The sequence below is a fragment of the Bacteroides sp. MSK.18.37 genome (assembly GCF_019129155.2).
Lineage (GTDB): Bacteria > Bacteroidota > Bacteroidia > Bacteroidales > Bacteroidaceae > Bacteroides > Bacteroides ovatus.
Genome location: NZ_JAHOIB020000002.1, coordinates 56,640 through 106,401 on the forward strand (window position 1 = coordinate 56,640; position 49,762 = coordinate 106,401).

Annotated in this window: 36 protein-coding genes (1 of these 36 running past the window's edge); 3 read left to right on the plus strand and 33 right to left on the minus strand. The window is 40.8% G+C overall.

Features of this window, described 5'->3' with window-relative positions; translation table 11 throughout:
• The 8 genes from KSX81_RS28510 to KSX81_RS28545 all read right to left on the minus strand — a co-directional run.
• Positions 1–690 carry the 5' portion of a glycerophosphodiester phosphodiesterase family protein gene (locus tag KSX81_RS28510; protein WP_004302290.1) on the minus strand. 465 nt of this gene lie to the left of the window's left edge, so 690 of the gene's 1,155 nt are visible here — the first part of the coding sequence; its start codon is at positions 688–690; the stop codon falls past the left edge of the window.
• A 12-nt stretch (positions 691–702) separates the two neighbouring features.
• Positions 703–2,148 (minus strand): RagB/SusD family nutrient uptake outer membrane protein, encoded by a 1,446-nt coding sequence (locus KSX81_RS28515; protein WP_004302289.1) that lies wholly within the window; start codon positions 2,146–2,148, stop codon positions 703–705.
• Between the two features lie 19 nt (positions 2,149–2,167).
• A complete protein-coding gene (locus KSX81_RS28520) occupies positions 2,168–5,710 on the minus strand; it encodes a TonB-dependent receptor (protein ID WP_004302288.1) in 3,543 nt (1,180 codons plus the stop codon).
• A gap of 171 nt (positions 5,711–5,881) precedes the next feature.
• Complete coding sequence (locus KSX81_RS28525; RefSeq protein ID WP_004302287.1) at positions 5,882–7,441, minus strand: ATP-binding protein; 1,560 nt, start codon at positions 7,439–7,441, stop codon at positions 5,882–5,884.
• A gap of 76 nt (positions 7,442–7,517) precedes the next feature.
• Positions 7,518–8,477 carry a FecR family protein gene (locus KSX81_RS28530; protein WP_004302286.1) on the minus strand — a complete coding sequence of 320 codons (960 nt, stop codon included), beginning with the start codon at positions 8,475–8,477 and terminating at the stop codon, positions 7,518–7,520.
• 63 nt (positions 8,478–8,540) lie between these two features.
• Positions 8,541–9,137 (minus strand): RNA polymerase sigma-70 factor, encoded by a 597-nt coding sequence (locus KSX81_RS28535; protein WP_004302285.1) that lies wholly within the window; start codon positions 9,135–9,137, stop codon positions 8,541–8,543.
• A gap of 212 nt (positions 9,138–9,349) precedes the next feature.
• Entirely contained in the window at positions 9,350–10,654 is a 1,305-nt protein-coding gene (locus KSX81_RS28540) for an outer membrane beta-barrel protein (RefSeq protein WP_217725506.1), read from the minus strand.
• Positions 10,655–10,660: 6 nt separating this feature from the next.
• Positions 10,661–11,209, minus strand: coding sequence for an RNA polymerase sigma factor (locus tag KSX81_RS28545; protein ID WP_004305819.1), 549 nt, complete (start codon positions 11,207–11,209; stop codon positions 10,661–10,663).
• A gap of 175 nt (positions 11,210–11,384) precedes the next feature.
• Here KSX81_RS28545 and KSX81_RS28550 point away from each other — a divergent pair, with 175 nt between their 5' ends.
• Positions 11,385–12,107 carry a NigD-like protein gene (locus KSX81_RS28550; RefSeq protein WP_004325420.1) on the plus strand — a complete coding sequence of 241 codons (723 nt, stop codon included), beginning with the start codon at positions 11,385–11,387 and terminating at the stop codon, positions 12,105–12,107.
• A gap of 131 nt (positions 12,108–12,238) precedes the next feature.
• Here KSX81_RS28550 and KSX81_RS28555 read toward each other — a convergent pair whose 3' ends face one another.
• Both KSX81_RS28555 and KSX81_RS28560 read right to left on the minus strand, forming a co-directional pair.
• Entirely contained in the window at positions 12,239–12,919 is a 681-nt protein-coding gene (locus tag KSX81_RS28555) for an MIP family channel protein (protein ID WP_118419368.1), read from the minus strand.
• A gap of 146 nt (positions 12,920–13,065) precedes the next feature.
• Positions 13,066–13,992, minus strand: a complete 927-nt coding sequence (locus KSX81_RS28560; RefSeq protein WP_004302279.1) for a hydrogen peroxide-inducible genes activator — start codon at positions 13,990–13,992, stop codon at positions 13,066–13,068.
• 135 nt (positions 13,993–14,127) lie between these two features.
• Here KSX81_RS28560 and KSX81_RS28565 point away from each other — a divergent pair, with 135 nt between their 5' ends.
• Positions 14,128–14,604: a Dps family protein gene (locus tag KSX81_RS28565; RefSeq protein WP_004302278.1), complete on the plus strand. Its 477-nt coding sequence runs from the start codon at positions 14,128–14,130 to the stop codon at positions 14,602–14,604.
• A 122-nt stretch (positions 14,605–14,726) separates the two neighbouring features.
• Here KSX81_RS28565 and KSX81_RS28570 read toward each other — a convergent pair whose 3' ends face one another.
• The 9 genes from KSX81_RS28570 to KSX81_RS28610 form a co-directional block, all read right to left on the minus strand.
• Positions 14,727–17,075 (minus strand): glycoside hydrolase family 3 N-terminal domain-containing protein, encoded by a 2,349-nt coding sequence (locus KSX81_RS28570; RefSeq protein WP_052588052.1) that lies wholly within the window; start codon positions 17,073–17,075, stop codon positions 14,727–14,729.
• Positions 17,076–17,148: 73 nt separating this feature from the next.
• The gene (locus KSX81_RS28575) at positions 17,149–18,225 is read right to left on the minus strand and encodes a DUF1573 domain-containing protein (RefSeq protein WP_217725516.1); all 1,077 of its coding nucleotides are present in this window, start codon (positions 18,223–18,225) and stop codon (positions 17,149–17,151) included.
• Positions 18,226–18,290: 65 nt separating this feature from the next.
• Entirely contained in the window at positions 18,291–19,562 is a 1,272-nt protein-coding gene (locus KSX81_RS28580; RefSeq protein ID WP_254884174.1) for a BT_3987 domain-containing protein, read from the minus strand.
• Between the two features lie 30 nt (positions 19,563–19,592).
• Entirely contained in the window at positions 19,593–20,807 is a 1,215-nt protein-coding gene (locus KSX81_RS28585; protein WP_217725508.1) for a DUF1735 and LamG domain-containing protein, read from the minus strand.
• Between the two features lie 22 nt (positions 20,808–20,829).
• The gene (locus KSX81_RS28590; protein WP_004305806.1) at positions 20,830–21,915 is read right to left on the minus strand and encodes an endo-beta-N-acetylglucosaminidase family protein; all 1,086 of its coding nucleotides are present in this window, start codon (positions 21,913–21,915) and stop codon (positions 20,830–20,832) included.
• Between the two features lie 24 nt (positions 21,916–21,939).
• Positions 21,940–23,553: a SusD/RagB family nutrient-binding outer membrane lipoprotein gene (locus KSX81_RS28595; protein WP_022199280.1), complete on the minus strand. Its 1,614-nt coding sequence runs from the start codon at positions 23,551–23,553 to the stop codon at positions 21,940–21,942.
• 23 nt (positions 23,554–23,576) lie between these two features.
• Positions 23,577–26,870, minus strand: a complete 3,294-nt coding sequence (locus KSX81_RS28600; RefSeq protein WP_217725509.1) for a SusC/RagA family TonB-linked outer membrane protein — start codon at positions 26,868–26,870, stop codon at positions 23,577–23,579.
• 254 nt (positions 26,871–27,124) lie between these two features.
• Positions 27,125–28,045, minus strand: a complete 921-nt coding sequence (locus tag KSX81_RS28605) for a FecR family protein (protein ID WP_032811819.1) — start codon at positions 28,043–28,045, stop codon at positions 27,125–27,127.
• Between the two features lie 95 nt (positions 28,046–28,140).
• Positions 28,141–30,132 (minus strand): SUMF1/EgtB/PvdO family nonheme iron enzyme, encoded by a 1,992-nt coding sequence (locus KSX81_RS28610; protein WP_217725510.1) that lies wholly within the window; start codon positions 30,130–30,132, stop codon positions 28,141–28,143.
• 173 nt (positions 30,133–30,305) lie between these two features.
• Between KSX81_RS28610 and KSX81_RS28615 the strand changes: the two genes are divergently transcribed.
• A complete protein-coding gene (locus KSX81_RS28615; protein WP_004302268.1) occupies positions 30,306–30,869 on the plus strand; it encodes an RNA polymerase sigma-70 factor in 564 nt (187 codons plus the stop codon).
• A 372-nt stretch (positions 30,870–31,241) separates the two neighbouring features.
• Here the strand turns inward: KSX81_RS28615 and KSX81_RS28620 are convergent, their stop codons facing one another.
• The 14 genes from KSX81_RS28620 to KSX81_RS28685 all read right to left on the minus strand — a co-directional run bounded on the left by KSX81_RS28620 (position 31,242) and on the right by KSX81_RS28685 (position 49,447).
• Positions 31,242–32,357: an AMP-binding protein gene (locus tag KSX81_RS28620; RefSeq protein WP_115485207.1), complete on the minus strand. Its 1,116-nt coding sequence runs from the start codon at positions 32,355–32,357 to the stop codon at positions 31,242–31,244.
• 31 nt (positions 32,358–32,388) lie between these two features.
• Entirely contained in the window at positions 32,389–33,414 is a 1,026-nt protein-coding gene (locus KSX81_RS28625; RefSeq protein WP_117513583.1) for an o-succinylbenzoate synthase, read from the minus strand.
• A 172-nt stretch (positions 33,415–33,586) separates the two neighbouring features.
• A complete protein-coding gene (gene menB, locus KSX81_RS28630; protein ID WP_004310001.1) occupies positions 33,587–34,411 on the minus strand; it encodes a 1,4-dihydroxy-2-naphthoyl-CoA synthase in 825 nt (274 codons plus the stop codon).
• A 3-nt stretch (positions 34,412–34,414) separates the two neighbouring features.
• Complete coding sequence (menD, locus tag KSX81_RS28635; RefSeq protein WP_217725511.1) at positions 34,415–36,082, minus strand: 2-succinyl-5-enolpyruvyl-6-hydroxy-3-cyclohexene-1-carboxylic-acid synthase; 1,668 nt, start codon at positions 36,080–36,082, stop codon at positions 34,415–34,417.
• Between the two features lie 19 nt (positions 36,083–36,101).
• Positions 36,102–37,217 carry an isochorismate synthase gene (locus tag KSX81_RS28640; RefSeq protein WP_217725512.1) on the minus strand — a complete coding sequence of 372 codons (1,116 nt, stop codon included), beginning with the start codon at positions 37,215–37,217 and terminating at the stop codon, positions 36,102–36,104.
• The gene (locus tag KSX81_RS28645; protein ID WP_004305786.1) at positions 37,214–38,446 is read right to left on the minus strand and encodes a Cof-type HAD-IIB family hydrolase; all 1,233 of its coding nucleotides are present in this window, start codon (positions 38,444–38,446) and stop codon (positions 37,214–37,216) included. The genes KSX81_RS28640 and KSX81_RS28645 overlap by 4 nt, the downstream gene beginning before the upstream one ends.
• A gap of 83 nt (positions 38,447–38,529) precedes the next feature.
• A complete protein-coding gene (locus tag KSX81_RS28650; RefSeq protein WP_004305785.1) occupies positions 38,530–38,892 on the minus strand; it encodes a DUF488 domain-containing protein in 363 nt (120 codons plus the stop codon).
• Positions 38,893–38,956: 64 nt separating this feature from the next.
• Complete coding sequence (locus KSX81_RS28655) at positions 38,957–40,714, minus strand: helix-turn-helix domain-containing protein (RefSeq protein ID WP_217725513.1); 1,758 nt, start codon at positions 40,712–40,714, stop codon at positions 38,957–38,959.
• A gap of 141 nt (positions 40,715–40,855) precedes the next feature.
• A complete protein-coding gene (locus KSX81_RS28660; RefSeq protein WP_032848778.1) occupies positions 40,856–41,635 on the minus strand; it encodes an N-acetyltransferase in 780 nt (259 codons plus the stop codon).
• Positions 41,636–41,750: 115 nt separating this feature from the next.
• Positions 41,751–42,620, minus strand: coding sequence for a 23S rRNA (adenine(1618)-N(6))-methyltransferase RlmF (rlmF, locus tag KSX81_RS28665; RefSeq protein ID WP_217725514.1), 870 nt, complete (start codon positions 42,618–42,620; stop codon positions 41,751–41,753).
• A gap of 72 nt (positions 42,621–42,692) precedes the next feature.
• Positions 42,693–43,343, minus strand: a complete 651-nt coding sequence (locus KSX81_RS28670; RefSeq protein WP_117513591.1) for a LuxR C-terminal-related transcriptional regulator — start codon at positions 43,341–43,343, stop codon at positions 42,693–42,695.
• Between the two features lie 69 nt (positions 43,344–43,412).
• Positions 43,413–44,861, minus strand: a complete 1,449-nt coding sequence (locus KSX81_RS28675; protein WP_217725515.1) for a SusD/RagB family nutrient-binding outer membrane lipoprotein — start codon at positions 44,859–44,861, stop codon at positions 43,413–43,415.
• Positions 44,862–44,888: 27 nt separating this feature from the next.
• Positions 44,889–48,128 (minus strand): SusC/RagA family TonB-linked outer membrane protein, encoded by a 3,240-nt coding sequence (locus tag KSX81_RS28680; protein ID WP_004302254.1) that lies wholly within the window; start codon positions 48,126–48,128, stop codon positions 44,889–44,891.
• Positions 48,129–48,262: 134 nt separating this feature from the next.
• The gene (locus tag KSX81_RS28685; RefSeq protein ID WP_004319722.1) at positions 48,263–49,447 is read right to left on the minus strand and encodes a PLP-dependent transferase; all 1,185 of its coding nucleotides are present in this window, start codon (positions 49,445–49,447) and stop codon (positions 48,263–48,265) included.
• Positions 49,448–49,762 lie beyond the last annotated feature (315 nt).

The window sequence follows — 49,762 nt, forward strand, 5'->3', positions numbered from 1 at the left end:
TGCAACCAATGCGTCATACAAAGAGGGGACCGTGTGATTGGTTACTGTGCCGTCTGCCAGCTTCAGACGATAAGACTGGAGCTGCTCATAAGTCAAATCTTTCACTTTCCCCTTCCCTGTAGTTGTCCTGTCTATGGTTTCATCATGCATCAACACAATTACTCCATCCTTTGTCATGCGAGGATCTACTTCTACAATATCTACAGCTCCCCCTAATTCTATACAACTTTCAATTCCAGCTATCGAATTTTCGGGAATATTCGGGTTGGAAGAATTGCCACGATGCCCCATTATCCAAACTTTTGCAGGGTCAAAGTGTTGCAAAGCATAACGTAAACTCTTGCCGGATACTTGTAATTTCTGCAGAGCCGCCGCTACATTGCCAGTCTTATCTGTCACCCTAACCGAAATATTATAACTTCCTTCTTTCGTAAACGTATATTCCAATTCAGGTTCTTCACCCAATGTCTGCCCTTCCATCGTCCAAACCACAGATTGGATGTCTTGCCCATCATTAAGAGCTACCTTCAGAACAACTTTCTCTTCTAATGCCGGATAGGCATTACTTGCCATAACTCTAGCAGTAATCGTTCCACTCCCCTGTTCTTCAATCGTACTATCATCCCCACAAGCAAATAAAACGACTGCTAATACTGATATATAAATGATATTTGAGATTTTTCTTATCATACTATTTTATTTTTAGTTATATCCTTCATTTTGATACATTCTTGTCGGATCCAGTTTATGTTCATCATACGGGATAGGCAACAAAAAATCTTTCGCAGAGAAATTTGGATTCTTCGCTTTCATGTGCTCCAACAGTTCCTGACGAGAATAAAGACGTAACAAATCATACCAATACTGTCCTTCAAAAGCAAACTCGACTCTTCTCTCACGAAGGATCGCATCGCGCAAACTACTGCCGGAATAATCATCCAGACCAGCACGTTCGCGTACCATGTTCAAATAGCTTACCGCATCATTCTCGCTCAAATGCATTTTCACTTCTGCCAACATTAATGCGACATCGGCATAACGAAGCACAATCCAGTTATTCGCCCCATAGCCATTTATGTCATCGAGATCTGTGTACTTCTTCACATAATTAACGTTCTGTGACGTACCGCACGAGATAGCCTTACGCGTATCTCCCGATTCATAGGCACTCATCATATCAGACGTCGGTATATTATTCCCCGTCCCCGTTTTCTGCGAAGTAAGCCCCGTCTGGGAAGTGGGTTGAAATATATAGGCGTAATTTGAGGCTAAACTGGAGTTGCCTCCTTTATACATCACCTGAAAAATATTCTCTTGACAGAATGTTTGAGCTTCCTTATCAAAAACATCAGCATAAGGGATATCTTTCAGGCTTGTAAAAGGTTTCATGTTCCATGCTGCAACTAAATTTGTTTTCGCAGATTGCAGATTTGAAGTTCTTTCCGACTGAAAATCAGAATCAGCAGCCATTGTCAAGTAAACTTTGCCCAATAAAGCATACGCAGCAGCTTTTGAAGCACGGCCTACCCCATTACCCGTTTGAATATCCGGCAATTCACTATTAATAACCTGTGTCAAATCGGAAATAATCAAATTATAGACTTCGCTCTTTGGCTGGCGGGCAGTATATTTCTGAATTTCATCTTTCGTCTTTAGTTCTTTGGTTACGATAGGGACATCTCCAAACTGCATTACAAGATGAAAATAAGTCAATCCACGCAAGAAATACATTTCCGCCTTTTTCTGGTTTTTCACAACTTCATCCTTAAAAGGAATATCATCTATCTGATCCAATATTATATTAGCTCTTGTCACGCATTTATACAAATCTGCCCAATGAGTTTTCACTTGTGCATTATCTGTTGTCAATGTATAGTTATAAAATTGATAATTAACCCCATTTCCTGCTCCCGGATCCTGCAACGTGGTGTTTTCCGAACGAACATCTGTGTACAAATACATATTCTTATAATACCCGTTTCCTCTCAAAGCTGCATACGCACCATTCGCAGCCATTGCAATATCATCTTCGGTCTGATAGAAAGTACTGGCCGGAATCTTATTTGGATTGGTTTCTTCCAGAAAACTCGTACAACTACTGCAAAACAATAGCGAACTTACTGCGATAAATACTATGTATTTTTTCATAATCTGATTCTTTATTTATTTAAAAAGTTATTTTTGCTCCTATACTATAAGTACGTGCCAAAGGATAAACTCCCCAATCAAAACCGGGTAACAGGTTATTACCTTTATAATCCACTTCAGGATTATATCCTTCATAATCGGTCAATGTGAATAAATTGTCAACACTGACATATAGCCTCAACGCCTGAACGCTCACTTTCTGCATCCACTTCACCGGAAAATTATACCCCAATGTGATATTTGCACAACGGAAATAGGAAGCATCATCCACCATATAAGAACTAAGCCGCTGACTGGTATTAGGAGTGGAACTACGCGCTGCACGAAACACTCCGCCGGAACCCGGATTTTCGTCAGAATGCCAACGGTTCAAAACAGATGCCAACTGATTGCCGGAGCCTTCCATATTGTACAGATAATATTTCTGGAAGTTTATTACTTCAGCTCCTTGAGAACCGGTAAATGTCGCTCTCAAATCAAAGTTCTTATAAGAGAAATCGGTACTGATACCGTATGTAAAATCCGGGTAAGCATTGCCTAGAATTTCACGGTCGTTTTCTGTAATCAAACCATTCTTATCAACATCCCGCCATTTCACATCTCCCGGATGTATGTTATTATAATTAGGAACTGCCGGTCCTATCAACTGATATCCGTCAGGAAATTTGCCATTAACCAGATTGCTTTTATCAATCATTATATTGGTGTAATCCTTCTCGGAAATAATACCATCAGCAATGTAGCCATAGAAAGAGCCGATAGGAAGCCCGGAACGGGTCACATGGCTTACCACATTGCGCTCACTAACTAAATACAAATCATTAATACCACCCAAATCGACAACTTTATTTCGATTTACTGATATATTAGCACTTACATTCCATTTAAAATCTCCTGTCAAAATACGCCCGTCTATTTGGAAATCAACTCCGCTATTACGTACTTTTGCATTTTTCAAGTTTGTTTTTACACTGGAAGAGCCCGATATGGATGATATAGGCTGGTCGTACAACAAATCATACGAAAGACTATTATAATAGTTACCTATCAAGTTGACACGACCATTGAATAATCCCAAATCAAACCCTACATTGTATTGGGATGTTTTTTCCCATCCGATAGCCGCATCTTTGAAAGTTCCTTGCCAATAGGCTGTTTCGACAGTATTACCATATACGTAACCACCTTGAGACATAGTAGCTGTATGCTCGTAGTTACCAATATTGTTGTTTCCACTCAATCCCCAACTGGCACGAAGTTTTAAGGATGAATTATTACCTAACAAATCCTGATAAAACTTTTCATTCGATATAGTCCAACCTAAAGAAATAGAAGGAAACCAACCCCAACGGTTTTCTTTTCCAAAACGTGAAGATCCGTCAGTTCTTACTGTACCCGTCACTACATAGCGATTATCGAATGAATAGTTTACACGTGCCAGATAAGACATCATTGTCCATGCAGCCTTTCGGGTATCGCTGCTATACAAGCCTATATCGGAAGCATTCGGACCATGCGCTGTCACTTCATGAATACGGTCGTCGGGAAAACCTGTTGCTTCAACGGCTACGCGGTCATAAGTTTTTTTCTGTAAGGTGTAGCCCACTAAAGCATTCAGGCGATGTTTCCCGAATTCACCATTATAATTTAACGTAAACTCTCCCAAACGGTCAATATCACGATTTGTTATGTCACGAGCTTTCACACGTGCCTGAACAGCATCCGAATTGGGCATATCACCATCTTGTCCTACAGTACGCGGACGATAGTAATTATAACGGGAAGTATAATATTGAGTTCCCAAATTGGCTTTAAACTGAAGCTGTTTCAATATATCATAAGTGATATTAGCATTGAAATTCATTCGGCTTGACTTGTTGCGGATATCAATTTCATGAGCAAGTGCCACGGGATTCTCGACCATCTGATAGCCATCAGCTTTCATCGCAATCTGATTTCCGACTGCATAAGTTCCATCCGAATTATATACAGGGAATTGAGGAAACATTAATAGAGCACTTTGTACGACACCATCATTTATATAACGACCGTCTGCTTGAACCTGTCGTTCCGAAACATCAACAAAAGAAAAGTTTACTCCAACTTTCAAGCGTTTCGTGACTTCTGCATCTACATTGGCACGAACATTCAAACGCTTATGTCCGGAAGGAGCTATAATTCCATCCTGATCCAGATAACCCAAACTAAAACGATATTTCAAGAAATCCTGTCCTCCTGTAACAGATAGATTATGACGATGCATCGGAGCATTCCCATAGATGGCGTCCTGCCAATCTGTATTGTAAGTAGGATCGACCGGTTTTCCGGTTGTGAAATCAAAAAACAAATCAGAAATGCCCACTTCATTCAAGTTAAAACCTTTTGAAGCTCTTATTGCATTATCATCCAATGGGTTCCATGATTTTCCAGCAGCTTCTGCTTTATCACGATAAGAATTATTACGGGCTTCAATTACCAAATCCCTGTATTGATAGGCATCCAGCAACTTAATCTTACGCTCTACTTGTTGCATACTAAACTGATAGTCATAATCAATACGGGCTTTTCCCGAATTACCCCTCTTTGTGGTGATAAGTACCACGCCACTAGCACCTCGAGAACCATAAATGGCTGCCGAAGCTGCGTCTTTCAATACATCAATAGTTTCAATATCCTCGGGATTGATATATACATCTTCTGAAGCCGGATATCCATCAATCACATAGAGAGGTGTTGTACTAGCTGAAAGAGAGTTCGTTCCACGAACTTTAATCTTCACTCCTTCTCCCGGCGCACCACTTGTCTGCATCACCTGTACACCAGCGACTTTACCGACTAAAGCTTGTCCGGCGGTTGCTGCTGAAAGAGATAATTCACTAGCCTTAACACTTGCCAAAGAACCTGTGAAATCACTCTTACGCATAGGAGTATAGCCAACGACTACGACTTCTTCAATCATCTTACTATCTTCCTGCAGAACAACTTTCGCCATATTTTTATCGGTAGCACGAAGTTGAACGGGTTTATATCCGATGTAGGAAACTGTTAGTTGAGATGTTTCGGAGACATCATTGATGGAAAAATTACCATCTAAATCAGTTATTGTTCCATTAGATGTACCCTTGACCACAACACTAGCACCGATAATAGGCTCTCCATTCGAATCAACTACGGTTCCTGAAACCTTTATATTACGCTGCTTTTCTTGTGGTTTACGAATCAATACAATGACATTCTCTTGCTCTTTCTTGTAGGTTAACTCCATTTTACCCAAAAGTTGTTGCATGGTTTGTTCAATCGTTGCATCTTTCACATTTAACGAAACTTTTTGGTTTAACTCCGGAAGGCTCTCATTGTAGAAGAATTTGTAATTGCTTACTTGCTCGATTTTCTTTAAAGAGGCTCTCAAAGAGATGTCTTTCACATTCACCGTTATTTGAGAATAAGCGGTAAAAGAGACGCTTAAAAACAATAGCAGACAAATAGCCCGCAGTGTTTTCCAGTTCTTACTTCTCCCCACGTTTGTTTGAGGGAGTTTTTCAAAGGTTGTTTTGTGCTTCATATATCAAAACTTTTAAGTTGTTTGATAGGTATACAGACTGCTATACTCGCTCGTCCAACCGTCTATCAGACTTTAACTCTCGTTAACTTATTCAATTCAGAGAACAAAAAAAACCATTCCTAAGTAGAGGGCTTCGGAATGGTTCTATTCTATATTGTACTCAATAAGTAATTAAACTACTTTGTATTCACCGATATTACGTTCTTCAGCATTAAAGGAGACACCGACTTTAACCAGTTCACGCCCGTCTGTTCGATAAGGTAACAGATATCCTTTTTCATCTATTTGTTTCAGAGCTTCGTCTACTGTTCCTTCCAGCTTAAACTCAAAAACATAAATACGGTCTTTTGTTTTCACCACTGCATCGGCACGGCCTTTTGCACTGCGTACTTCCGCATCTACATATTGTCCCATCAACTTAAAGACAAGATAGAAAATAACCTGATAATGACGTTCAGTCTTTGTATTCAATTCGTAGGGAATGTCGGCAAAGAATGATTTCATACGTTCCATAAAGGAATGAACGTCGCCCAACTGAAGTTCACGGACAAACTTAACTGCATTAAAATCCGTTTCATCAGAAGAGATGGGGGTATAATAGGGTATCAGGAATTTAAGGAAACCATATTTCACCTCGTCATTCGGGAAGCCTAATGTATATAGGTTCAATGATTTATCGAAATTTTTAATTGTCAGATAACCACTTTGGTAGATCATCGGAAGGGGATTCTTTGTCTCCGCACGGTATTCTGCAAATCCGGAACTTCCTACTTCCAAGCCATCTATCAGCAAACGTAAATCATAATCACTTTGTTTCAGCAGTTCTACAAGATAGGTAGGAGTACCAGTCTGAAACCAGTAATTATCAAACATTAATCCATCAAAGACATTGAGCACACTGAAGGGATTGAATAGTCCTTCTTCGCTATATGTAAAGTGATAGCCATCGTACATTGCTGTCATTTTATCGACTGTATCTTCAAAGGACATCTCCTGCACTTCTGCCAAGTGCTCCAACTCGGGAGTAAATGTAGATACTAACTCCTTCTTAGTAATACCACAAATATTGGCATAAGGAATTTTCATACTAATATCATTCAACTGATTCAAATCACTGAATACACTTACTTGGGCAAATTTTGTGACTCCTGTCAAGAATATAAACCGAAGATAGCGATCGGAACTTTTTAGTACTCCATAAAAAGCCTTCAGAATACGACGGTATTCATCCAACAAGTTTTCATCTAAAAGGGCTTGCAGCAAAGGCTTATCATACTCATCTACTAATACCACAACTCCTTTTCCAGTTTTCAAATAGGCTTGCTCGATGATGTAACTAAAGCGTTCTTCAGGACTACGGTCTTTCTTCTCATCACCATAGACGGCTTCCCATTTCTCCAAATACTGATTTAGCATGGCAACCAAATCTGCTGCCGTCTCATATCTCTTCGCATTCAAATCAAGATGCAGAACCGGATATTGCTCCCACTTTGTCTCTAACTTTTCAATTGCCAAACCCTCAAAAAGGTCTTTACGCCCCTGAAAGTAGGCTTCAAAAGTAGAAACTAGCAGACTTTTGCCAAAACGACGGGGACGACTAAGAAAATAAGGCTTTCCCGTATTTATTATTTGCCATAAAATAGACGTCTTGTCCACATAAAGATAATTTCCTCGGCGTATATCTTCAAATGTCTGTATCCCTATCGGCAATTTACGCTCTAATGTATTCATTGCATCTTCAAATTAGTGTACCACAAATATAGACGTTATTCGATGAATAAACAAAGATACTCTATGAAAGTTCCATTTATTTCTCCTTCAAAACAATCACCGAACCGTCCATTTCATAATAGAAAGGTGAAGTAAGCATCAGAATATTCAGCGCATTCTGTATGCCGCCTCCCGGAATGGTTCCGGTGAAATATTCATTAGGTAGTTTATTGGAGTCGAAACGAATCTCTACGTCATAGATACGTGAAAGGGTTTTCATTATATTCTCCAAAGATTCTTTCTCAAAATAGATATTTCCTTTCGTCCATTCAATATAATCATTCGGATGCACTTGAGTGGCTGTTATCTTATGAGTGGCTTTATTATATTCTATTTTGTCGCCGGGCTTCATGATATGCGATATTTTCTGCGCATAGACCCCTACTTTTCCTTCCAAAAGAACGACTGTCACGTCTTTGGCATCTTCATAGGCAGATACATTAAAAGAAGTACCGAGCACTTTCACTTCCAAATCACCGATTTGCACAATGAAGGCGTGTTTCTCATCATGGGCTACTTTAAAATAGGCTTCACCATTCAGTTGCACGCGACGAACTTTTTCTCCGAAGTTATTCAGGTAACTTAATTGGGAAGCTGAATTGAGAACAACATTTGTTCCGTCCGGCAATTCAATGGTTGCTTTATCTCCTTTGCCCGCTTTCACAATAAAGGGTGTTTCTGCCGTTGGAGAAGAATCTAAAAGATAGTAAGTGAAGAAAGCGACACAGACAGGTAATAAAATAGCAGCAACCCATTTCCAAGGGATGATACGGAGGGGGCGCACTTCCTTGCCCAAAGTCTCTTCTTTGATCCGGGCAAAAAGTTTATCACGCAACACTGGGTTCATGGAGGAATCCGATCTCTCAAACTCTTGCTCCCACCAGTCATGCAACTGACGGTCATTCTTTATCCAGTCTGACAGTTCTTTTATCTCGACATCCGTGATCGTTTCTTCGAAATATTTTTCAATTAGCTCTTTATAATGTGTCTTATCCATCTTTCCACTTATTTACAAGTATACATTTTCATCCTACTTCCCATCCAAAAACAAGTATTACTATTACATTTCATTAACAAAAAAGGCCAACAAAAGGGTAATTACCTTATCATAATGCTTCATCAACTGTTCACGCATAAATTTCACAGCCAAAGATAATTGGGTAGCAACCGTACTTTCGGAAATTCCCATGATTTCGGCTATTTCTTTATTTGTGTAATTCTGCCTTTTGCTCAAAATGAATATTTTCTTCCGTTGCGCAGGCAGTTCTTCGGCAAGAGAATCGATATACTCATTCAAAAAGCGCAGATCAATATTCTCTTCTGTCTGTGAATCACGGTCTACGCTACTTTTCATGAGATATTCATTGTAAACATACTCTACGGTCTGACGCTGATACATATTCATCAATAAGTTTTTGGCAATCGTACAGAGAAAAGAGATAAACGAGGAAGCCGGGTCTACTTTTTCATGCACTTCCCATATACGAATGAAAGTGGCTTGCACCACTTCTTCGGCCATATATTGATTGCCGGAAGAGAGTCGCATAATGAAATTGTACAGTTTGCCACTATACATATTATACAATCTTTCGAATGCCTGAAAGGAACCGCCTTTTAAGTCGATTAATAAATGTTTTTCATCTGTAGAATCTACCATATCTTAGAATTTTGCAACAAAGGTATGCAGCCATAGGTCATAAACAGGTGACAATATTATTAATATTTTCTCAATTATCCGACTTTTCTGAAGAAAAAGATAGTAAATAGCAAATAGTAACGCCATCCGGTCAGGATAATGACGCTATCCAATCAGGATAGTGACGGTATCCGAACCGGATGGCGTTACTATATTTAGTGAGGTAGTTCGTACTAATAAGTCAGACGAACACCTGCTTGTATGTTGAAGTTAAACGGATTCTCTTTACGTATAGTCTGTATATCGGAGCCATCATTGAAATAATAAGCAACACCCGGTTCCACGTAAATACCCAAACGTTTCGTTGCATTGATCTGCGCACCTACACCACCGGATACCGAGAACTGCAAAGGCTTCACTGTTTCTTTTTCAGATCCTAGCTTTCCATAAACACATTTCTCAACCATACCTCCACCGGAAACATAAAGAGTGACGAGTTTCTTATCCAGGAAGTTCCAGTTGGCACGCAACGGAATACCGATATAATGCAGTTTCTGCTCTATCTGTTGTTCTTCACCTGCCAGTTTTGCATCCGAAGAAAGCAGCGTATAAGTCAGTCCTGTCTCAAGAGAGAATCCTTTAGCTAAACCTTTACGAACGGACAATCCGAAAGAAATAGGCTGATGATGTTTAATGTCAACCACCTGTTTTGCCTGACGCAGGTAAGGTACTCCATCTTCGAAAACCAATGTTTGGTCATTAGGAATCGTCTCCATCAGACCGTTGGAAACTGAAAGCATACTCACACGTGACATATAAGCATGAGATCCGGCACCTACTTCTGTTGAAGCACCTCCTGAATTTCCTACCGAAAGTCCCATTGACCATGTTCCCTTTTGAGAAGATCTTTTTTCTGTCGGAATATGAAGTTTGTCTTTACCGGAAGGACGACGCGGTCTGTTATTCGATCGCTCTGTATCCTGTGACTGTCCCTGACTGACATCTGTATTTTCTGCCTGCTTCGGTTCATCTTTTACATTTTCAGTTTCTCCATTTCCTTTTACATTCTTATCTTCCTCACTCAAAGAGTCTTCTCCATTTCCTGTTGAAAGTTTATTTTCATTACCGATCCCTAATGGATCTACACCTGTTTTCTGCTCCGTATGATTCCTGTCGACTTTCGCCAAACGATCTTCGCGAGTTACCGGCCGTAAGACAGGTTCCACAGCAGTTCCCTGCATATCCGGTTGTTGCACACCCAGCAATGCATCGGGCGTGGAAGCCAATGCCGGAGTTTGTATATGACGTATTTCATCCGCAGCGGGTGTCCCTAGAAAATACAGACTTACTGACGAAACGACAGCTAATATTATAATAGCTGCAGCAGCCATCATCCATTTTCGATAAGGATATATTTTCTTCTCCACAGGAGGCATAAGCTCTTTCTCCAGTCGTTCCCAACCGGAAGCAGGCGTCGGCTCGGAATAATCCGCGAGCTTCTCCTTCAACTTATTCATCCACAATTCTTTCTCTTCCATTTCTATCTATCCATTATGCATTATCCATTCTTTTACTCTTTTTGCCAATACACTCTTCGCACGAAATAATTGCGAAGCCGAAGATTTCTCATTAATACCTAATACCTGTGCGATTTCTTTATGCGATTTGTCTTCAAATGTATAAAGATTGAACACAGTACGATAGCCGGCGGGTAATTCTTCAATAAACTGCATCAACACATTTTGTGGTATCGCTTCTACATCGGAAGCATCCGGCTCTTCATATTCTTCGGGCAACTCTTCCAAAGGTGTCGACTGATTAATCACATCATTTTTCCGAAGATACTGTAAAGCTGTGTTGACCATCACCCGTTCCATCCAGGCTCGCAAAGAGCCTTCACCCCTCCAGGTGAACTTATCGAACGAATCGAATATCTTTAAAAAACCGTCGTGAAGCAGATCCTGGGCTGTATCCCGGTCGCCGGTATAGCGTAGACAGATGCCAAGCATACGCCCCGCATACTGTTCATACAGTTCCTTGCGGGCCCGGTTATTACCCAGCCTACATTGTTCCGACAACTCAATTTCTTCCATTCTCTTATACACGTGTTTACCTTATAAATGCAGCAAAGATAGAAATACTGCATAGAGAGAACAACTCTTTTATCACTTTTGTTTCTTTAACAGATCCGAATGCAATATTTTCTATCCTCTTGCATTTTCACTACAGAAAACATAAATATTATAAAATCTAAAACCTAGTAAGTATATGAAGAAATTTAAATTCATTGCCTTTATCTTTGCTATTATGACTACCATGCCGATTCTCCAGTCATGCTTGGACGACGATGATAATTCGTCCGATCTTCTGGCTATCAGCACCATCAATATGATTAGCCAGGATAGCAAGGAATTTTATTTCACTTTGGATGACGGGAAAAAGATGTATCCCAGCAACTCACAAGGATGGAACAATGAAGATTGGGTGGAGGGACAAAGAGCTTTTGTGATATTCAACGAGTTGGAAGAGCCTGTGAATGGATACGACCTTAATATTCAGGTGAAAGGTATCAATCCAATCTTAACCAAAGACATCGTCACAATGGGTGAAGATGACAACGACGAAGAGAAAATCGGAGATGATAAGATCAACACGACTTATATGTGGATCAATAAGGATAATAAATATCTGACGATTGAATTCCAATATTACGGAACACATAGTGAAGATAAAAAACATTTCCTGAATCTGGTGATTAATGACAAAGAAGAGACTGCTCCCACTGCTGACGAAGGCAATGCGGAGGACGAATATATCAATCTGGAATTCCGTCATAACAGTGAAGGAGATGATCCTCAACGTTTGGGTGAAGGATATGTGTCTTTCAAACTGGATAAGATTAAAGACCGGATGGAGGGGAAAAAGGGACTAAGAATTCGTGTCAACACCATTTATGGCGGGCCGAAAACTTATGAAGTGAAATTTCCTTAGACGACTAATCTAATGTGAACATGCGAAACACACTCTTTTTTAATATAATATATTAATTACGCAAAAGAGGGCGGTAGTTGTGAAACTGCCGCCCTTTTACTTTCTTCTTTATATTCTTTCTTCTAAAAGAGTTATTTCTTATCTCCCAGATAATTCCAAACAACTGCACTCAATGCAGCTCCTACAAATGGAGCAATGATAAACAGCCACAACTGCGACAATGCTTCTCCTCCTTGGAATAATGCCGGAGCAATACTACGTGCCGGGTTTACAGAAGTCCCTGTGATAGGAATACATACAATATGTACCAATACAAGAGTCAAACCGATGGCAAGTCCTGCCAGATTGCCTGCTCCCTTCTTCGGATCGGTAGAGCCGAGCACTACCAATACAAATATGAAAGTAAATACTGCTTCCGCAATAAATGCCTGCAACATTTCTCCATCAGCAAAACCATTCGAACCTGTCGCTGTAGGCCCGTCATGAGCACCGGTAGAAACTAAAGCAAAAAGAATAGCCGAACCGATAATAGCTCCGATTACCTGGAAAATCATATACATACCTGCATCTTTTCCATTCATACGACTAGTCAAAAACACTCCTAATGTAATAGCAGGATTAATGTGACATCCCGAAATACCTCCGATAGCATACGCCATCGCTACTACGGATAAACCAAAGGCTAAAGCTACACCGATTGTTCCCACACCAGCACCTACTGTATCAGCCAAACCACCAGCAAAGACGGCGCTACCACATCCCATAAGAACGAGCACCATCGTTCCAATCATTTCTGCAATGTACTTTTTCATAGTAATTAATATTGTTTTTGTTTACTTTCCAAAAATAAGCAATTCAGACTAGAAATCAAAACATATCCGTATTATTATAACGCAACTTTGCTACATTTTTTACAGAAAGAGATTGTTCTCGATGGAAAAAGGGATTCCCTAATGTGCTATAACAAACATTGTATGGACTGTAAAGAAAGCATTTCCTTGGGAACCGCCGCCTTTATTTCCTCTTTCAGGACGCATAAGAGACTGTGGCGAATAAAATCTTTATTTGTTACCAGTACCACTTGCCGTGTAGGTCGGGGAATAGCAAACGGACGTACCAACTGCCGCTGTTCTTCCGTCAATTGCATCACTGCCAATTCGGGAATAAAAGTGATTCCTTTTCCACTTTCTACCATTCGCATAAAGGTTTCCATACTTCCCAAACGATAGGCCATCTGATTAACCTTCACGGCCTCCATCTGACAGAAACGGACGAGTTGATCGCGAAAACAGTGTCCTTCGTCCAAAAGCCAAAGATGTTCGCCTGTTATATCAGAAGTACGGATCATATCATGCTTGAAAGAGGATTCTTTTCGTGACACATAAGCGTAAAATTGCTCATAGAAAAGAGTTTCTTCTGTCAAGAACGTATCTTCCAGTTTGCTGGCAATAATTCCCGCATCCAAATCTCCGACATGCAAAGCCTGCTGAATATCCTGTGTCTTCATTTCCGTGACACGAATATCCAGTTCGGGATATTTTTCCATTAGTTGAGGAAAAAAGCGAGGAAGCAGATAGGGAGCGATAGTAGGTAATACCCCCAAGCGGAATACGCCTGACAATGACTGTTTATCTTCACTGATTATTTCTTTCACTTGAGCTGCCTGCGCCAGAATCACGCGAGCCTGGTCTATCACTTTCTGCCCGATGGGTGTCGGACAAACGGGTTGCACTGTCCTATCGAACAACTTTACTCCCAGTTCATCTTCCAGTTTCTGAATCATTGCACTCAAAGTAGGCTGCGTCACACGACAATATTCAGCTGCCCGTGCGAAATGCCTGAACTGGTCTACAGCCAGTATATACTCTAATTGTTGTATCGTCATCTATCAAATCTTATTAAGTTATAGATTTCATCTATGCAAAGATAGAAATTTTCAGTTTGACAGCAAGCATTTTACGCCTTATCTTTGCAGTACAGAAAAAAGAGAACAAGTATAAATCATTAAAAATAGAAGAATATGAAAACTTTAGAATTTATCAAATTGAACGAATCGGGAGCAAACAACGTAGTAGCATCTTTGCAACAACTATTAGCAGACTTCCAAGTGTATTACACCAATCTTCGCGGTTTCCACTGGAATATCAAGGGACATAATTTCTTTGTACTCCACAGTCAATTCGAAAAGATGTATGATGACACGGCTGAAAAGGTGGATGAAATCGCAGAACGTATCTTGATGCTGGGTGGTACTCCTGCCAATAAATTCAGCGATTATCTAAAAGTAGCAAATGTGAATGAAGTGGATAAGGTAAGCAACGGAGACGAAGCATTGAATAATATCCTTCAGTCTATCAGCTATCTGATTGGTGAAGAACGTAAGATCTTATCTATCGCTTCTCAAGCCGGAGACGAAGTAACCGTTTCGATGATGAGCGATTATCTGAAAGAACAGGAAAAATTGGTTTGGATGTTGGTTGCTTATAGTAGCAAGTAATTGAAATAAAAGGTTTAGGTTTTAGGTGAGAAAGAGAGGATATTTCCGCAAAAGGAATATTCTCTCTTTTTTATTAAGAGAAAACGAAACAGGAAATCTCTTAATATAGATATTAATAAAAATTACTCCACTAAAATAACATTCTGCAACCTAATATCATTAGAAGCGGCACCAATCATAAGATGGAAATTTCCAGACTCTACTACTTTCTTCAAAGTATAGTTAACCAAGAAAAAGTCCTCCTCTGTCAAAACAAAAGTAACTTTTTTTTCTTCTCCTTTTTTCAAATGGAAACGTTCAAAATGTTTCAACTGTTTCATCGGCTGAACAACTGATGCATATTCATCTCTCATATAAAGTTGTGATACTTCCTCACCATCATACTTCCCTGTATTCTTTACTTTAAATGAGACTTCAAAACAACGAGCAGATTTCTGCACTACCTGCAAATCAGAATATTCAAAAGTGGTATAACTCATCCCATAACCAAAGCTATATAACGGAAAAGATGACATTTCCACATAATCATGATTTCGAGGAGCTTTCTTATTATAATAAACCGGAATCTGACCTACAGAACGCGGAACGGAGATTGGCAAACGTCCGGAAGGATTATAATCTCCAAAAAGAACATCCGCTATAGCATTTCCACCCTCCTGCCCCGGATAGTAAGCAGTCAGTAGCGCATCCGCATATTCCGAAGCCCAATTCTTTTCTAAAGGACGACCTTCAATATAAACGACAATCAAAGGCTTACCTGTCTTTTGCAAAGATTCCAATAGTTCTTGTTGTCTACCAAGTAAGGATAAACTGGCACGGTCAAATCCTTCTCCACACTCCATATCACTTACACTACCCTCTTCAGCTACAGCCGCACCTGTTTCTTTATAGCTCGTTTTAAAATCACGGGCACTGGAACCACCCACAACCACAATTACAACTTCGGAGCGACGGGCAGCTTTAATTGCCTGTTCTATCTCATTCACTGTAGTATCACGAATAGCACAGCCTCGTACATATTCCACACGAAAAGGAGATAATTTTGTTAGAATTCCATCAAGAACTGTTTTCACATTACTATCTTCCTGAGGAGCTGTATAGTCCCCTAACATATTATATCGATTGTCAGCATTAGGGCCAATTACCGCCACCTTATTTATCGTCTTGCTTAAAGGAAGAATTGAATTCTCATTTTTGAGAAGTGTTATGGAAGACTGTGCGATTTTACGTGCCAGTTCGATATGTTCTTTACGGCGTACTGTTTTAGCAGCAATTTTCGGATCCACATAAGGATGCTCAAACAAGCCCATCTCAAACTTCATCCGTAACACCCGGCAGACAGCCGTATCAATCACAGTCTTATCCATTTGTCCAGATTGAACTGCATGACAAAGGTTGGTATAAGCATCCCCACCTAAGTCAACATCAACGCCTGCCATTACAGATTGTATGGCTGCATTCTCTTTGGTTGGAGCAACAAAGTGGCTTTCGTGAATCCCTTCAATACTATATAAATCGGAAACTACAAAGCCACGAAACTTCCATTCATTACGCAAGAGTTGAGTCAGCAAATAATGGTTCGACGTACAAGGTGTCCCATCTATCGAATTGTATGAAGTCATTACAGACAATGCCCCTGCATCTATTGCCTTACGAAAAGGAGGAAGAAAATTCTGATGCAAATCACGAATACCGACTGAAGCATAATTACCATTCTGTCCACCCTCCGGCACAGCGTATGCCAGAAAATGTTTCAAGGTAGCTATGGTAGCGTATTTTTGTGATAGATTACCTCCACCTAAACCGTCAACCATAGACGCCCCTAAAATACCACTCAACACAGGATCTTCACCAAATGTTTCTTCCACGCGGGACCAACGGGGATCACGGGTCAGATCAAGTACGGGACCGTAACTAATATGCCCACCTTGGGAACGAATTTCTTTAGCGATAACTTGACCAACTTCTTTTACTAATTCCGGTGACCAGGTAGCCGCCATTCCGATACCCGTAGGAAAAACTGTAGCACCAATTGCCATGTGCCCATGAGGGGCTTCTTCTGCTAAAAACATCGGAATTCCCAAACGAGTATTCTCCATCACATATTTTTGCAATGCATTCCCTGCTTTTGCTGCCATCTCGGAATTAAGTCCATTTGCCAGAGTTTTTTTTGTCCACGGGTCTGCACGATAAGTCGCCCAAAGCATTCCGGCATTTCTTTCTTTAATCAATTGCTTGAACTTTCCGGAAGGATGAACCTCACTACCATGGATTTCATACATTTCCCAACCTAAAGGACAAAGTAACTGACCGACCTTTTCTTCTAAAGTCATGCGGGAAAGTAAATCTGAAAGTCTTATATCTATTGACAAACTGGGATCTTTGTAAGCAGGTAACGAGGGAGAGGATTGAGTAAACCCCAAAGTACATACCATCTGTACTATCACCAAAATATACAATCGTTTTATCATAATGTTATATACAGTAAAATGACTCAATTAATTTATAGTGTATTTCTAATCTTTCAAATAGAGATATTCAACCCTACTTACCCATTTCTCCTTCAAATATAACTGTATGTACAGGCTGATGAGCATCATTTGTTATCAACTTGACCTTTGCATCCAATAGATGGTTTGAAGATGATACATTTAATTCAAACAGAACCTCCAGACACTCATTTTGCTTCAAAACCTTTTCACCCCGAATATTAGTAGAAACAAATTCCGGACATTCTATTTTGCGGATAATAAGAGGATTCGCCCCTTCATTAGTAACTTTAACTTTTCTCTGAATATGCTTTTTTAATGAGATATTCCCCAAATTAAAATAAGATTGTGAACACTTCATCCGGGGAGCAGTTGCCGTGCTTACTTTTCTCATATCATCAATCACTGTACCAAAGATTTGTATAGGAGAACTGTGTACGGAATTGGCACTAATAATAATCTTATCTTTAAATGTACCGTAAAAGCCTTTTAAAGGAGAAGCTGTTATTTTTATAGTCGCACAAGATCGACCTTGAAGAGATGATGGCATAGATATCGACAAACATCCACTCTTATCCAACAGCGAGTATGACAACCTGACTATTTTATCCGATCGGTTATAGATTCTAATTTCCAATTGTTTTGGCCTCCCATTATGCTGTAACAGATCATAAGATAGAGTCATTCGGTCTGCCAGAATATCTGATGATAAAGAATAAGGATATTCATCCTCTATACGATTCATTGTATTTATCGTACCTTTTACCCAAAGAGTATTGACACTTTGCCCTGAATTAGAAACAACCCTTATACTCTTAGAGAAAAAGTTTGTCCGCCCTTTAGGATCGAATGTTACGGTAATAGTACCTGTATGCCCTGATTTTACAGGTTGTTTACTATAAACAGGAATGGCACACCCACAAGTTGAAATCACTTCTTCAATCACAACCGGAGAAGTATGCATATTAGTAAAATGAAAAGTATAACTCACTTTGCCTCCTGTTTCCTGAATATTACCAAAATTCCAAGTAGTAGTATCAAAACGCAATACAGCTTTTCCCTGTTGTTGGGCACATACGCCAACAGTAGAGCACAGTAAAACGATCAAAGCTGACATAAAACGTTTCATCATCATTTCTTTAAGTTAATATTGGGAGTTACGTAAAAACACAATAACTCCCAATATAAATTTACATTTTAATTATCTTGAGGCAAATCATTGAATTCTGCATTCCAGCTGATATTTGCCGAAGCCGGGAAAGTTAAATCACGCCCATTACCCGAACTGTCCTTCAATGTATTTCCTTCTCCTTCATCCAATTTCCAATAGCCATATAAATCCGAAGAAGATGGAGAAGCTATTGTACGCAAGTTAGCTTTCACTTCTTCCGCTGTCAGACATTTCTTCCACATACGAATATCAGAAATCAGACCATCAAAATACATACTTGATGTATTACCAAATTGAATACCGGTCAACGTATATCCCACCTTGAATCTTTGAGAAGAGGATGGCCCCCAACGTTTGGTCGGTTTTGCAGAAGCAACTTCCTCACCGTTAACATATAAACGATAAGCAACATCTGTATTCTGGCCGGTTTTTGTTCCGTCACAAGTAATGGTCAATCTTACCCATTGATTAGCCGGCAACTTTATATTTTGATTAGCCAATGTCAAGTCACATTGACGATTACCGATATTAGATGCTCCCGCTGTACCGCTTACACGTAGTTCACAACCACTAAAAACCTCATTATTATGGTTGGTATCTTTACCACGCCATGTACCAATGTAATTAGTTCCACTGTGCCAGCTATATGGATATATAAGCATTTCAAACGTATGTGTATTATCTTCAATCGTAACGACTTCATCATTGGCAAAACTTAACGTACGATACATATCCGTTGAATAAGAACTCATATTCAATCCCGGTATATAATCCAATTCCCCATCAATGCTAATCGTAAAATAAGAAACAGAACGAGTGTCCGTTACAAATTGTCCTACACATGTTTCATCTATTGTTGCAACAATAGGAAGCAAATATTCTTCACCTTCCACCAAACCGAACAATGATGAAAACTTAACTGATAAGGAATTGGATTCTTGCTGTCCTGCCTTCACTATCGCATTTTTAGCTTGCAACTCATAGACAAAAGCGGGCATCATTTTATAAGACGTGTTATTTGCAGCGTTATAAGCCTCTACCATACTTTCGTCCACGGCAATGTCACATAATAAAGTAGTAGCGGCAGGTTTATCCAGTTTGATAATATAATCATAAACATAGCTTCCTGCATCCAGTATCTCCCTATAATCAATAGAAACAGGTCCTGCTTCCGACTGTGGCATCTCTATTGTCGGCAATTCAATAAAATCATTGTCATCATCCGAACAGGATGTGAATCCTACTCCTCCCAATAAAACAAGCAAAAGGAGAGTTAATCTATTTATATTGTTTTTCATTATCATACGGTCTATTCATTTATTATTACCCTATTCAAGACATTTATTCGTATCATCATAAGTCCAGTCAATCGTGATTCCATTCTTATAACTGATATCACGCTTGGACGGAGATAAATCATAGAAAGTAGTTCCTTCTCCTTCATTCATTCTCCAATAAGACACAAGCCCATTGGTAGAAGGGTCTACCCCACATACATTTGCTTTAATTTCACGAGCAGACAAAGGACGAGTCCAAAGACGCATCTCACTCAAACGACCATAAAACAATTGTGAAGATTGATAACCTCTTGAAGGCATACCGATCTGCACACCATAAAGTGCGTATTCATATGGAGCAACTGTCATTGAGTTATCTTTCTCTCCATTAATGTATAATGTCAAAGTATTGCCGTCATTTACCAAAGCAACAGCATACCAGGTATTTAAAGCAAAGCGAGTATTCGATGACATTTTACCCTGTTTAGTTGTCACATGCAACTGGTTCGGTTCATCCGTTCCTTCACCAAAACGAAGCAGGTTCTGGTCACATTTAAAGCCGCCATCATCAATCGCTCCCCCTTCTACAGACGCTTCACTACCTCCAAATGAACAAACACGGGTAGTACCGGAAGCTCCGGAAGAACGGAATTTAGTGGCGTAAATCTTCACTTCCCATGTATAAGTAGGCAAGGAAGGAATAGGATCCGGAAGCAAAAATTGATAAGCCATAGAAGCCTGTCCTACATACGGAGCATGGAAACGCAATGTTCGAGATACTTTCAGGAAAATAGTACGCCCTGCTTCTATAATATCCAAATCTCCCGTCGCACTTTTTATGGTAACCGGTATCAAATAAACACGTCCCGGAACAAATTCCGAATCATCGGCAATTGAAAGAGAGGCAGCAGAAGAAATTGCCTGTCCTGCTGAAATAGTAACCTCCGGATTTTCAAATGTATATGATTTATCCGGAATGGGATAATAATTGGTTCCCATTTCCTGATTATAAGTATCAACCAGACTTGCATCAACAGCCAGATTCACCTGAATATCCGATTCAACGCGAGAAGTTGAAGTCACAGAAACAGCATACGCAGATGGAAATCCATCAATGGCGAACTTTACCAATCTATCCGAAGATGTTCCGGTCATTAACAACCCGTCACCTTTTTGAGCGGCTTCCTGGCATCCCTGCAGCATAAAAGAAGCTATTCCTATCAAAGCAGCTCCCCATATCTTTTTTATATTATTCAATGTTTTCATACCTTGCATACAAATTTAAAATTCATCCATTTTCTTCTTCCGTTTCTTGTTTAGTAGACTGTTGTACAGGCTTTCCGGCAGGATTTTGTTCCTGAATACCACGCCGAAGGCTATAATAAGGAATAGCGGCTTTCTCTTTATCACCTATAGCCTGATTAGCAGGACGAGTGGTATTGTATTCATATTCAAAATAATATCCACCGAATCCGCCTTTTCGTCCTTGTGTAGGATTCCAGCGTGCCATACCTATTACAGAATAGATTGGATTGCCCCATGAATCTACTTTATTTCCATCGGCTTCCGTAAATTCGACTCCACCATTTTGCCAGTACCATCCCATTTGTTCCGTAGCAACGAATTTTTCAGGAGGACACCAGCTGCTAAGCTGGTCAAATTTAGATTGCAAACTTTGAGCACTACCGGTGGTGTAACATTGTCGTACAAAATAATCGACATAAGGTTCTGTTTCCTTAGGAGGCAGCTGATTATAGAAGTCAACAATTAATAATTTGCCTGTACCCGATTGAGGACCGAAATAATTTCCCAATACCTTTATAAACTTTGTAAAGTTATCATTTTGCAACCAGTCGCCTTCCGGTTCGTAGTCCAAGTCCAAACCATCCAGATCATTACGCAACACACATCTCGCAAGATGCAAAGCATAAGCCTCGATACCTGCGTCGGTTTTAGGAAACTCCGTACTTCCAATACGGCAAATCGTACACATCACAACGCGAGTCCCCTTTACTGTACGGATATAATTCATTTCCTCATAAGCAGTCGGCAAATAACGCTCGTTATAATAACTCGTTTCTACATAAGCCGGATTGTTGGAAGGAATACCTGACCACAGACTGACAATGTCCAGACTATCCGGCAGACCAGTGAAATGAAGCCCCTGCGAAGGAGATGCTTCTGAAGTATAACCGGCATACCAGCCGAAACAAATAGCATGATCTGTTTTCTTATATTCACGCAGGTTCTGATAATATTCTTCATTATAAGTATTAGCTGCCTGTATAACTTCAGGTTCAATATCCGTATCACAACCACTCACAACAAATGTCAAGAGACAGGTGAACAAAAAATATACATAATTTCTTTTCATATTCTGCATTATTTAAGTAACCAATTATTTATTAGGCACATCCCACCACAATCTGACACCCGGGTTATCTACGCCACCTAAAAGTGTGATGCCTTTATCCAACTCTGTTCTATTCGTATTATATTCCGATTCCGGATAAGGTAATCTGCGGATTTGTATATTTGTGTCTACAGAACCTCCGGAACTTTCGTTCACAACAACCGGAAATACTTTCGGGTAACCGGTACGGCGGAACTCTGTCCATGCCTCTTGTCCCACCGGATAAAGAGCAATGTACTTTTGAGTAATGATTTGTTCCAGATTTGTTTTAAAATCTCCCGATTCATCCCAAGCGATAGAAACAGTCCCCAAAGCATCCATGGAATGAGATGATGTCACCGGATCCTCATAATTGGCAGGCACATATCCACCCGCCGCAGTTCTTGTCAGATACGCGTCAGCTCCTGATACACCATGTTCATCAAAAGACATTCTTATTCCATCTTCATAATACTTTTTAGCATCGGCATTCGTTCCCCAACGCAAAGCATATTCCGCCAACAAGAAATATGATTCAGATGAACGCATCCACACTACATTGGAAGTAGCGGTTGCCTGTGGTTCGGCAAAGATTCCTGTTATATATTTATCCTTACTTACGTCCTTTGACATTCCGGCTCTTATACCCCGATATTTTCCACCCGTACCTGCCTCGAAGTAAGCAGAAAGTCGTGGATCCTGATAACCATTCATGTATGAATCCAGCGTCGCTCCCATACAAATATCATCCCATCCTTTCAGAATATACAGAGGACTTTCATAAGTCGCTATCGGAGTAATATGCTGAAGTTCTGCTAAATCAGACTTCACATTCATCAATCCATAACTATTGCCAATAGCCAGTTGGGCTTCACTTTTTGCCTTTGTTTCATCCACATAGGCAAGATGCAATGCAAGACGCAAACGAAGTGAATTGGCAAACTTTATCCAAGATGTAACATCACCGTTGAACACACAATCCCATGATGACAAAACTTTACTTCCGGATGCAGCATAACTATCCAAGTTATTGATAGCTCCATCCAATTCTTCAAAGAATCTGTAATAAACATCCTTTTGCGAATCATAAGGCACTTCTTTTGAAACTCCAAAATTCAAATAAGGAATAGGCCCATAGGTATCTGTCACACGGTGCATTGCCGCTACTTTCAGAATCTGCGCCATAGAAAACCGGGGATCTTCGTCATTGTTAATCGCTTTTCTTATTTCACGCCAGGCATTCATAGTCGTCAGGTAATTGGTAGTGAACATATCACCATACCAACTTCTTTTATCCCAATTGTAACGACCGGCAGAATTGATACTGGGAGCAGGAAAACCAAAATAGCCGACATAACCATCTCCACCCATCACTTCCACAGTCTGATATCTGTCCGAACCGATATTAAGTCCCGGTTGTGCTACCACCAGTACGTTCTGCTCCATCTGTAAAAGAAGAGAACCAGTTCTCACATTATCCCAATCCGTCATCTCATCGGTTGCTTCATTAGGATTGGTATTGTACTCCAGAAAATTCTTCGTACAACCTACATTTATCATGATTACTCCAAGGAGTAAGTAGTAGTTCCTTACTTTAAAAAACTTACGTATGTTCATCATTATTTTTTTTAAAGGTTATCCAATTAGAAAGAAATCTTTGCAGAAAATCCCATCGATCTCAAACTCGGTTGCATGAAATAGTCCATACCCTGGTTATAAGTACCTGTACTTGCAGTAGATTCCGGGTCAAATGGAGCCTTACAATACAGCATCCATAAATTACGTCCTACAAAGGACACATTCAATCCAGAAATCCATTTACACCATTTATTGATCGGAATATCATATCCCAATGTCAATTCTCCCAAACGAACATTCGTCATACTATATACATACATAGAACCTACATAACCTGTACCATTAGCTCCGATAGTCTGATACCATGTCTGGGCATCAATCATCTGACCGTTTACTTTCACGCCACCATTATCCCGCGCTTCTGCCGATGTTTTAGACACTCCATAATAGTCCATTACAGCTTGAGTGGCAGAAACTCCGATACCACCTACACGGGCATTCAACATAAATCCGAGACTGATTCCTTTCCAATTAAATTCATTTCTCCAGCTAAGAGTATATTTCGGATTGGTATTACCAGCATAGACATAATTATTCTTATCTGTTTCCAATGTACCCGTCATTGAATTCATCCAGATATATCCATGCTCATCAGTTCTCATTGTATTCACATATACATCTCCCATAGAGCCCCCTACTGTTAGCCGTTGTTTGGCACCGCCTAATGAATAAACATCCATTTCGTCCAGATGTACTGTCACTCCCAACTCTTCATTTGTATATTCAGGGAGTAATTGGTCAATGCGGTTTCTGTTGAGCGACCATAGTAAAGTTGTTTTCCAATCTACAGGCCCTATATTCTGTTTAAAGCCAAGAGCTAACTCAATACCTTTATTCGTTACTTTACCTGCATTTACATATAATTTAGAATATCCGGTTGTTGTAGAAATTTCCGGACTGAAGAGCTGATTCTCCGTATATGTCTTATAAGCTGTCACGTCCAGTGTCAGTTTATTATCAAACAGACCTAAATTAAATCCTCCTTCCCATGAATGAGTTCTCTCCGGTTTAAGGTCTTTTATCGGGAAATAAGAAGTGGTATTCAATCCTCCCAACACTGCGTACGTAGTGATAGCTCTGAATCTTTCCGGTGCATTACCCACCTCACTATATGAAAGGCGAACCTTTGCATAAGAAAGAATGTTAGATTTCATTGTAAACATATTAGTCAGAATTGCTGAAGCACCGATAGAAGGATATAATATGGAAGAATGGTTTGTTCCTGCCAAAGCAGATATCCAGTCATTACGTAACGAACCATCTACATAAACCATGCCCTTATATCCTAATGAGAATGTTCCGAATAAAGAATTGGTACGGTCGTGATAGTTCGTATTTTTATAGGTTAATTTACCGGAAACATTCGCATTGTTAGAAGTAAACAGATTAGGAATGGTCAGTAATCCTCCTCCAAAATTAAGCTCCTTATAATCCAAATCCAATAAACTGGCACCTAAAGATGCTGTCAGATTCCATGTGTCGTGATAGAAATATTTATTGATATTCAACATGGCATCCGCATATATCTGACTGGTATTCTTGTTCGATTGCACGTATGCTCCTTTATCCGAGTTTTCAGCAATCACATTCAAAGTGGAAGCATACATTTTCTTTTCCGAGTTGATAGTTTCCTTATCCAGTTTCACGCGTCCGGAAACATTCAACCAATCTGTTATCGTATATTTTAGTGAACCGCTTGCCAGAAAACGGTCTTTCTTGTTGGTATACATATTCCGGTTCGTAATCCAGTAAGGATTCTGCATGGATAATCCATTTTCTTTCAATGGCCAAAACTGTGTTTTTATGTTACGGTCTACATCATATCGTTCATAATACTGATATTTCGAGAAATCATCACCGCGCGGAAATAAATAAACGGGAACCAATGGATTGGCATACTCTCCTTGCGACAACATATTCTGTTCCTTTACATTAGAATACATAAAACTTAAATCCATCGTCAGTTTATCATTCAGCATAGAGGTCGTGTTACGAACAGAGAAATTATATCTGTCCAAGTCATTATTCTGAATGATACCCCGGGCATTCACAGCACCTACGGATACATAGGTTTGATTTTTTTGTGTCCCTGTAGTCAGACTTACAGTGTTTGCTACATTGTAACCTGTCTGGAAAAAATCTTTAACTTCATAATCGGTAGGAGATGACAATTTAGATGCCCAACTATACCACTCTCCAGTTTCCGAACCATACGTATTCTGGAATTCCGGCAATCGGAATGGTGAATAGAAGGTTGAATTATTACTGTAAGTCAATCTGGTTTTATCTACAGCCCCTTTCTTCGTTGTGATAAGTACCACACCATTGGCAGCAGCCGAACCGTATAGTGCAGCGGCGGCCGATCCGCTAAGTACTGAAATTGATTCTATATCATCAGCGTTGAAGTTAGCCAATCCGTCACCGGATTGTCCGGCACCTGTATACTGATCGTCAGGTTGTTCACCTGATATATTAGCCAAAGGAACTCCATCTACTACATATAGAGCGTTGTTATTACCGGATATAGACTTCGTACCACGCATTACCACACGGGCACCACCTCCAATACCGGATGAACTTGCATTAATATTCACACCCGCCACCTTACCGGCAAGACTGCTCATCACATTCATATCTTTCGCCTTTGCCACTTCGTCCCCGCCAATCTGCTGCACATTGTATGTCAAAGACTTAGTTTCTCGTTTAATGCCCAAAGCCGTTACAACAACCTCATTCAAGACTTTGGTATCTTCCGTCATCACAATGGAAAGCGATTTATTATCTGCAACCTTCACCTCTTGAGAAGCATATCCAATATAAGAGATCTCCAATACCGCTCCCTTTTTAGCTTGAATCTGAAAGTTTCCGTCGAAGTCTGTAATAGCACCGGTAGTTGTTCCTTTTACTTTCACATTCACTCCGATCAAAGGTTCTCCTTTTGTATCTTTCACTGTACCTTTTACCTGGATAGTCGGATCTTGCTCTGTTACATTCAATTTATTGGTAGACAAGATAATCTGCTTATCAACCACTGTATAAGTAATGTTGGTTCCTTTAAACACCTCATCAAGAATATCCAGTATCTTACCTGAATTGTTTCTCACAGAAACAATACGGTTCTTCTGAATTGTTTTATCATTATAAAGGAAAACATAGTCGGACGTCTCCTCTATTTTATTCAGTACCTGTTCTACAGATACATTGTTCATTGAAATGGCAACCCGCGTTCGCTGGGCATAACCATCTTCGGCAGAAAGTTGTAATACTACTGCGAAAAGTAGTGCTAGACTAATCCTCATAACTAAAGGAAGTTTTAGATTTAAAGCATATTTAGGACATAATGCTGTAAATGAATGATTTTTTTTCATACATTTGTGGCTAACTAAAGTTTATTACTAAATGAACTATGGTTTGATTCCGGCTAGTGTTTGCGAGACCTTGTACCGTGAATCTGGAAAATTCGGAGGAAGACAGCTGTTGGTAGCAGCTTTCTTCCTTTTTTCTTTTATTCTCTTGTGTTATTCCATGGGCTTTTATTTTAAGGGTTACTACTCTAATATAAATCTACTCTAATTTTAGTCTTTGATAATGTATCATCTGCCTGTTGTTGCGGTTCTTCAATTTTCCATTTTAAATCGGCAGACCTGGCCAGATAATCCAATATCTGCGACAGAGTTTCAGTCCGGAAAGTAGCCCGGTACTTATATTCTTTTCCAGACCTATTGTTAAACTGAATTTCTACATTGAAATGTCGTTCCAGACGCTTCAGGATTTCTTCCAATGAAGCATTTCTGAAAATTAGTTTTCCATCTTTCCAAGCTATCTTTCCATAGACATCCACTTTATTTTTTTTCGACTTTTGACTCTGTTTGTCGTAAAGCAACTGTTCTCCAGGAGCCAATACAATTGTCTCCTGATCGGGGGTTATCACATTTACCTTACCCTTTTCCAATACTGTTTCTATATAATTATCATCCTCATAAGCAGCTACATTAAATTTGGTACCATAAACATATACGCTCAAGCCATTCGGAGTATTTACATAGAAAGGACGATCTTTGTCTGCCTGCACTTCGAAATATGCTTCACCCTTCAACTCTACCAACCGGTTGTCTTTCTTGAAAGTGGTAGGATAACGCAATGTACTACCCGCATTCAACCATACTACAGAATGATCTGGAAGTTCATAACGTATGACAGAACCGGTAGCGGTTACCACCTCTGCATATTTTTCGTCGGTTTCTGTTCCACTAAAATATAAATATCCCAAAACCAGAGAAGAGAGAAATAAAGGTATAGTCAGAAATGCCGCATAACGCATCAGTTGATTATACATGTTCTTTCTTCTATTAGTTTTTAGTTTGGCTTGTGCTTGATAATAGGCACCCAATACATCAATGGATTCCATTTCTTTAATATCATCTCCCAATGCTTGTGCTTTACGGAGCAATGATTCCGGACTCATATTTTCCATATTTTCTTTCAAAATCTTATCTTTTAATTGTAATTACACTTATAATACAACTGAAGTAATTGGAAAAGGACAGCAAAAACAAACTTTTTTTTATTTTATTTTTCGAGCCATGCCAAATTGAAGCGGTAATGCAATCGGCTACTAAGGATATGAACCACATTATCAGGAGTTTGTGTTCCTGCAAGATAGCCACGTGGTTCAGCATGATTTTCATCCATTTCGAAATATCCCGTCCATGCTCCACCGTTTAAAAAGCGATATTCACCGTCCGTCAGTAGTTTTCTTACCGGCCATGTTTTTCCCTCATCGTAGGAAAGAGCCGCATACATGCCATATCCTTTCTTCACATTTCCATTTTTATCTTTAAATTCCAGACCACGTTCTTCCAAAGGCGTACGTTGCGGATGGTCTGTAAAAGAAACCAATAATAAAGGGCCTTCATTCAGTCTCATTAAAACAAGACGCTGGCCTCCGTCAATAGGAGGGAGTTCGCTTGCTACATATTTCCAGGTCTTTCCCATATCATCTGATATGCTCATTGGCATTCGGAGTTTTCCTTCTTTATTCCGTATGCTATTACCACGCCCCATAGCCATCAAACTTCCGTTCTCTAATTGTACAATCCCCGCATGGATACCTGCGATTGTACTTCCCGTTCCTTCTTCTTTGAAGTCTGGCAAAGGAGCGCCATCCCAAGGATCGCACCATGTTTTTCCTCCATCTTTACTGATTTGAACAGCTGCCCCGTCATGACTGCCGGGACCCGCATCACAGGCTTGAACCAGCCATCCCTCACGTGTGCAAATCGTACCAGCTATTACCTGATGACGTTTGGTATGTTCGGGAGCTATCAGTTTAGGAGTGCTCCATGAAGCACCGTTATCTGTGCTGGTACGTAGTACCATTGCGAGATTCTGCCAGTCACCCGATGCTTCCACTCCATTGATATGATACAATTTTCCTTTTCCATCATTGAGCAAAGCGCTTCCTGTCATATTCCGATCCGGAACTTTAAAGAATAAAGAAGCCACATCCCAATCAGTATGCCCGGCACGCAAGCGGGAACCGAGTACTACCATCCCTCTCCCATTCTCTTCATTTGCAGAAAACCATATTGCCAGCAAATCTCCATTATCACACCACGTAACTGCAGGCTGATGATTATGCAGATAAAATGGGGTATTCGAATCACATGCCGGACGTACCACAAATGGTATCGGAGGCAGAAACATCGGTGTGATAGCAGATATTTTTTTCCATTTTATAGATGTATTTTTTACAGATTCCTGATTGAACGGGACAGGGGCAGATGTTCCCGATACATTCAAACGAGTATCTGCTTCCACAATTCTAAATCCGGTTTGGGAATGTTTATCTTCCGGGAGCATAGCCAGTCGATTGGCACTTCGCAAGTATTTCTCCGGGGTGTGATGACTCCCTCCTCGAGTGACCCGAAACTCTCCGGTCAACGGTCCTGCCGGGTCTTTCTGCTTTTCTGCGGAATAAGGAGCATACCAATCCAAGCACCATTCTTCCACATTTCCATGCATATCATAAAGCCCGAATGTATTAGGAGGAGTCTGGGCTACTTTTAAAGATACCGGATCAAAGTCACGAACCACTTTTTGATTCCGATGATAAACTGCAGGTAACCCGTCTCCTGTAGAAAATAGTGTGTATGTGCCTGCCCGACAAGCATATTCCCATTCCGCTTCTGTTGGCAAACGATAGTTTTTGCCTTCTTTCCGGCTAAGCCATTCACAAAAGGCAACAGCATCGGAATAACTCACATTGACGACTGCTTCATCATCTTCCAGCGAAACACCGTTTTTTCCTCGTAATGCCCGATGTTCCGGACGGAATGATTCATATTGCGCATTCGTTATTTCAGTGATTCCCATACGAAACGGGCGAGAGATTATTACCTGATGGATAGGAGCCTCATCAAAATCTTCGCCTAATCCGTCACTTCCCATATAAAAACTTCCGGCAGGTATTTCAGCCATCGGAATAAAAGACTTGGAAACTCCTTGAGAATGTATTGGCAAACAAAAGGTTATAGCCAATAAAAAAAACTTGTTTTTCATATTTTAATCCCGTTTATATATAATACAATCAACCTATATACAAAAGGACAGCCTCATCTGATTATTTTCTATTCATTAGTGTTGAAAGCAAAAAAAAGAATCGAAAATTAGGCTTTGATAATTATCTTATTATATATTTGCAACGAAATGAAAAACTACAGAACCTCAAAATAATGAAAATATCTTTTTCTAAACAGACTAAAGAACGGGCTTTCAAACAACTTTATGAGGAGTATTATGCCCCATTTTGTTTGTATGCAAAAAGGTTTGTTGATGATAAAGAAACACGTGAAGACATCGTTTCGGATGTATTCACCTCATTATGGGATAAACTGGATACTGATTCTTTTGATCTTCAATCGAACACCGCATTAGCTTACATCAAAATGTGCGTAAAAAATAGCTGCCTGAATTTCCTGAAACATCAGGAATATGAATGGAGCTATGCGGAAAATATACAGAAGAAAGCTCCTGTCTATGAAACAGAACCGGATAGTATATATACTCTTGATGAGCTATACAGAATGTTGTATGAGACATTAAACAAACTTCCCGAAAACTATCGAACGGTCTTTATTAAAAGTTTCTTTGAAGGCAAAACTCATACAGAGATTGCAGAAGAGATGAATCTTAGCGTGAAGTCTATCAATCGATATAAACAAAAAACGATGGAACTTTTACGTAATGAATTAAAGGAGTATATGCCACTATTACTCTTGTTATTTCTTCGTGCATAATCTACATCCTCATGTTCTCTTCCTGGTATATGCCTTTCTTTTGAAAAACAGTCGTACTCTATATATGTATTAGTCCTGTTGTTTATATCACTCTGCTTAATAGTTAGCAGGGGCTTACTTGTGTGGACAGATAAGCTATCAGTTGTGAACAAATCCGTTTACGGTTGTAAACAGATTTGTTCACATGGGTGAGCCCTTGTAAAACATTAGAGCTTAACAAAAGAATACCTAAGTATCAATGTATGATATATAGGGAAATATAGTATAAATTAGCTGGGAACAAGACGAGCCAGGGTGAGGGTAACTTTTTACCCTCACCCTGGCCTCACCTCTACCCTCACACTTGAAACACCGATGAATAAAGGGATTGAATCAAGGTGTGAGGGTGTGAGGGTAAAACGTCATCAACATTTGTTTGGCTAAGATGCGACACTCTGCCCGGTTTATTTTTCCGTTCTCTGTTTGCGGAATGGATTCTATTGTCAATATATGCTTGGGACGATAATAAGGTTCCAGTATTTCATGTAGTTTATTTCCGATTTCTTCTGTGTCGGGCTGATCTGCCAATAATAAAGTGACAGCCTGCCCTAAGCGCTGATCCGGAACTGAAGTAATGACAAAGGACACAGGAATAAACGGGCGGAGCAACTTCTCCATCTCCTCTGCTTGAATCTTAATTCCTCCACTGTTAATCACATTGTCTTTCCGGCCTAGAATCATAAAACTTCCATCGGGATAGATACGTGCAATGTCATTGGTTTGCAATGTTTCGTCACATACCAAAGGGGCATCAATGATTAATGTATTCTCTGCGGATAAAGACAATTTTACTGAAGGAAATGGATAATAATGTTCTGAAGCCGATGCTCCGTTCAGACGACGAAGGGCAATATGCGACAAAGTTTCAGTCATGCCATAAGTGGAGTAAACGGCAGTCGGAAGATGGTTTATCTCCGTTTCCAGAGCCTCATCAACGGCTCCGCCTCCTATAATCAGAATATCCGTTTGTTTTAATCGCTCTTTTTCTTCGGGAACCTGCAACGTGTTATAAACTTGCAATGGGACCATTGCCGCAAATCTCAAAGGTTCTTTCATATCCGCCAACGGATGACCGGAAGCAGGACGAACAATCAGGTTCAAACCTGCAACCAATGAACGTACGACCACCATCATCGCACCAATATAACGAAGATTCATGCATAATAATGCCGACTCACCTTTCTTCAAATTCAGAAATTCACAAGTCAGACGCGCACTTTGCATCATTTGATCCTTGCGTACCATCAGTTCTTTAGGTATACCCGTGGAGCCCGATGTATGAACTGTAATAACAGGAGAATCATTAAACCATTCGTTCAGGAAAAGATATAAATCCCAATAAGCAGAAGAATGAGCTTCTGCTCCTCCTGCTATCAGTTGGCTTATATCTTCAAAAGTGTATTCTTTTCCTTCCAGTAGCAAGCGCTGTTGTTGTCGATCAAATATCATCAGAATATCCTTTAAATACCACTAAATACTATCATTTACAAAACCACAGGCAATCTTTTCTGATTTCAAGAGGCACTTCTATATTGTCAGTAAAGAGCATACCCGTTCCCAATCCTTGTGGCAACGGATTATTGAATGTTGCACACCAATGGGCGATAGCGTTCAAACCAATGTTGGACTCCAAAGCGGAAGTGATCCACCAGCCGATATGTTGCTTTTCCGCTTCCATAATCCATTCATCCCCTCCGCATATTCCTCCGTGGAGAGATGGTTTAATGATGATATATTGCGGACGGATGGTTGCCAGCAGTTTCTTTTTTTCTTCCAGCATGTTGCATCCTATCAGCTCTTCATCCAATGCTATCGGCAACGGAGATTCAGAAGTGAGCCGGGCCATTGCCTCCCATTGTCCGGCACGGATCGGCTGTTCGATAGAATGTAAATCAAATTCTGACAGACGTTTCAGTTTTTCCATTGCATCACCCGGAGAGAAAGCACCGTTTGCATCTACACGCAACTCTATTTCTTTAGAAGAGAAATGGGTACGAATATGACGTAACAACGCCAATTCTTTTTCAAAATCGATAGCACCAATCTTTAGTTTGACACAACGGAATCCGGCTTCCATCTTTTTCTCGATTTGGGATAACATGTGATCAAAATCTCCCATCCAAATCAAACCATTAATTTGAATCCCTACCTCTCCACGAGAAAAAGCCGTATCGGACAAAGCCCAACTCCCTGCAAAGAAATGCCAGATAGCCGTTTCCAAGCCAAATAAGATGGAAGGGTACTGGCATAAAACATCCTTATCCCACATTCCTTGTTCTTTCTCTACTTGCCGACAAAATCTTTTTAATATATCTTCATAATCAGGAAGATCGTCACAACTTAAAGCGGGCAAAGGTGCACACTCCCCTATTCCTACTCTGCCAGGGAAGTCAGGCGAGGTAAAATGAAGATACCAAACTTTACGCGTAGTATATGTTCCTCTGGAAGTCCCGGCAGGTTGCTTGAAATGGAGCAATCGGGGAATAATTTCTATTTTACAATTCATCGTGAATAATTTTTCAATTCACCACAGAATAACACAGAGCCTCACGAAGTTTTAATAAGTTATATCTCTTGCAGTTCTCCTACCATTCTCTCCTCCACAGTCTTGCTTTGCAGAAAATCGGGCTTAAACGCAGGAAAAGCAAACTCTGTGGTACTCTGTGGCAAAGCCGATTTTAAGGGAATTTCGGATATTGTTTGAAGTTCGGTTTACGTTTCTCCAGAAACGCATTCTTGCCTTCCTGTGCTTCATCAGTCAGGTAATAGAGTAACGTTGCGTCACCTGCCAATTCCTGAATACCTGCCTGACCATCCAGTTCGGCATTCAATCCCGCTTTAATCATGCGCAAAGCCAACGGACTAAGCAACATCATTTCTTCCGCCCACTGCACGTATTCATCTTCCAGTTGTTCCAAAGGTACTACCTTATTCACCAATCCCATATCCAATGCTTCCTGTGCATTATACTTCCGGCAAAGGAACCAAATTTCACGTGCTTTCTTCTGCCCTACCACGCGTGCCAGATAAGATGCACCGAATCCGGCATCAAAGCTACCCACGCGAGGACCTGTCTGACCGAAAATGGCATTTTCCGAAGCAATGGATAAATCACATACTACATGGAGCACATGTCCGCCACCAATGGCAAAGCCGTTCACGGCAGCAATCACAGGTTTCGGAATACTACGAATTTGCTTTTGTACATCCAATACGCTCAAACGAGGCACACCGTCTTTCCCGATATATCCGCCACGTCCTTTCACATTCTGGTCGCCTCCCGAACAGAATGCCTTATCACCGGCTCCGGTAATTACAATCACATCAATATCCGCTTCTTCACGGCAAATGCGCAATGCATCACTCATTTCGGCAGTAGTAGTCGGGGTAAATGCATTCCGATAACGTTCACGGTTGATTGTGATACGGGCAATTCCATTATAATAATCAAAAAGAATATCGTCGTATTCTCTGATGGTTGTCCACTCTCTTTGTGTTGACATAATCTATTTTTGTTTTAATTGATGATAATAATTCTTCAACATACGCGCGTCCTTGTTTTTGTTGGTAAACACCTCCAAGAGCACAGGCTGTTCCATAGCTTCCGGTTGAGTGAAAGTTTTCATCGCTTCAGCCAGTTCTTCGTCATTTTGCGCTTGCAGATAGAGAAATCCACGTTCCTCTGCCCAACCTTTGGCCGATGTTTTATGGACTGCCGCAATAAATTTATGTGAGGTACCCGACATATCCAATCCCGGCAAGGTATGGAAAATCTCTCCTCCTCCATTATTTAGTAGAAGGATACGCAGATTGGAGCGAACATTGACATTCCACAATGCATTCATATCATAGAAAAAGCTCAAATCTCCGATAGCTATAAAGTTCAGTTTATCGGAAGCTGCCGCATAACCGACAGCCGTAGACAGCGAGCCTTCAATGCCGTTTGTTCCCCGGTTGCAACAAACTTCAATCGTAGAAGGAATGGAGTATAACTGCGCATAGCGCACCACCGAACTGTTTGCCAGATGCAACGCACATGACTCCGGCAAGGCTTTCAATAACGTACCGACGGCAGACATTTCCGAATAAGCAAACTCCGGTTCGGGAATGATCTTGCAATAGTTTTCCCACACACGGGGATATTCAGGAGTCCGATTGTCCAGCAAACTGGCTATCTTCTCCAGAAACTCGAACGGGTCCATTTCGATCACCGTAGTTAATGAGCCGTACAAATCGATCACCTCACCGTCCGGCGATACGTGCCAATGTTCTTTAGGCGGATGCTGACGAAGAAACTTCTTCAATCGTTTGGAAACGACATGTCCTCCATAAGTAATCAGCAATTCGGGAACCATCTGGTCTATCTTCTCTTCGGGCATGGCATAAAGTGCCGCATCGAAATTCTTTACCGGAATACCGGGAACTGTCTGATTGCCGATATGTTCCGTCAACCAGGCAAAATGTTTATATAATAACTTGATATATCTTTTTTCAAACAGATAAATAAGGTTCATCTGACCGATGATAATCATGCGCTTCTGATATTTATTCATCCGGTCGACCAGATCATTATAATCACGGTCATAGACGTTCAATCCCTGATAACGGGTTATCACACGTACTTCCGGGAGTGCATCTACCGTGAATTGAAACAGCGGTTCGGAAATAGGAACATTGATATGCACCGGGCCTTTTCCATGATGATTCGTCTCCAGCAAGGCTTCATTCACCAGGCGATTACAATACCATTCATCTTCTTCCGTATGAATCTCCGGAAGATTGACCGACTTCTTTACCAGCGTTTGAAACACACCCGGTTGCGGCACTGTCTGTCCATCCATCTGTCCGATCCAGGCAGCGGGACGGTCTGCTGAAATGACAACTAAAGGAACATTCTGATAAAATGCTTCGGCTACAGCCGGATGAAGATTTAATAATGCAGTACCGGAAGTGCAGCACACAGCAGCAGGCTTACCACCATTCAACGCAAGACCAATGGCAAAATAGCCGGCACTCCGTTCATCCGTCACCGGATAGCAGGTAAAATTCGGATGGTTAGACAGAGTATGTACTATGGGCGTATTCCGACTACCCGGACACAACACAACCTTAGTAATCCCATGCGCCTCGAGCAACGCAACCAACTGGAGTATGTTCTTCTTGTCTGTATACATGATGATAATTATTAGTAGTTTATGATTTTAAAGGAGGCGTTGCAATCAGCCGTTTGATGGTTTGCAACTTCTTTTCCGTTTCCAGCCATTCGTCATTCAATTCCGAAGAAGCCAGTAGTCCACCGCCGGCATAAAGAGTCAGTTGTTCATCTTCAATATGCATACAGCGCAGATTCACATAGATGTCAGTTCGCCCTTCCGGGTCCAGCCAACCGATAAAACCGGAATAATAACGGCGGTCGTAGCCTTCGTTCTGCAATATAAACCGATAGGCTTCTTCTTTCGGTAAACCGCATACAGCAGGCGTTGGATGCAACACTTTCAAGAGATCTCCCAAACCTTTGTTATCTTTCAAAGAAAACCGGAAATCTGTTTTCAAATGTGACAAAGCACCTGCATAAGCCGGATAAGGCCCGTTCTCCGTAGAATGAATGCCCAACGATAGGAGTTGGCGACGAATATAAGAAGCGACATAATCCTGCTCTTTCCGGTTCTTTTCATCCCACACTTGCGGCAGTCTGCCATCTTGTAAAGGCTGCGTTCCGGCTAACGCAACCGTATGCCATTCGTCTTTTTCACCTGATAAAATGATTTCAGGAGTGCTTCCCAACCAGATTCCTGTCTGCGGAGTGTAGCACAAGTATATATATGAATGAATATAACGCCTGCACGCTGCACGAAATATAGATAAAGGGGAAAAACCGGATACTTTATCAATAGTAAGATGACGTGAAAGTACTAATTTATCAAAAGTATTATCACGCAAAGCATTTATAAAGGTATGAAAGCAGGAGGCATATTCCTCCGTAGAAGAAGTCAGGAACGATTCTTGTCCTTGCATCCGCAAAGCGACTTCCCGTTCTTCTGCCGTATCATTGTCAATCGGCAAAGGTTGTCCCCACTGATCGGGTTGAATCAATACGACAGGACACGTCTCACTCACCTGAAACGGAGCGATAACAAATCCTCTCTGTCCATTCAGTTCTTTCAGGTCGTATATCAGACATACCGCTCCTTCCGCCTGTGTCAACAGACGGGGAACTTTCTCCCCGGGAATACGGTAAACAGCAAACGGCTGCTTCCGCTGAATAAATGCATCAATAGTTGTCAAATTACTTATTTCTTCGTCGGTCATCTCTTTTTCATCACACTGTTGACTACCCGTATGGAAGACACCAGTTTGTTTGTTGAAGTAAACACGTCTACATTCCATACGTGGGAGGAACGTCCTTTATGTACAACGGTTCCTACTGCACGCACGGTATCTCCCTCATGTGCAGAAGATATATGGTTTCCGCTGACCTGCATTCCTACTACAATCTCGTCCGGCTGGCAAAGAATCATCGAACCGAGTCCGGCAACTGTTTCTGCCAGTGCAAGAGTAGCCCCCCCATGCAAAATGCCAAAAGGCTGACGGGTACGATGGTCTACCGGCATTGTTGCTTCTACACGATCTTCGTCGGCGTATGTATATTGAATTCCCAAGTTTCCCATTAATGCGTGGCGTGCCTGCGCATTCAGTTGGTCAAGGGGAATTTCGGCTGCACGCACTTCGGATATGATAGCCTTCTCCACTGCAACGGCCACTCCGTCTTCCTCATTCGAAGCAGTCACATAATCGGCACAGGCTTTCACCGAGTCTTGTGAATGTCCCATAGCTATACCCAGCCCCGCCAATTGAATCATTGTTACGTCACACACACCGTCGCCCACAGCAATCACTTCCTCACGCTTCATACCTAGCACCTCCAGCAAAGCACCCAAAGAATTGGCTTTGTCGATGGCGCAGGGAACTACTTCCAGAAAATAGGGCTCCGAACGGAATACGTCCAACGCCCCATTCAGTCGTCTCTTCCAGTGATCTTCCAAACCAAGCAATGCTTCTTCGTCATCGCTCACCAGCATACACTTACAAGGAGCAAAATCAACGGCAGCAGAAAATTCTTCTTCTTTGATTATTTGCAGGTCATTCAACCGGGCTTCATTTTGGATATGTTCATTTTCAGGAGAATCCGTTATGATCGTATCATCATGATAAGTGAATAAGGCAAAACCGTTTTTACGGGCTTTCTTTTCCAGATACGGCAACATTTCGGGATTAATCCGACGTTCAAACAGAATTTCCCCGTTTTGTGCGTTGATAATCTGACAGCCATTATAGGAAAGGATAAAACCTCCATAGTTTCCAAGTTCGAGCATCTTGGCCAGCGGCATCAGGCCATAAGTCGGTCTGCCGGATGCCAGCACAATACGCACTCCCATTTGCTGAACCTTCAACAGGGCAGCCAATGTACGCTTACTAATTTCTTTCGCATCATTGAGGAGTGTTCCGTCTACATCAAGAACCAATAATTTATACTTCATGATTACACGATTTTGATTTAGATTACAAAGGTAGGAAATTGAGTGAACGACAGAAAGCGTAAACAGATAAAATTACTTTAATTTCACTCTCTCAAACGCATTTCCAGATAATCGCGAAGAATTCGGGCGTGATTATACACCGGTTCTTTTGAAGCATAAAGTAGTGTTATCACCGGATGTGGTTTAATAAGAGTCAGAAAATCAGCCATTGATGGAGAAGCATCCAGCTCTTTTTGATACTGCGTGACAAAATCTCCCCAATGTCCGGGAATATCTTCATGAAACCATTTACGTAATGTAGGGGATGGTGTTATGTCTTTTGCCCAATAATCGTATTTCAACCATTCTTTCTTCATTCCGCGTGGCCATAATTTATCTACCAACACCCGGTATCCATCTGTTTCTGAAAAATCTTCGTAAACCCTCTTTATCCTTACCTGTATCATTTCCATTAATATTTAGTTATCAATAGATAAACCGGGAAAAACGAAAATTGTTTAGTAGAACTATTTAATTCCTCAATGTGTCCTGCGCTTTTTTAAATTCATAAGGAGTCATTCCCGTCTTTTTCTTAAAAAGGTTATATAATATCGGGGCACTATTAAATCCGGATTCATCAGCGATGGCACGTATGGTATAGTTAGGATATTTTTTCATTAGCTTGATCGCATAATTAATACGCAGTCCGTTGATGTACCCATTGAAATTAGTTCCGGTGCATTCTCTTATCATCCGGGCAAAGCGTGCATTATTCAGATGTACAATCTGCGCCAAATCTTCTCTTGAGAGCTCTGGAGAAAGATATAGCTGTTTTTGAACGACTGTATGATTTAATTCCTGGAATATTTTCTTGTTCTCTTCTTCTTCCCCACTTTCTTTGTCTGTTTCGTCCAAAAGTTCATCCTGTTCTTCAGGAGAAATCAATTCCGGTTCCAATTCTGATGAAACCTCCTGTTCCTCGTACACTTCCAATAACTGATTACCATCTTTTTTATTGGCAAATTTCTCGTTTATCAGTTTGGCAAGCATCCTGTTTTTATACTCGATTATATGGTTGAAACGCCACAAACGCCAAAGTATAAACAGGGTCAGCACTACAATACACGCCAAAAAGCAGAGTGAAACATTCCTTATTTTTAGCTGTGAGGCTTGCTCGGCGATGTATTCTTCTTTTTCGGAAGCACCGTACATCGCGTTCAATTCTAATGCAGCATTTTTCCTGTCGGTACTGTTAATGCTATCCGTTATTGCAATGATGGTTTCACGTATTTCTGCGGCTTCTTTATAACGATTCAGCCCCAGATATGCCTGGACTTCCTTATTAAGTATAGTCAAATATTGAGCGTTCAAGGTATCCCGCTGTGTTCTCAACAATTCTTTAAAGTCCTTACAGTTGTCTATTACTGTCTCATATTGTTTGGAAAGAATCAAATAAGGAATCGAATACATCTTGCCATCCGGAGTATGAGATTCTTTTATTGCCAGATATTTTTGATAATATCCTTCTGCTTGCGTATATTTCTTTTCTAAATAAGAAATATAGGCCAATTTTGCATATAAATAGCTATATTGACCATCAATGTAGCCTTCGGGAACCTCCGGTACTTTCTCTAATTTTTTAAGAAGTTTTTCACGTTCATAAGCAAGAGCCAAAGCTTCATCAATACGGGAATCTGTCATTAAAAATCCCATCTCTGTTCCATAATAATAGGAAAGCAGCATCATTTCTCTCATATCCTTTGACCCACGCAGTAATTCAATCGTACGACCAAAATAATTATACGCCTCATCTTTCAATGACAGCCTCCAATTATTCTCTCCTATGCAAAAAAGCAATCTAGCTTCCGCCTCTCTGTCCTTCAGTTTTTGAGCCTGCATAATTCCACTAAGAGCATAATGCATGCTCTCATTATATTTACTCATTATGGATGAAAGTTCAGCTAAATAAACCGTCATCTTCAACATGTGCTTAGGTTCTCTTTGAGAGATGGAATCAAGCAAGTACGACTTCCTTGCATACATAAAAGCTAGTTTATTCATATACATATTACGATATGACAAACTGCGCAATTCATTAATCAGACGCAGAGGGAAGGCTTTTCTGGTTTCGGCCTCATCCAACAACTGTAAAGCACGTTTGGGGTTGGAAATATAAATATCTCTGATATATTTTTCTGTATACAAAGAGTCATTATTTATAATTTTATCAGCCCTTGAAAATTGATTGTGTACAAATAGAAGCACAAAAATACATACCCAAAAACGCATAAAACTCTTAATCGTGTTTAATCATTAATTATCCAAAGGTATGTATTTTCCAAAAAATGTGCAGACACAATTTAAATTTGCAAAATAAAAATAAGAAACATTAGCTAAACATATCAGAGACGTAACATGGTTCCAAGTCAGCTATTCTCCTGAATCACAGTCCAACGCTTTGCTCAATCGCCCTTCAAGGCATACACTTAAGTCAGTCGTTACAAACTTGCCATTATAAAAAAGAGTAAATATGGTAGCCGGAGTAGGTGCATTTTGCGCCTGTTCCATACTTTCCAATTCAATTATTCTCAATGGAATGTCTTTGCTCTTAGCAGCACTGACCAAAGAACCGCGAACGTGAAACTCCGTAAACGGGCAGCGATGGGTATAATAAACGACTATTCCATCCTTATCCGGACACTCACCGCTCAACACGCAATCATTAAAAGAAGGATCAGGAGCAGCCGGGTTTAGTTTCAAACTTAAAAGGCTGAATCCGTAAGGGAGTTTTTCTATTGTTTGGAAACCTTGTCGCAACAGCCATTTCGTGTCACTCATAAAATGAAATTTAGAAGTGCCCACCACTGTGACAAGCCCATCTTTCCCCTGCAATTTTGCATCATCAATGGCAGACTGCAATAATGCCTTACCATGTCCGCAACCTTTATATTTACCTGACACCCAGAAACAGTTTATCATCAGATAATTGGGAGCATTCACCGGAACCCATGCTTTTTCAGCAGGACCGTATTCGATAAACACTTTTGCCCGTTCATCAATACGTCTGAACACATAGCCGTTATCGAACTCTTTCTTCAGCCATTCTTTTTTGAGTTCATAACTATCCTTGCATTTCTTATCTGAAAAAGCACAGCATATATGTTCGTTTGCAATATTCTCCTTTGTCAAAGTGATGTAATTGGTTTCCATCATATTCTATTTAATTAATAGGTTAAACAAATAACAGTTCGATATTCACTCATTGTTATGAGTTGGTAGCAAATCGCCAAGCTAATATCCTGCTACTTTTAGTTCCCTGCTGCATTCAAATAACTTTATATTCGGACACATTCACCGATTTTAATTTGGTATATAACTTTTCCAGATTTTTTTCTTTAGAAACCAAACTCGTAAACCATCCGCAGTTCTTCTGATATTTTTGGCTCTCGGAAATCATATTCAATAAGAAACGAACTTCTCCGCCCTCGCACCAAAGTTCATTCGCACTCCCGCCGAAATTTAGCTGCACTTTATTTATCTTCGTACCTTTCAGACTGCTTAATTTGCGTAACGTTCCGTCTTCCGCCTCTTCACGCGAACTATGAAACGGAGGATTGCATATTGTCACATCAAAATACTCATCAGGCATAATAATTCCATCGAAAATCTTCTTACTATCTTTCTGAAGTCGCAAGTCAATCTTATGAGCCAACACAGGGTTGCAAGTCACTATCTTTCGTGCATTTTCTATCGAAACCGGATCAACATCAGTACCAACGAAGGTCCATCCATATTCAGTGTGTCCTATGATCGGATAAATGCAATTTGCACCTACCCCAATATCCAGACATCTACATTTAGACTTCTGTCCATTAGCATCTCCTGCCGGTAAATCCGGTGTTGTTCCGTTCGGCTGGATAAGATCGGCAATATAATGAATGTAATCCGCCCTTCCGGGAATAGGCGGACACAAATATTGCTTCGGTATGTCCCAATACCGGATGCCATAATAAGTTACCAATAATGCTTTGTTCAAAGCCTTCACCGCTTGCGGATTAAAAAAGTTTATAGTTTGTATTCCGAGGGGATTGAGCGATACGAATCTCTTTAATGGAGGATAATTTTCCATCAACAATGGAAAATCATACTGACCATTGTGCTTATTTCTTATATGTAACTCACCTTTTTTTGCCATGCGGGCAAAGATACAGAGAATTTTCCTGCCTACAAATTCTTCTTAACTCTTATCCTAACACTCTTCTGAATATCATATATAATATTCTACCATTTCAATCAGCCCGGCGCGTAAAGTATACTTAGTTGCTTCATATACATTATTCACACCCAACTTCCGGAAAATATTCTTTTTATGGGTGATAATAGTATGAATGCTTGAGGTTCTTTCCAATGCTATTTCTTTCACAGATTTCCCATGTGCTATTAATTTAAGAATGTCAATCTCCGTAACAGTCAAAACAGAATGAATTTCCGGTTTGTCGGAACCGATTATCAATAAATTGGTTATCTGATGACAAAGAAATCGCTCCCCGTGTGCTGTACACATCAATGCAGAATGAATTTCCTCACCGGAGTTCTCTTTCAAAATCATACCAATATTCCTTGCTATACTCATCCTACGAATAAAGTCTTCGCTCAATTCATTGGAAAACAATATCCAACGAACTCTCGGAAAACGTTTTTCTATAATAAGAAACTCCTCTATACCATTGATGTCAAACAGTGTATAGTCAAGTATAACGACACTGTCATTACATTCTACCAATGCAAGCATGAGCTCTTTCTTGTCTGTCACATCTATCATGCGACATCCACTGAATATAGCGGAAATATATCCATGCATTCCCATTCTGGTTATATCCTGATTATCTGCTATGATAAATGTAATGTCAGTGTTCATTGTTATTCTGATTTTTAAATTCAACGGATATTTTTCAAACGCATATTGCAGCCCGGAGACACGGAGGTATCATCGTTCTTTATTAGCTACATCAAACCACAAACGGGTAGTAATCTCATCTGCTCCCTGATGGGATATGGCAATCTGATACTGCTTACCATTCAGTGATTGTTCCGTTACGGGATAAAAAAAGCGACGAGGTAACTCTCCGGAACCCAAAACGGAATCGGGACCAGGGATAAGCTGGGGATAACCGAGCCTGCGCCAGTCAGTGAAAGCATCGGGTCCCTGTCCATAATAAGCGATCCACTTCTGCCAGCCGATAGATTCATACCAATGTGCGGCGTCGAACCGAATTGCCTCCTGCTGTAAATAGGAATCGATTATACGATTGTCTATAATGCCAAACTGATTCAATGAAGCAGTAATAGCTTCGCGGTAGAGCGTTTCCGCATCAGCCGTTATCCAGCCGCGTGCAGCGGATTCTGCAAAGATAAACAAGACCTCGGCATACGTATAAAATACAGCCGGAGAGCTATCTTTCAAAAAATAAGTACCGGGACGGGAAACTTTATTAAATCCCTGATTATTAGCGGCATCAGCAGATAAGGAATTGGCAGCTCCTACATAGTTTTTCACACTTTCGTCTTGAGGTAGCTGGGCTAAAATTCCAATTCTCGGATCATTCCATTCATTCAGTTTATCAATCAACGTTTTTGATACCCGCTGATCATCACGTGAATTGAAAGCAGATGCCCATGGATTCCATTGTGGTGAAGAAGTAAAAACAAAACGGGCTATAGCATCATTGCTATCTATTACACTGTTACGATTATCCCAAAGGGAAGCAATAACCCGACGCGCTGTATCCTCATCCCGGTCAGCTAATTCAAGGGCGATACGTAGCCGTAGGGAGTGGGCCAATTGTTTCCAGCGGATAATATCATTTCCGTAAATCAAATCCCCTTCTACCGTTCCTCCTGTGGTAGAAAGCAACTGGTCAGCAGCGATCAACTCCTCCAAAAGCCCGCGCAAAACAATCTCTTGTGAATCATAAGCGGGTGTTACACTTTGTGCATATTCACTGTATGGTATATTTCCATACAGATTGGTCAGCAACAGGTAAACCCACGAACGCCACACTGTAGCTATCCCTCGATAATTATCATTTCCGAGTTCCGAACTGATAATAGCATTCAAGTCAGTTATTAGCGTTGCATAGCCGGTGTCCCACGTAGTGGTAAAGCTGCCATTATCCACATTATAGCAATCTGGCTCTGTATATTGTATTTTAGCCCAATGTTGCACCCACAACAGAGTAGAATTATAGTTCGTACTACTTCCCCAATAAAGATTGGCGGCATGATACTGTGCAGCGGCAAGTAAATAAGCCGGCTGTGGATTTTCAGTGGCATTGGGGTTGCGGTTGATATCAGTCAATTCATCATCACACGATGATAGAGAAATGGCAACCACTTGTACCCATATTATATATAAAAAATATATTCTTCTTTTCATCTTATCCTATTATTTAAAAGTTCACATTTAGAATTTCACGGAAAGGTTCACACCAAAGGAACGTGTTGTAGGCAATGAATAGGCTTCTACTCCTTGTGCGTTTCCAGTAGTCAAAGCCGATTCCGGATCTATATTAGGGACGCTCTTATAAATAGTCCACAAGTTACGTCCCGTCAGTGTAACGGAAGCTTCTTGCAAATGCAGTTTCTGCGTCCACAAGCGAGGTAGACGGTAACTCAAAGCGACTTCTCGCAGTTTCACGTAAGAAGCATCATATACATTAGCTTCAGCAATACTGTAAATACGATGGTAGTATTTCTCGGCAGATACAACCTCTTCGTTCTTAGAACCACTTTCCGTCACTCCTTCTACCATAATGCCATCCTGATACACACGGGTGGATTGCCCATTGACCTGGGCATAGTAAAGTCCATCAGAGGATACGGAATAAGAAGGAGATTCTGGTAATCGTACATTGTTACCCATGGCGGCAGTATAATACCACAAGCCACCGTGCTCGGCATCCCGGCCCGATAATGTGTTAGCTAATACACCGGTATATTTTCCAGTTTTATTAGTGTTGGAAAAAATAGAACCACCTACACTTGCATCTATCAGAAAAGAAAGACTTAACGAACGATAACTGAAAGTGTTACTGATACCGCCTGTCCAGTCGGGCGTAAACTTCCCCAACGTTTTATTAGTGGTCGAAATCTTAGGCAGACCGTTAGCATCCACCACAACGTTTCCATTAGCATCACGCACGTATGAAGTGCCGAACAGGGTTCCATAAGCTTCGCCCACTGAAGCCAGTATCTGAATACCAGACGAGTAGAGCCGGTAACTCGTAATCAAACCTTCATCATCCAATTTGACAACCTTGCTGCTGTTGGCACCATAATTCAAATCCAGATTCCAACGAAACCCTTTCGATGTTTGTATAGGAACAGCGCCCAATTGTATTTCATAGCCACGATTACGGATATGTCCGGCATTACGCACCTGCGACGTGTACCCACTGGCAGCAGTAGTAGCTAGTTTCAATATTTGATTACGACTATCGGTCTTATAGTAAGTGAAATCCAAGCATAGGCGATTGTCCCAAAAAGCCGCCTCGAAACCAGCTTCTATAGATGACGTCTTCTCCGGTTTTAGATTCGGATTCATACCAATGGTAGAAGAACTTTGAAGTGGATTCCCATTGAAAGCTGTTTCTGAAGTAAAGACCGTTGCCAATTGATAAGGATTGGCATCTGCTCCCACTTGAGACCATCCTCCACGTATTTTTAGGTAGTTAACAGCTTTACTTCTCCACCCGAAAGCTTCAGAAAGCAACACACTAGCCGTCACCGAAGGATAGAAATAAGAATTGTTGTCCACAGGTAGTGTAGACGACCAATCGTTCCGTCCTGTTATATTCAAGAAAGCCCAACGACGGTAATCCAGTTGTATGGAACCGTAAAGGCCATATTGCCGTAAACGGTAGAAATCATTGGACGAAGTGAGCGGATCACGCGAGTTAGTCAATGTATAAAGATCAGCAACCGCCAAACGGGGAGCAGCCTGATAATTATTCTCATATTGTTTGTTACGTACATTAAAACCCAGAAGAGCGTCAATTCCCCAATTTTTATTCAACTGTTTGATATAAGTCGCCAATACTTCTGTGTTATTCTCTTTCACCGTATAGGCATCTTCAGCATAACTGCCGTAAGGCGAACCGGCACCTGCACTCCCCCATTTTACTTTGGATTTCCTCCGGTCATTATACCAGTCGGTACTAGTACGAAAACGCACATTCAACCCATCTGTCAGACGGAATTCGGCATGCAGATCACCTATCAGACGATGACGTTCCTGACTCTGTGTATTATAAGAAGCACTCCAAAAAGGATTGTCGTAATAGCTTGAATTCCAGTTGCGAGTATAGTCCGCCTTCAATGAGTTCGTATCCACTTGACGTCCGAACCACAAGAACTGAAGCATAGGACTGTTAGAACGTACGTTACTGCCCGAGGGGGTAGCTGACCCCGGCAAACTGGGAGCTGTATAAACGATGTAATTGGCTGTAGCTCCCACCACAATCCATTTTGCCAGATGGTAATCCGTATTTAGGCTGATATTCGTCTTATTAGTTCCAGCATCAGGAACGATACTGACTTGTTTTTCGTAGTTATATCCTACACGGAACTGGTATTTGTCGTCTCCACGGGCAACAGAAATACCGTTGTTTGTAGAAATACCCATGCGAAAATAATCGCGTACATTGTTGGGATGGGATACCCAGGGAGTAGCCACACGATTACCGTCAGCGTCCAATGGGCTATCGAACTGAGGAATCAACAAACCAATATCAAGACGTGGTCCCCAGCTTTCGTCTACCCCGTCATTCACACCTGCACCCTTGCCATCTACATAACTGAACCGTCCCCCTGCCCCTTGTCCAAAAAGATTTTGAAACTCCGGCAAGGTAGCAACAAAAGAGACTTGCGTGGAAGAATGTAATGTAATCCCTATCCCTTTCTGCCTTTTGTCTCCTCCCTTAGTAGTGATGACAATAGCACCGTGAGCAGCACGCGCACCATAAAGGGCAGCGGCATTCGGACCTTTCAATACAGTAAGTGTTTTTATGTCTTCCGGATTCAGGTCTGCTATTGCATTTTTAAAATCACGTCCGCTGGAACGTGCATTAAGCTGCGAATTATCCACTGGGATTCCATCCACAATAAAAAGCGGTTGATTCTCACCTGCAATAGAAGTTTCACCACGAATAACGATGCGACTGGAACCAACATCTCCTTGTGTATTGGTAATACGCACACCAGCTATCTTACCACTCAACGAATTTAACAGATTATTATCTTTCCCTTGCACCAAAGCATCCTGTTTTACTTCCTGTGCCGTATAGCCCAATGCCTTTTTCTCGCGTGAAATACCCAAAGCCGTTACTACTACCTCATCCAGCAGATGCGTATCACTCTTCAGTGTTACCGATACCTGTGGTGCAATAGCTACCTCTTTTGCCATCAGACTAATGTAAGAGATTAGCAGCCGGGTGGCTGATGGCGGGAGTCCACTCAGTTCAAATCTCCCGTTGACATCAGTTACGGTACCCAATGAAGTTCCTTTCACTATAACTGAGGCACCGATAACCGGCTCCCCATCTTCTTCTGTGGTGACGATGCCCCGCACTGTTGTCACCTGTGCTGCCCCTTGTATCACTCCTATTGCAAGAGCAAGCAAAAATAAATGAATCCTTTTACCCATTATTGTTTACTGTTAAAATGATGGGGCAAAGGTATTAGATATATACAAACTGATAAATCCCGTATGAATGGCATTTTATATACCATATTTGCGGTATATTTACAGTTGCGTGTATGACTTTCAGATTTTTGCTTCTAATCCTTTTTATTATTCAAAGCCTGTCTGACATCGTCAAACAGATCATCCACATCCTCCAAACCAATTGAGAAACGGATAGTCGTATCCAACACATCCATGTCCTGTCGCTGTTTATCAGTAAACGGTCCAAAAATAGTACTTGCAGGATGAATAGCAAGCGTCTTATTGTCAAACAAGTTAGTAGCGCGACGTATCAATTTCAGTCGGTTGATGAAAGCAAAGCATGCCTCTTTACTTTCCAGGTCTATCGTAATCATAGCACCGGCAGTCGGACCAAACTGTCTTTGTGCCAAAGCGTAGTATGAATTATCCTTCAGCCCCACATAATTCACACGTTTGACAGCAGATAATATGCGAAGCTTACCAGCCAACATAGCGGCATTGGCAGACTGTATCCGATATCGCGCGTCCAATGTTTCCAATCCGATAGTATGCATATAGGCCACATGAGGAGTCATATAAGCTCCCAGATTGAGTAACATCTCTGTACGCATACGTTTACCGAATCCCGGACATGTACCATAATCAATTACTAAACCACCAATGGAAGTGGCTCCCCCTGATAAATATTTGGTACTGGAAACCACTTCAATATCTACGCCTAAGCTATGTGAATCGAATTCTGTGAAAGGAATAAGCGTAGTATCAACGATGAGAGGAATTCCCCTTTCATGAACTATCCGTGAGAGCGCCTGTAAATCCGCCACTTCCATCTGCGGATTGGTGATAATCTCCACATAAATGCAGCAGGTATTACTGTCTACTACTTTCTCTACTGCTCCAATGTCTGTCAAATCACACAATCTAGGTTCCACCCCGAAGCGGGACAATGTACCAGCAATAAACGAATAAGTATTACCAAACAAATGACGCGATGTAACTATATTCTTTCCTGCAGCTGCAATTGAAAATAATGTATTACTAATAGCCGCCATACCGGAATTGAGGGCTATGACTTCTGCTGCCCCCGTAAGTTCCTTCACCTTATTCTCAAAAAAAGTCACTGTGGGATTCATCACTCTGGAGTAATCCGGAGCATCTGTCCGCCCGCAAAAAGCATCAGCCATGTCATCAGCATTGTCAAATTCATAAGCCGCTGTATGGTAAACCGGCATACTGAGAGAATTGTAAGCATCTCTTCTTTGGAACTGCGTATGAATCGCTTGGGTCTGTTTTTTCATCATTCTATTCATTAATATTATAACTATCAAATCTCGTACAATAAGAACAAAGGTAGATATAAAAACTGAAATCCGACAGTAGATAAAAACAGATATTTAACTGATAATAAGCATTTTGGAATAATATTCTTTAAACCGATAAATTTAATCTGAAAAAAGAGTGTTTATTCTAAAATAAACAGTTCAAATAGTGTTATTTTCTATTTCAACAGAAACCGCCCCTTTTTATGCTTATCTTATTCACATACACAAATAAAAAAATCCCCGTAAAGTACTACTTTACAGGGATTTATCTATTAATTGAAGCGGAGAGAG

Bases quoted from the DNA above. Each gene is read 5' to 3' on its own strand.
- KSX81_RS28520 (WP_004302288.1), bottom strand. From the start codon at position 5,710: ATGAAGCACAAAACAACCTTTGAAAAACTCCCTCAAACAAACGTGGGG.
- KSX81_RS28660 (WP_032848778.1), bottom strand. From the start codon at position 41,635: ATGGAAACCAATTACATCACTTTGACAAAGGAGAATATTGCAAACGAA.
- KSX81_RS28685 (WP_004319722.1), bottom strand. From the start codon at position 49,447: ATGAAAAAACAGACCCAAGCGATTCATACGCAGTTCCAAAGAAGAGAT.
- KSX81_RS28525 (WP_004302287.1), bottom strand. From the start codon at position 7,441: ATGAATACATTAGAGCGTAAATTGCCGATAGGGATACAGACATTTGAA.
- KSX81_RS28595 (WP_022199280.1), bottom strand. From the start codon at position 23,553: ATGATGAACATACGTAAGTTTTTTAAAGTAAGGAACTACTACTTACTC.
- KSX81_RS28600 (WP_217725509.1), bottom strand. From the start codon at position 26,870: ATGAGGATTAGTCTAGCACTACTTTTCGCAGTAGTATTACAACTTTCT.
- KSX81_RS28555 (WP_118419368.1), bottom strand. From the start codon at position 12,919: ATGAAAAAGTACATTGCAGAAATGATTGGAACGATGGTGCTCGTTCTT.
- KSX81_RS28655 (WP_217725513.1), bottom strand. From the start codon at position 40,714: ATGCGTTTTTGGGTATGTATTTTTGTGCTTCTATTTGTACACAATCAA.
- KSX81_RS28540 (WP_217725506.1), bottom strand. From the start codon at position 10,654: ATGGAAGAGAAAGAATTGTGGATGAATAAGTTGAAGGAGAAGCTCGCG.
- KSX81_RS28545 (WP_004305819.1), bottom strand. From the start codon at position 11,209: ATGGAAGAAATTGAGTTGTCGGAACAATGTAGGCTGGGTAATAACCGG.
- KSX81_RS28535 (WP_004302285.1), bottom strand. From the start codon at position 9,137: ATGGTAGATTCTACAGATGAAAAACATTTATTAATCGACTTAAAAGGC.
- KSX81_RS28515 (WP_004302289.1), bottom strand. From the start codon at position 2,148: ATGAAAAAATACATAGTATTTATCGCAGTAAGTTCGCTATTGTTTTGC.
- KSX81_RS28610 (WP_217725510.1), bottom strand. From the start codon at position 30,132: ATGAAAAACAAGTTTTTTTTATTGGCTATAACCTTTTGTTTGCCAATA.
- KSX81_RS28580 (WP_254884174.1), bottom strand. From the start codon at position 19,562: ATGAAAAACAATATAAATAGATTAACTCTCCTTTTGCTTGTTTTATTG.
- KSX81_RS28625 (WP_117513583.1), bottom strand. From the start codon at position 33,414: ATGAATTGTAAAATAGAAATTATTCCCCGATTGCTCCATTTCAAGCAA.
- KSX81_RS28605 (WP_032811819.1), bottom strand. From the start codon at position 28,045: ATGGAAAATATGAGTCCGGAATCATTGCTCCGTAAAGCACAAGCATTG.
- KSX81_RS28565 (WP_004302278.1), top strand. From the start codon at position 14,128: ATGAAAACTTTAGAATTTATCAAATTGAACGAATCGGGAGCAAACAAC.
- KSX81_RS28675 (WP_217725515.1), bottom strand. From the start codon at position 44,861: ATGAAAAGAAGAATATATTTTTTATATATAATATGGGTACAAGTGGTT.
- KSX81_RS28645 (WP_004305786.1), bottom strand. From the start codon at position 38,446: ATGAAGTATAAATTATTGGTTCTTGATGTAGACGGAACACTCCTCAAT.
- menB (WP_004310001.1), bottom strand. From the start codon at position 34,411: ATGTCAACACAAAGAGAGTGGACAACCATCAGAGAATACGACGATATT.
- KSX81_RS28670 (WP_117513591.1), bottom strand. From the start codon at position 43,343: ATGAACACTGACATTACATTTATCATAGCAGATAATCAGGATATAACC.
- KSX81_RS28550 (WP_004325420.1), top strand. From the start codon at position 11,385: ATGAAGAAATTTAAATTCATTGCCTTTATCTTTGCTATTATGACTACC.
- KSX81_RS28650 (WP_004305785.1), bottom strand. From the start codon at position 38,892: ATGATACAGGTAAGGATAAAGAGGGTTTACGAAGATTTTTCAGAAACA.
- KSX81_RS28530 (WP_004302286.1), bottom strand. From the start codon at position 8,477: ATGGATAAGACACATTATAAAGAGCTAATTGAAAAATATTTCGAAGAA.
- KSX81_RS28590 (WP_004305806.1), bottom strand. From the start codon at position 21,915: ATGAAAAGAAATTATGTATATTTTTTGTTCACCTGTCTCTTGACATTT.
- rlmF (WP_217725514.1), bottom strand. From the start codon at position 42,620: ATGGCAAAAAAAGGTGAGTTACATATAAGAAATAAGCACAATGGTCAG.
- KSX81_RS28585 (WP_217725508.1), bottom strand. From the start codon at position 20,807: ATGAAAACATTGAATAATATAAAAAAGATATGGGGAGCTGCTTTGATA.
- KSX81_RS28680 (WP_004302254.1), bottom strand. From the start codon at position 48,128: ATGGGTAAAAGGATTCATTTATTTTTGCTTGCTCTTGCAATAGGAGTG.
- KSX81_RS28570 (WP_052588052.1), bottom strand. From the start codon at position 17,075: ATGATAAAACGATTGTATATTTTGGTGATAGTACAGATGGTATGTACT.
- KSX81_RS28640 (WP_217725512.1), bottom strand. From the start codon at position 37,217: ATGACCGACGAAGAAATAAGTAATTTGACAACTATTGATGCATTTATT.
- KSX81_RS28575 (WP_217725516.1), bottom strand. From the start codon at position 18,225: ATGATGAAACGTTTTATGTCAGCTTTGATCGTTTTACTGTGCTCTACT.
- menD (WP_217725511.1), bottom strand. From the start codon at position 36,082: ATGTATACAGACAAGAAGAACATACTCCAGTTGGTTGCGTTGCTCGAG.
- KSX81_RS28620 (WP_115485207.1), bottom strand. From the start codon at position 32,357: ATGATATTTGATCGACAACAACAGCGCTTGCTACTGGAAGGAAAAGAA.
- KSX81_RS28615 (WP_004302268.1), top strand. From the start codon at position 30,306: ATGAAAATATCTTTTTCTAAACAGACTAAAGAACGGGCTTTCAAACAA.
- KSX81_RS28560 (WP_004302279.1), bottom strand. From the start codon at position 13,992: ATGACGATACAACAATTAGAGTATATACTGGCTGTAGACCAGTTCAGG.